This is a genomic window from Acetoanaerobium pronyense, from assembly GCF_017874355.1.
Taxonomy (GTDB): Bacteria; Bacillota; Clostridia; order Peptostreptococcales; family Filifactoraceae; genus Acetoanaerobium; species Acetoanaerobium pronyense.
In genome coordinates, this window is record NZ_JAGGLI010000024.1 from 1 (window position 1) to 46,362 (window position 46,362).

Sequence of the window (46,362 nt, forward strand, 5' to 3'; positions counted from 1 at the left end):
TACATTAGATTCTAATGAACCGCCGTATACCGAACGGTACGTACGGTGGTGTGAGAGGTCGGTAGATAAAATAATTATCTACCTCCTACTCGATTCAAAAATATATTTAAAATTTTCAAAAAGTTCTTGACTGAATCTGTACGTACAGGATATAATGATTTTAATATAGGTTGTACGTACAAGATGAATTTGAAAAGGTTTTCATAATGGTATAATATTTTATTTATTAAATGTTTTGATGTCAGGAGGGAATTGTTTTGGGAAAATATACAACTGAAGTTCAAGAATTGCTAGAGTATATTGGAGGAAAGGAAAACATTGCCACGGTATCTCACTGCGCTACTAGACTACGTTTTGTACTCAAGGACAATAAAAAAGCCGATATGGAAAAGGTTGAGGCTATCAAGATAGTAAAAGGAAGCTTTACACAAGCTGGACAGTTTCAAATCATAATAGGTAACGAGGTTTCGACTTTTTATAATGAACTTATTGCACAGGCAAATCTAGATAAAGCAAGCAAAGAAGAGGCAAAAGTTGCGGCTAGGCAAAACCTTACTCTTCTTCAAAGAGTAATATCACACCTTGGTGAAATATTTTCACCCCTTATACCTGCAATTGTTGTAGGGGGTCTTATTTTAGGTTTTAGAAACGTAATTGGTGACATAAATATGATGAATGGTGGAACTCAAACCCTTACACAGGTTTCACAGTTTTGGGCAGGAGTACATCATTTCCTATGGCTTATTGGAGAAGCTATATTCTTTTTCCTTCCTGTGGGAATCACATGGTCTATATCAAAAAAGATGGGAACTACTCAGATATTAGGTATAGTGCTAGGTATCACCTTGGTATCTCCTCAGCTTCTTAATGCATACGCAGTAGCCGGTGGAGAAATACCTCCTGTATGGGATTTTGGATTTGCTCAGGTCAATATGATAGGTTATCAGGCTCAAGTAATTCCAGCTATTTTGGCAGGATTTTTACTTGCAAATCTAGAGCTTAAAATTAGAGACTATGTTCCAAGTTATGTATCTATGATAGTTGTTCCATTTCTTTCCCTTGTACCTACAGTTATTGTAGCCCATGTTGTCTTAGGTCCTATTGGATGGGTGCTTGGTGCAGCTATTTCTAACTTTGTATACTCAGGACTTACCTCAGCATTTGGGTGGCTTTTTGCAGCAGTATTTGGATTCTTCTATGCACCACTTGTAATTACAGGACTGCATCATATGACAAATGCTATAGACCTGCAGCTTATGAGCGAATTTGGAGGAACTAACCTTTGGCCTATGATAGCACTTTCAAATATTGCTCAAGGTTCGGCAGTTCTTGCTATGATTTATTTAAATAAAGAAAACGAAGAAGAAAAACAGGTATCAATACCTGCAGCTATATCTTGTTTCCTTGGGGTTACTGAGCCAGCTATGTTTGGAATCAACTTGAAATATGTCTATCCGTTTTTAGCAGCAATGATAGGCTCTTCTCTTGCGGGAGTGTTTTCAGTTGCTACAGGAGTAATGGCAAACTCGATAGGAGTAGGAGGTCTGCCTGGAATACTTTCCATACAGCCAGCATATATGATTTCCTTTGCTATCTCAATGCTGATTGCCCTAGCTGTACCTTTCGCTGTAACAGTATTTTTCAATAAAAGAAATCTTACTTTTAGTAAGGACAAGAAAAAACAAGCGGCTTAAAGCTTAGTCAACTTACAATATAAAGTCTTCCTATGGAGGACTTTATTTTATATATTACGAAATAAAAAGGAGTTTTAAAAAATGAAGGATTTTAAAAAAAGCGTGGTTTATCAGATATATCCAAAGTCTTTTATGGATTCAAATGGAGATGGCTGGGGAGATTTGAAGGGAGTAACAAGCAGGCTTGATTACCTAAAGCTTCTTGGGGTTGATTTTATATGGCTCACTCCATTTTATATATCGCCACAAAGAGACAATGGATATGATGTGGCTGACTATCTCAGGATTGACCCTAGATTTGGAACTATGGAAGACTTTGAGGAGCTTGTAGAAAATGCAAAGCAAAGAGGTATAGAAATAATGTTGGATATGGTTTTCAACCATACCTCAACCGAGCATCCATGGTTCAAAAAAGCCTTAGACAAAGATGAAAAATACAAAAACTATTATATATTCAAATCCTCAAAAGAAAACAAACCTCCCACAAACTGGGAATCAAAATTTGGAGGCTCGAGCTGGGAGTATGTAGAAAAATATGATGAATATTATCTTCACCTGTTTGACAAGACTCAGGCGGATTTGAACTGGGGAAATGAAGAACTAAGGGAAGAAATCTATGAAGTAATAAATTTTTGGATATCAAAGGGTGTAAAAGGATTTAGGCTCGATGTAATCAACCTTATATCAAAGCCAGAACTATTTGAAGATGACGATAAGGGAGACGGCAGAAGGTTTTATACAGATGGACCCAAGATACACGATTATCTCAAAGAAATGAACAAAAAATCCTTTGGAAATCATGAGGGAATAGTTACAGTAGGGGAAATGTCCTCTACAAGTATAGAAAACTGTATTAGATATTCAAATCCAAATGAAGATGAGCTTAGCATGGTCTTTAATTTCCATCATCTAAAGGTAGACTACGAAAATGGAAACAAATGGTCTGTTATGGACTTTGATTTTATGAAACTAAAAGAGATTTTAAATACTTGGCAGATAGGCATGGAAAAAGGAAATGGATGGAATGCTGTTTTTTGGTGCAACCATGACCAGCCTAGAATAGTTTCACGTTTTGGAGATGACAAAAACTACCATAGTGAATCTGCAAAGATGCTTGCCACATCAATTCACTTCTTTAGAGGAACTCCTTATATATATCAGGGAGAAGAAATAGGAATGACTAACCCTTACTTTGATGACATAAGTCTCTACAAAGACGTAGAATCTATTAACTACTACAATATTTTGCTGAAACAAGGAGTAGAAAAAGAAGAGATACTAAATATATTAAAGGCAAAATCCCGTGACAACTCCCGTACTCCTATGCAATGGGAAAACAAGGAAAATGGAGGATTTACATCGGGTGAGCCATGGATTGACCTTTCAAGCAATTACGACACTATTAATGTAAAAGATGCTTTGGAAAATAAAGACTCTATTTTTTATCATTATCAAAAGCTAATAAAATTGAGAAAAGAGCTGGATATTATAGCCTATGGAAGCTATATTCCTATTTTAGAAGGACATGATAAGATATATGCCTATATCAGAGAATATAAAGAGGAGAAAATCTTAGTTATAAATAATTTTTTCCCAAAAGAAACTGTATTTGAGCTGCCTTCTGAGTTTGATTTAAACGGATATAAGATTAAGGTACTATTATCAAACTATGATAGCTCTGGTGAGGATATTAGAAGAATCACTTTAAGACCTTTTGAATCTGTTGCTTACCATCTTGAAAAGACCCACTGTTAATGCTAGAATTATTAAAAAAGCAGACAGGTGGTAAATGTGGACAGTAAGTATATAACTATATACAATGAAATAGTTTCAAATATCGAAAATAAATTGATTAATCCAAACGAAAAACTTCCCTCAGAAAATGATTTGATGCAGAAATATGAGGTTTCTAGGGATACTATCAGAAAGGCATTAAATCTTCTTGAACAAAATGGATATATTGTAAAGATAAAGGCAAGGGGATCTTTTGTCCTTGATATTAACAAATTTGATTTTCCTGTATCAGGACTCACGAGTTTTAAGGAGCTTTCAACAAAGTTTAACCTAAAGTCAAAGACTATAGTTCAGGAATTTGACCTCATAAACCCTGATGATTATTTAATGAAGCAGCTAAATATATCAAAAGAAAATCGAGTTTGGAAGGTCATCAGAATAAGAGAGATAGATGGACAAAAGATAATTTTGGACAAGGATTTTATAAACAAAGATTATGTCCAGTCATTAACTGAAGAAATATGTAAAAACTCTATTTATGAATATATTGAAAAAAAACTAGGCCTTAAAATAAGCTTTGCAAAAAAGGAAATCACGGTTCAAAAAGCCACAGATGAAGACAAGAAACTACTAGACTTTGAAAATTATGACATGATAGTTGTGGTAAAAAACTATATATACCTTGAAGACGCTACACTTTTTCAGTACACAGAATCAAGACATAGACCTGACAAATTTAGATTTGTGGATTTTGCAAGAAGACAGCAGTAGATAAGATGTGGATTAGGGGGAGATTACTTTGGACAGGTATCAAATAACTAAAATCCTTAGCAACAATGTCTTGCTTGTAAAAAATGATAAAAACAGGTATGTGCTTGTAGGAAAAGGTCTTGGATTTGGCAAAGCCAAGGGAGATATTTTGGAAAATACAGAAGCTATAGAGCAGAAGTTCATTTCCCTAGGTTCTTTGGTGGATTTTGAATATGAAAATTTTTTAGAGTCTGTAGACCCCAAAATTATAGAAATATGTAAAAAGATAAATGAAATGATAAAAAAGGAAATTGGAGAAGACTTTAGCGAAAAAATAAATGTGGGTCTTATCGATCATATAAACTTTGCAGTAAAAAGATTGAAGGAAGGGGTTGATATAGTAAATCCCTTTCTTTATGAAACTAGACTGCTTTATCCAGTAGAGTACGAGCTTGCAAAAAAAGCAGTAGTAATAATAGAAAATGACCTAAGTGTATCTATCCCAGACTCCGAGATAGGATTTCTAACCCTTCATTTTTTTGGAGGAAGGGGAAGTAATGATAAAAACAAGGCACTGGAGCACACGAAGCTAATAAATGTCATCATATCCTTTGTGGAAAAAAAGTTTGGAATAAAAATAAACAGGGATTCCTTTGATTTCAAAAGATTCCTGATGCATCTTAGCGGCCTTATAGATAGGCTGGAAAACAAAAGCATATCTAGGGATTCCCTTACACTGCAAATAAAAGAGCAGATACCTGTAGAGTATAAAGCTGCCTATGATATCTCAAAAATCATAGAAAAAAGCCTCAAGATCAAGATGGTAGAACCTGAAATCACCTACACTGCTATTCATCTTCATAAACTAAAAGAGAAAAAAGAAAATTAAGAAAATAATTGAATTATAAAAAGTTTTTTGATAAAATGATTATAAACCAAATAAATTTTACGTGTTACTAATACGATTAGGCATGAGTAAAAGGATTAACTGCAAAGCAATTTTTGTGGTTCCATTTCTCATGTTTTTTTATTGCTGTTTTTTAGAAAGGATGAAAATTATGTTTAAAAAGCTGTTTGGCCTTGGCAAAAAGGAAAACGAATTCACTTTAGAAGAAAAAGCAAATATAGTATTTGAAGCACTTGGAGGGGAAGAAAATATAACAAATGTAGAGTCATGTATTACAAGGCTCAGAATAACTCTAAATGATGAAAAAATAATCAATAAACAAAAGCTCCATGAAATAGGAATGGAAAATATAATAGAAAAGCAAAATGAAATTCAGCTGCCTTTTGGGACAGAGTCAAACGATATAAAAGCCTTACTCGATGGAAAAATAAAGACTCCTATAGAAAAAGGTGAAATACATGAAACCAAGCTTTTTATTCCATTAGAAGGAAAATTACTGAACTTGAGTGAAGTCCCAGATGAAGTCTTCGCTAGCAAAATGATGGGTGACGGATTTGCTATAAAGCCAAGTAATGGTGAAGTGGTATCTCCAGTAGATGGAAAAATACTGAGCGTATTTCCAACTAAACATGCCATTTCAATCCTTTCAAATGAAGGACTTGAAATACTCATTCATTTTGGTATTGATACTGTAAATCTAAAGGGAGAAGGCTTTGACCTTATTGCAAATGAAGGAGATATTATAAAGCCTGGGCAAACGTTATTAAAAGCAAACATTGATACTATAGAAAAGCTTGCAAAGTCAACAATTACTCCAGTGATTTTTACTAACCTTCCTGAAGATAAAACCATAAAGTTTGAAGCAGGGATAGATGTAAAGGCTGCTGAAGAAAATATAATAACTATAATGTAAAAGGAGAAATTAACCATGAAAAAAACATTGACTATTTTAAACGAAACAGGAATCCACGCTAGACCAGCATCTATCATTGCTAAAACTACTATGAAGTTTTCCTCTGATGTCTTTATTGAAGTAAGAGATAAGAGCATTAATGCAAAATCAATAATGAATATCTTGAGCTCAGGGATGCAAAAAGGAGACGAAATCACAATATCAGCTAGTGGATCAGACGAAGTAGAAGCAGTGGAAACTCTGGTAGATTTATTTAATTCAAATTTTGGAGAGTAATGGAGGAGTAAATATGCTAATTGGAACAGGAGCTTCCCCTGGAATAGCTATAGGAAAAGCTTTAATCATTGAAAATGAACCCCTAAAAATCGAAAAAAAGCATATTGATAACATAGAAAAAGAAAAAGAAACTCTAATAAATGCACTTAATGAATCAAAGACTGAGCTTGAAAAAATCAAGACGAAAGCATTTTCTGAACTTGGAGAAGAAAAAGCATCTATATTTGAAGCTCATATCATGATTTTGGAAGATCCTGAACTAATAGAAATGACAAACACTAAAATTGAGGGAAATGTAAACGCTGCCTATGCACTAAAGAAAACAGCCGATGAATTTATTGCAATATTTGAAGTAATGGAAAACGAATACATGAGAGAAAGGGCAGCAGATATAAAAGATGTTACAGATAGGGTTTTAAGAAAAATCACTGGACAAAAGATTACTGATTTGGCTGTATTAGATGAAGAAGTAATACTGGTAGCCCATGATTTGACCCCATCAGATACAGCTATTATGGACAAAAGCAAGGTGATGGGCTTCCTTACCAATATAGGGGGAAGGACATCCCATACTGCTATTATGGCAAGATCTCTTGAAATCCCTGCTGTTGTAGGTCTAAAAAACATAACTAAAGAAGTAAAAAACAATGACTTAGTTATATTAAATGGAGAAACAGGTATTATAGAAATCAATCCAGAAGAAGAAACTATATCCAAATACAAAGAATTGAAAGAAGCTTACGAAAGAGATATAAAAGCCCTTGAAGAAATGAAGGGTCAGGAAAGCATTACTTCGGATGGCAGAAAGGTAGAAATTGCTGGAAACATAGGAACACCAGATGATGTGCCAGGACTTTTACGAAATGATGCAGAGGGAGTAGGTCTTTATAGAACTGAATTCATATATATGAATAGAGAGACTATGCCTACTGAAGAAGAGCAGTATATCAGCTATAAAAAAGTCCTTGAGGCTATGGGTGAAAAGCCTATTGTCATAAGAACTCTAGATATAGGTGGAGACAAAAAACTTCCTTATCTTGAAATTGGAGAAGAGATGAATCCATTTTTGGGATATAGAGCTATCAGACTTTGCCTTCAGGAACAGGAAATATTTAAAATACAGCTAAGAGCCCTTTTAAGAGCAAGCGTACATGGAAATCTTAAAATAATGTTCCCTATGATTTCAAGTCTTGAAGAGCTTTTAGAAGCTAAATATATCTTAAATGAAGTAAAAGAAGACCTGAAAAATGAAAATATAGAGTTTTCTCAGGATATTGAAGTAGGGATTATGATAGAGATTCCATCTGCCGCTATTATTAGTGACATACTTGCAAAACATGTGGACTTCTTTAGTATAGGGACAAACGATTTGATTCAATATACCTGTGCAGTTGACAGAATGAATGAAAAAATCGAGCACCTATATCAGCCGTTCAACCCTGGAGTACTAAGGTTAATTAAAACAGTAATCGAAAATGGACACAAACAGGGCATATGGGTAGGAATGTGCGGAGAAGTTGCTGGAGACATGAGACTGATACCATTACTTATAGGGATGGGGCTAGACGAATTTAGTATGAGTCCTATATCTATACTTCATGCGAGAAGATTGATTAGAAGTCTGAGCTATGAAAAGTGTAAGGAGATTGCAAATGAGGCCCTAGAATTAGGGACTGCAAAAGAAATTGAAGACTTCATGGCAAAGATAAGTAAAACTTTATAATCCTATAAAAATAAGCTGAAATTCAGCTTATTTTTTTCCCACAAAATTTCCACAAATTCCACTAATTTAATCCATAATTTCCTTTTATTATATTAACTAAGGAACGAGATACATCCTTACCCACCCCTTTTAAATCCGGTGCAGAATCCTTCCAGCTGCACCGGAACATGAAAATCAGATTAGTTGACAATATTGAAAGGAGAACCAATATGCAAAGCATAATAATTGAGGAGTATCCTTTAGAGGACCTTACAGAGCTTGAAAAATTCTATCCACTTATAGAATTTCAAAGAGAAGAAAGGGTATATCTTATGAAGTTACTTCAAGAGACAATTGAAAAATTGGATTCTTCAAAATCAGTAAAAAAACTACCTCAATATATAAAATCACAGGAAAATGTTAGAGAATTAAACACCAAAAAATTAGAAATACATAACTCAATCAATGTAGCCCATGAACAAAGAGATATAGTGCTTATGGATGAACTTGTAGATAAGCTAGTATCACTTAATTATTATATAAATCAAGAAATTGAAAACAGAATAGAGCTTGTGCAGTCCCTTGGCAAAAGGCCAAGTTAACATAGATACACTCCTCCTTTTAATGCTGCCTACAGGCAGCATTTTTCATATTATAAATTTATGTAGGTGCATAAGCATATATAATAAATGATTAAATAAAAGATATTTTATTATAATTATTAATATGAGCTATAGAGGATGATATAATCTATATAGTTGAGTTAAATCATGTACATAACTGTGGCCTTCGTTAAAGAAGTCTACCTAAGGTTAACTCCAAATTTAAGGCGGGTGTAATTGTGAATCACATATTTGTAGTTGATGATGAAAAGAGAATAAGGGATCTAATAGACTTATACCTAAAAAAAGAAGGCTATAAGGTAACTACATTTCCTGATGCAGAAGAAGTCCTTGAATCCTTTGAAAAGCAAAAACCTGACTTGCTGGTGCTAGATATAATGATGCCCGGTATAGATGGGCTTGACCTTTGTAAAAAAATAAGGGAAATCAGTGATGTTCCCATAATATTCGTTTCTGCAAGAAGTGAAGAGCTTGATAGAATTCTTGGATTAGAGCTTGGCGGAGATGATTATCTAGGAAAGCCCTTTAGCCCTAGAGAGCTTGTCGTGCGAATAAAAACGATATTAAAAAGAGCATATAAAGAAAAAAAAGAGTCAGATACTGAAGATATAATTAAAATAAAAAATCTAGAGCTCTTTATAGATAGGAGAATCATAAAGATAAACAACGAAGATGTGCAGTTTACTATTAAAGAGTTTGAGGTGCTTGAGTATTTGATGAAAAACACCAATATGCCCCTATCCAGAGAGCAGATAATATCTACAGTATGGGGTTATGATTATGATGGATATGATAGAAATGTGGACGATACAGTAAAAAGATTGAGAAAAAAACTTAAGGAGCATGGGTCTCAGATGAAGATATCTACAGTATGGGGCTATGGATATAGGGTTGATAAAAATGAGTAAAATAGGAAAAAAAATCATAATAAGCTATCTTATAATCATACTTTCCACCTCTATGATTTTTATGGGGATATCCAAGGTTTCTTTCAACAATATACTAAATAGGCAAACCAAAGAAGACCTAAAAAGAGATGCGGATATGATTATCAATCAAATATCTATGGCTATTGATGGACAGGTAGGAGAGGCTTTAAAATCAAACAAAGAGCCTGTACAAGGACAGATAGTAATAAAGGAAGAGCAGGGGGGAATTACAGTAGAGATATCCGAAGTCGTCCTTCCAAGGGCTAGATGGTACTCTGCAAATAGACTTGCCACAACCCACCTTCTGATACTGGATCAAGAGCGAAATATAGTGTTTCAGTCCTATAGCTCTGATGACGAGCCTATAGACCCTCTAAACATAGACAGGACACGATATTTCTTAGAAGAAAGGGGTATCAAATCAAGCTTCACAGGAGATGAGAATCTAGGATATCTTGTGATGGTAGCAAAAAAAGAGGATTTGTCTATAATCAACTCTCTAATCAATAGGTCTGCGATGCTTGGATTCGTTGTAGCATCCTTTATGGCCCTTATATTAGCGTTTTTCTTTGAAAGAGGGATGATAAACCCTGTAAATATTCTTAGAAAAAATATATCATCTTTTTCCCTGGATAAGGATATTGCATGGAGTCCTATCAGAACCAAAGACGAAATATCTGATATAAACAATGATTTTCTAAAGATGGCATACAAATTGAAAGACTACTATAGCAAGCAAAGAGAGTTTTTCCAAAATACTTCCCATGAGCTAAAGACTCCCCTCATGTCTATTCAGGGATATGCAGAAGCAATAAGAGATGGAATCATAGAGCCTGAGGATGTAGGTGAAAGCCTTGATATCATAATAGATGAAAGTAAGAAGCTAAGAGACACAGTAAACTCCATAGTATATATAAGTAAGATAGACAAAAGGATTAATGATGAAGAAATAAAAAACATTAATCTGTGGGAACTATCAGAGGAGCAAAGGCTAAGGCTTGCAATGGTTGCCTCTGGAAAAAATATTGAAATAATAAACGAGGTAGACAAGGAACTTGTAATACCATATAGCGATGAAAAGTTGGATGTCATATTTTCCAATATCCTTTCAAATAGCATGAGGTATGCATCCGAAAAAATAATCATTAAAGGTTATGTAGATGTTTTGGAAAATATTGTGATTGTATTTGAAGATGATGGAAGAGGATTTTCATCTGGAGAAGAAAAGCTAGTATTTGATAGATTCTACAAGGGGAAAAATGGAGTAACAGGACTAGGACTTTCCATTGTAAAGACTATAATAGACTCAAGCGGATGGTTTGTTGAAGCTTACAACAATATATATGGAGGAGCATCAATAGAAATAACCATACCCTCATCTTACTTCAAAAAAATAAAAAATAGCTAAATCAATTCAAATAATAACTGAAGGGATATAAAAATTGCGAGGATTAATCAGTAGATTAGTCCTTTTTTTTTATTGAAAAATACAAACAAGTAGTAAAAAAGTCATGGAAAAATGCTAAAAATGCATGAAAAATAAAGGAAGTAGTAGTGATATGTAGAATATTTATCATAGGGATGCTGAGATTATGAGCAATATAATCTTTAAGAAAAACTAAAAATATATACTAGGGGGTAGGATATGGCAGAGCTAGATATAGGCTCAATCATGACCTTTGGGGGTTATGATTGGAGAGTCCTCGATATAAAAGAAGATAGAGCTTTGGTGATAGCTGAGTACATACTAGAGCAAAAGCCTTATAATGATTGCTCGGGTGATGTCACATGGGCTAAGTGCTCACTAAGGAAATATCTCAATGAAGATTTTTATAGCAAATTTACTGATGAAGAGAAGTCGAGAATAGTTCAGGTGCAAAATAAAAATCCAGAAAATCAATGGTATGGTTCAACAGGGGGAGAGGATACTATAGATTATATATTTCTTCTAAATATTGAAGAAGTAGTCTGCAAATACTTTGGTGATAGCAGTAAAAACCTTGAAAATAGAAGTCCAAAACAACGATACTGGTTTCAAAAAAAGAACGAAAATAATATAAATAGAAGGTCTACGCTCGATGGATACGTATGGTGGTGGTGGCTTCGCTCCCCAGGACGTGACAACAAAAGAGCCGTATATATCCACGGAGACGGAAATATAGGGATACAAGGAAACGGGACTTTCAAATATAGTAGCAACACGATTCACCCTTTGACTGGGGACAACAGCGGAGGAGTTCGTCCAGCTATGTGGGTGAGGGTAGGAATTGAATAATAAGATAATCAATGTTTTGATAATAACCAAATTTTAAATACGAAATTAAAACTTAGAGGTGGAGAGATGCAAGGAGAAGATATGAAAAAGAAACTTCATGAACTAATAAAAACTGATTTTGGTGAAAAGTTAACAATATCTGAGAGATATCAGTATATACCTAAGCTAAGAGATTATTTTATAGATTTTATATTAGAGAGAAAAAGCTACTGTAATAGTGTTGAGACACTTTTTAAAGATGAGTTTACTAGGAATGATTTAATTATGAGTGCAGTATACTACATAGTTAATAATCAAAATGTAGAAAGGAAGTCAGCGATTGATGATTTTTTAATTGCCTTAAATCGTTTTTTTGAGGAGACAGTTTTTGATATATATCCAAATACTACATTAGCTAGATTAAAGCCTTTTACAAGTCTTGCGCATGAAGTTGAACGAGAAATCACTAAAAAAGGTATTGATTTAAAAGGTAGAGAAAAATATCCTCCTATAAATGATTCTCAATTTGAATTCATAAACTGTTTTATTAAAAATTATGAACCAAAGACACTAACAGTTTATGAGGGAAAAGTCATAATAAAATTATTTTTACTCTACGGGTTGAGTTTTGATAGAATTTCAGATATGAAATTATCTGATTACAATAGTCTAAAGCGCACATTAAAAATTAATTATAAAAATACAATTGAGCGATATATTTATTTAGAATTACCCTATTCTTTAGTAACAGATTTTGATGATTATCTAAGTTTTAGAAATCGAGATGAAACGCTAAACTCAGAATTCCTGTTTATTACTAAGAATAACAAATCAATTACAAATTCAGTAATTAAAACCTTGATAGATGCAATTAAAGACAATTATGAAATTACTGACACTTCAGGAAGAAATTCCTTTACTCCAACTGGTCTTCAAAAGTATGCAATTATTAATATGATTCTTGAAGGTATGAATCAATCTGCGATAATTAATTTAACTGGACATTGCGAAGGAATATTTAATGATTGTCAAAATATAGTGGATGAGAGAAAAGAACTAGATAGAAATCGATATATAAATCATATGTTAAGAGGAATTAAAACGTTCGATCTTATATAAAGTCTTTAAAAAACTGGTTAATACTTTTTATATAATTTTAAGATTAAGTTATTAGGGATCAAACGAAAATATTTTAATAATTTAATTGAAATTATTGATAAAACAAGCTATGAGACTGGCTGTGATTCGGTAATCTTGAACAAGTCAGCGTTATCTGAGGAATTTTTTGATTTAAAGACAAGTCTTGCAGGAGATGTATTACAAAAATTCATTAATTATCGTATGAAAATAGCCATCATAGGGGATTTTTCTGTATATACAAGCAATAGTTTAAGGGACTTTATCTACGAGAGTAACAAAGGAAGAGATTTATTTTTTCTATCTGATGAAAATGAAGCTATGGAAAAGATTATGCTGGCTAATTCTATATAGATATTAACTGATATATTTTCTGGCTTTTGGGCAGGAGCTAAAAAAATCCCATGCATCTATTGATACATGGGATTTCTCTATGTGAAACACCAGCCCTGGTGTAGCTCACTTATTTATTAAACTTCAGCAGTTGTTTTATATTCATTTGAAGGTTTAGCAAATTGAACATTTTTTCCTGATTGGCTATAAGCAGCATCAAATGTAGTATCTACTGTAACCCAATTTCCGTTTATTAATACTTCGTTCCAAGCATGATATTCGTCTACGTATGAAGTGTAGCCTTTTACTACTTTTGTTGGTATTCCTTGGCTTCTAAGCATTGCTGCGAAAAGTGTGCTGTAATCGTAGCATATTCCTGTGTTTGAGTTATAAGTATCTATGATGTTAGGCACATATCCTGGCTTTACAGAAGCTGCTTTTTGGTAGTCATATTTGTAGTTGTTTATTACGTAGTTGTAGATTGCCATAACTTTTTCCTGATCTGTGTTAAGGTTTTTAGTAAGCTCAGCAGCTTTTTTGATAGGAGCCATTTCAGGAGTCCAGTTTATTGTTTGTGTAGATGCTAGAAATACGCTTTGTGAAGATGTCAAGCTCACATTAACGTCCTTAGAGTATAGAGCTTTGTAGCTATTTCCAGTAGTGTTTTCCATTATTCTAATCTTATAGTTTCCGCTATCAAATGTAAGTGGGAAAGATTCTAGTTTATTTGGAGATATATCATAAGATTTTCTTTCGCCGTCTTTTTCTATAAGAAGTTTTAGTCTTGAGTTTGTTGGAGCTGTATAATTTACTTTAACAAGTCCTGTTGATGCTTGAGATACGTCTATAAATTCGTTAGTGTTAGCGTATACAGGTAGGTATGAAGTTGTAAGTATTAGAGCAGCACCTAAAGATGCAGCAAGATTTTTAAATTTCAACATTAAAAACTCTCCTTTCGGTAGCTAGGCTGCCATACCATATGGTTTAGGCCCTTGGCTTTGCGTAGCTTGATTTCTCAAGCTTTGCCTTTATCGGGGTGAGAGTTTTTCACAGATTTTCATTCGGTAGCTAGGCTGCCATACCGTGTGGTTTAGGCCCTTGGCTTTGCGAGATTAAGTTTCCTTAATTTTGCCGTTTCGTGAAAAACTCATGTAAATACTATTTACTTATTTATAATTTTACCACAAATTTAACTAAATAAACAGTTTTATTTTGAAAATTATTCCATTTTTTATTAAATCTTTGTAAAAAAACAATTTTTTTTTACAAACTTCCAGTTATTTCAGCTCAAACATGGATATAATGGATATAATACTAATAAAATTTATAGACTTAAGGAGGGAATTAATTTGCCGCCCAAAAAATTTTTTATGAAACAAATAATGATGAGAAGAGTAATATATTCATTACTTCCTATCATACTGGCTTCAGTTTATTTCTTTGGTTTTAAAGCACTTACTCTTCAGATTGTGGTGCTTGGATTTGCGATACTTACGGAATATATGTTTGAAAAAAGGCTTAACAAGCCAGTGTCAGAAGCAGTCATAGTAACCTCTATTCTTTATACCTTAACTTTACCTGTAGCAACACCATACTGGGTTGCGGTACTTGGAATCATATTTGGGGTAGTATTTGGCAAGGAAGTATTTGGAGGGTTCGGAAAAAACGTTTTCAATCCTGCCCTTGTGGGAAGAGCATTTGTGTATATTTCATTTCCAATACCACTTACTGCAATGTGGAATGAAGTGTCTACATCTTTTCCAGGAGGGTTTGCTAGGTACATGACTCCTGTGATTGATACTGTAAGTATGGCTACTCCTATGACAATTTACAGAACTACAGGAGAACTTGCTTCAATTAACGACCTTTTATTTGGAGCTGTTTCAGGTTCCCTTGGAGAGACAAGCAAGATACTTATAATACTAGCTGGGGCTTATCTTATATATACTAAGACTGCTTCATGGCAGATTATGGTTTCTGTGGTCCTAGGATTTTTAGTAAGTAGTTATGCAATGATTGCTTTTGGATTTACTCAAGTACTTAATCCAATATATGGAATGTTAAGTGGAGGGTTTTTATTTGCTACAGTATTTATGGCAACGGATCCTATATCCTCTGCATCTACTAAAGAAGGTAAGTGGATTTATGGAGCACTTATAGGTTTTGTAAGCGTTGTTATAAGAAGTTTTGCTCTATTTGCCGGGGGAGTGATGTTTGCTATATTAATAGTAAATACCTTTACACCACTTATCGACGAACTAGTAAAAATGCATAAGAAAAGACTTAAAGAGAAGGAGGCGGCTTAGATGTCAAAGGGAAAGACAAAGAAAACTCTATTTTATCCAGTAGCGTTTATGGTAGCTATGTCTATGATAATGTCTTTAGCCTTAGCCACTCTCAATCAAGTGACATACGGAATTATAAAGGAGCAGGAAGAAAACCAAACAAGAAGAAGTATTTTGTCCGCATTAGGGCTTGAGTCTACTTCCGATGACGAAATAGAAAGAATTTTTAGAGAGAATATGTCAGAGCAAATGTGGAATGAAGAGATATATTATATATATTCAGAAGGAAATGAGGAAGTGGCCTATGTATTTCCTATCCTTGGGAGTGCAGTTTGGGGCTCTGTAGAAGCTTTTGGAGCTATGGACAAGGAAAGAACAACTCTTTTAGGAGTAGACTTTGTAAGGCATAGTGAAACCCCAGGACTAGGTGGAAGGATTGAAGACGACTGGTATAAAGAGCAGTTTAGAGGTATAGATATTACTGGCGATATGCCATATGTTGTATATAGACCAGCCCCAGAAGGAAATGTAGATACTATCTCTGGTGCTACTTCAACTTCTAACGCTGTTTTAGCTCTTATAAATGAAAATATACATGAGTTTAAAAACTTTAAGGAAGAGGGGGGAGCATAATGGCTAATTTAAAAGAAACTTTTGCCAAAGGTTTTTTTAAGGATAATCCAATATTTATACAGATACTTGGAATATGTTCGGCTCTAGCAGTAACAAACCTGATGCTCAACTCTCTTATAATGGGAATAGGGCTTATATTTGTAACTGCTTTTTCAGAGATGACAGTATCTCTAATTAGAAACAGGACTCCAAAGCATATAAGAATGATGATTCAGACATTTATTATATCTTTTTATGTAATTCTACTAGATATCTTCTTGAAGGCTTATATGCCTGCTATGAGTAGAGCTCTTGGACCTTATGTAGGTCTTATAATCACTAACTGTATTATAATGGGACGATGTGAGGCTTTTGCTCAAAATAATACTGCAAAGGATGCTTTTATTGACGGTATTGCCTATGGGGGAGGATATGCCTTTGTACTTCTTCTGATATCATTTGTAAGAGAATTATTAGGTTTTGGAACATTATTTGGATATACTGTAATGCCTGCTGGATTTGTGCCTTGGACTCTTATGGTTATGCCACCTGCAGCATTTTTCTTACTAGCAATAATAATATGGGTTGCTAAAAACATCTTGCCTAAAGAAGAAAATAGTGAGGGGGCGAAGACAGCATGATAGAAATAAATCCACTAGTTATATTCTTTGCAGCGATTTTTACAAATAATATGATACTTGCCAACTTCTTAGGAATGTGTTCATTTATAGCTGTTTCCAAAGAAATAAAAACGGCATTTGGGCTAGGGCAAGCAGTTACATTTGTTCTTACTTTTACGTCTATATTAAATTATTTTATTTATTATAAGATTCTAGTTCCATTCAATCTAGAATATCTAAGATTTATAGTTTTTATTATTTCGATTGCAGCCTTTGTTCAGCTTGTGGAGATGATTATAGATAGGTATTTCCCGGCTCTTTATTATGCACTTGGAATATTCCTTCCTCTAATTACTGTAAACTGTGCAGTGCTTGGGGTTTCATTATTCATGCTTATTAGAGAGTATTCATTTATTCAATCACTGGCTTTTGGAATAGGTTCAGGAATAGGATGGACTCTTGCTATAGTTGCTATGGCAGGGATTAGACAAAAAATAAAGAATAATAAGCTCCCAAATGGACTAGAGGGACCAGGTATTACACTTATTATTACAGGGATAATGGCTCTTGCATTTATAGGGTTCTCTGGAATCGTAAAAATACAATAAAGGAGGCCTTTTATATGGAGATTGTTTTGACTGTTGGTATAATATCAGGAATATCAGGAATACTTGCATTTCTTTTGACCATTGCAAATAATACTATAAATGATTATGGTGATGTAAAAATCACAATAAACGAAAGCAAAGAGTATGATGCAAGAGGTGGATCATCCCTTCTTGGCCTTCTTATAGAAAATGAAGTGTATATTCCTTCCGCATGTGGAGGAAAGGGAAGCTGCGGATTTTGCAAGGTAAAGGTTACAGAAGGTGGAGGCCCTTTGCTTCCTACTGAAACAGGGTATGTGACTGAAGAAGAGGCAAAAGACAATATAAGACTTTCCTGTCAGGTAAAGGTAAAAAACGATATAGACATAGAAATAGATGAAGCTATATTCAATGTAAAGCAGTATGAGTATAGCGTGGTTAAAAATGAATCTATAACGCCGAGCATCAAACATCTAATACTTAGACTGCCAGAAGGCAAAGAAATAGATTTTAAGGCAGGGCAGTATATACAGCTCCTTGCTCCAAAGTATAAAGGCAATAGAGAGGAAGTATATAGAGCATATTCCCTTGCATCTTCTCCAAATCAAAAAAATGAAATCGAGCTTCTTATAGGGTTTGTGCCAGAGGGTATATGTACTACCTATGTTCACTATCATCTGGATGAGAAGGACAAGGTTACGGTAGTTGGACCTTATGGAGATTTTTATTATCAGGATAATGATAAAGAGATGATAATGGTTGCTATTGGTACAGGGATGGCTCCGATACTATCAATACTCAGATATATGAGAGAAAATAGAATCACAGATAGAAAAGTCATATTTTTCTTTGGTGCAAAAGATGAGGAAGAACTATTTTTTGATGAAGAGTTCCAAGAACTGGAAAAGGAACTTCCAAAATTTAGATATATACCTTCTATATCAAGACCTAAGCCAGATGGTAAATGGAATGGTGAAGTGGGAAGGGTTACGGATACAATTACAAAATATATAGAAAACGGTGAAAACAAAGAAGCCTATCTTTGCGGTAGTCCAAGGATGATAGATTCAGTTGTGGATCTATTGAAAGAAAAGGGACTGGAGGAAGAATCCATACTTTATGATAAGTTCTCATAAAAAGTCATAGGCAAAACTAATCAAAACTATAAAGAATATCTATTGGATAAAATTATTTGATATGAGTTATCATTAAGCATAGGGACAATTTGATTTCTAGTTTGCTAGGAGGACTTTATGATAATTGATACTCATATCCATGAAAATAGATATTCTTCAGATAGTTTTATAGATTTTAAAGATGCGGTTGATACAGCAAAGCTAAGAGGCCTTAATGGCATTTGCATCACAAACCATGAAAATAATGATTTACGAAATGAAATAGGAGACTGGGCTCTAATTAATGGTGTTCTTGTAATAGTTGGAGCAGAAGTACTGACTCATGAAGGTGATATACTTGTATTTGGTCTAAGGGATATACCCAAAGAAAAAGTGAGTGCAGAGTATCTTCTGGAAAAGGTAAAAAAAGCCAATGGAGTTGCTATGGCTGCCCACCCCTTTAGAACCAACAATAGAGGACTAGGAAATAATATAAGAAAGCTAGCACCTCTTCTTTCTGCTGTAGAATCCTTTAATGGGAGCACTCTAGCTCATCATAATCTAATGACATATTCTTTGGCTGCTGAGTATAATCTTGCATCCATAGGGTCGAGCGATGCCCATGTTATAGAAAAAATAGGGACATACTCCACAAAGTTTTATGATGTGATTCGAGATGAAAAGGATTTTATAGAGGCCATCAAATCAGGAAACTTCCATCCAGTAATGAGAAAGGATGGGGAGTTTAAAAACCTAGATTACAACTATCACATGAATACAAGAGAAAAAACAGACTCTATTTCTTCAAAATATGGAGAATCTGAGGTAGTATATGAAAGAACTTTTGGAAGTATTTAAAAAAGATGAAAAAAATTACTATGAGAGACTAAAGAGTATATATGAAAAGGTAGAGTCTGGGGACTGCGCAGGATGTGGTCTTTGCTGCAGCGAGTCTGTGGGAGCTACCTATACAGAATCTCTTAATATAATTTCATTTATTAAAAAGAACAATATAATGACGAGAAAGCTGATGGATAGTATTGTAGATTATTATCTTGATGTATATATTAAAAGAAACAAATGTCCGTTTCTTGATGAGGACAAAAAGTGTCTGATATATGATGTAAGACCTTTAAACTGCAGATTATATGGGCACTGGGTGGAAAAAGAATATGAAGCCAACTATGAAAGGCTTTTAAAAGAAAATATTGAAATATCAAAGGAACTTGAAAAAAGCTATGATTTTAAAGTTCCAAATGATTATTTGACCTTTAAGATACCATATTGCAAAGATTTCAAAGGAAAAATAATGAAAAAACCTCAAAGGGATGCTCTATATGACCTTACTCTTAAGGAAGACAATACTCTTATATTGAAAAATGATATAAACATAGAGTATGAAGATATGGGTATTGTAGAGCATATCTTAGGCTACTTATTGAATAAGGATATTATTTTAAATCTCAAGTTAAAGGGTAAGCTTAATAAAAAAATGAGAAACAGAATTAAAAATATTGCTTGGCTAAGATGGAGTGCCCTTAGATTATAAAAATATCCAAAGATTATGATTAAAATCCTATAAATGTTTTCCGATATCTCACTTTAAAATTTTAAAGTGAGATATTTTTTTGGTCAATATTAAAATATTAGTTTCGAATGAAGGATATCAGTCTTATTTGTATTAATTTAATAAATTAATTTCAATATGACATACTATTAAATGAAAAACTTTCAAAAAAGTATAGCACTTTTTGAGGAAATGTATTACAATATCTTTGTTGGATATATAAATTAATTTTTAGGAGGCTATCATGTCAACGGTTTTCAAATTTAAAAGAGAAGATATAAATGCTAAAAACCCAATAATATCCCAAACAAGGACTACTATAGAAACTGCATTTTACGGAAATAACGTTACTGATGTAAAAAATCTTAAGGAGGCTTACGAGCTTGCTTTTAATGCACTTGGAACAGTAATTACAGATATGCCTGTATACAAACCAGAAGCTATCGGACTTGAGGAAGGCTCAAAGGTATTACTATTCAATGATGGAGATGTAAGTGCCAGATGTGCAGATGCAAGAAGGATATTAGGATGGCCAGGAGTATCTGAAGGAGATTATGCAGCAAAGGTTAGAGAAGCGGTTTATATGGCGAGATATAAAAAGCTATATCATCTTCAGGCTTATATAGGACTTGATAAGGATTTTATGGTCAAAGCACATCTTTTAATACCTCAGGGACATGAAAATATAGCATACAACTGGATGCTAAACTTCCAATATATAAATAGTGAATATATAGATATGTATGAAGCGTCAAAGCTTATGGAAAATGAAGGTGACATATTTGTGTTTTCTGATCCTGACTGGAAACATGAAGAACACCCAATGGGTCTTACTTTATTTGATCCAAACCACAACTGCGCTGCACTTCTTGGTATGAGATATTTTGGAGAGCATAAAAAAGGAACCCTAACTCTTGCTTGGGGATGTGCCAATAGAAATGGCTTTGCATCATGTCATGCAGGACAAAAAAGATACAATCTTAAAAACGGAAGAAAATTTGTTGCAGGAGTATTTGGACTTTCTGGTTCTGGGAAATCCACTATCACTCATGCGAAACATGACAATAAATATGATGTTACAGTGCTTCATGATGATGCTTTTGTAATATCAACAGAAAACGGCTCTTCAGTAGCTCTTGAGCCTTCGTATTTTGACAAGACTCAGGATTATCCTACTAGCTCTGAAGACAATAAATATCTTCTTACTGCTCAAAACTGTGGAGCTACAGTTGATGAAAATGGCGACGTAGTACTTGTTACAGAAGATATAAGAAATGGAAATGGTAGAGCAATAAAATCCAAATTATGGGCTCCAAATAGAGTAGACAAATTTGGAGAACCAGTAAATGCAATATTTTGGATTATGAAGGACCCTACTCTTCCTCCAATTTTAAAAATTGAAAGCTCTACTCTTGCTGCGTCAATGGGAGCTACCCTTGCAACTAAGAGAAGTACTGCTGAGAGATTAGCACCTGGTGTAGATCCAAATGCACTTGTAATAGAGCCTTATGCAAATCCATTTAGAACTTATCCTCTTGCTGATGATTTTGAAAAGTTCAAGAGCCTTTTTGAAAACAGAGGAGTTAGCTGCTATATATTAAACACAGGATTTTTTATGGACAAAAAAATACCTAAAGAGGTTACTTTAGATGCAATAGAAAAGGTTATAGAGGATAGTGCAGAATTTAAAAAATGGGGACCTTTCAAAAATATCTCTATAATGGATATAGAAGGATTTGTTCCTGATATGAACGACAAAGAATATCTTAATGAATTGTTTGATAGAATAAATGACAGAGTAAATTTCATATCAAAGAAATCCACTGAAAATCAAGGTTTTGATAAACTACCAAATGAAGCTCATGAATCAATGCTAGAGATTATGGGAGAAATTGCAAAGCTTAGTGGAAGAGATACTCTTGATATAAACGCTTAGGTTTTAGATTTCAAAAATTCACTTACATATGAACATATCTTAAATGTTAGACTTTTTACGTTTAGGGTAATTCATATTTAAGTGGATTTTTTTAATTTCAAAATATTAAAAAATCAATGGAAGATATAGGTCTTTAATAGTATAATATTTTGAGTACTTAAATCCAATGAAAGAAGTGGTTAGGTGATAGTTACAAAAATTACGGATATTGCTAAGCTATTTTGGAAAGAACACATAAATGATAGGGATATAGTCCTTGATGCTACGCTGGGCAATGGAAATGACAGTTTATTTCTAAGCAAACTTGTAGGCAGTAAAGGAAAGGTATATTCTATGGATATACAAAAGAAAGCTCTTGATATGACAAGGGAGAAAATGGATAGTAGTATGAGTAATATAAACCTTATACTAGATTCTCATGAGAATCTTGATAAATATATAAAAGAAAAGCTCTCTTTAGTTGTTTTTAATCTTGGATATCTTCCAGGAGAAAACAATGAAATTACAACTAAATCAAAATCCACCTTGATAGCTCTCGAAAAATCGATGATGCTATTAAAAAAAGGAGGGATTGTCTCTGTGGCAGCATATAGAGGGCATGACAATGGAGAAGAATATATAGAAGTGTTTAAGTTTTTAAGTACACTTGACCCTAAAAAATATAAGGTATCTTTGGTAAACCCAATAAATCAAAGTGAAAGAGCACCTAGGCTTTTTCTTTGCCAAAAGATGAAGGAGGATTAAAGTGCATAACATACTTATAGTAGATGACATGTTATTTAACAGAAAAATGATGATGGAAATCTTGGAAGACAAGACTGAAAATAATAGATTTTTTCAGGCTGAGGATGGTGTTGAAGCCCTTGAAAAAATAAGAGAAGAGGAAATAGATTTAGTAATACTGGATCTTATGATGCCAAACAAGGATGGATATGATGTCCTAAAAGAAATAAAGGAAGATGATGCACTAAAGGATATCCCAGTAATAGTGAATTCCTCTATAAAGGATATGGACAGCATCAAAACTACCCTTGAGATGGGTGCTATGGATTACTTTACAAAGCCCCTTTCTCCGGACCAGATGGAAGTAATCATACCACTAAAGGTAGAAAATGCTCTTAAATACTATACTCAAAATAAAAAACTAAAGCAGATGAATGCAACTATAGGAAAAGAAATGAAAATTGCAGGGATGCTTCAAAAATCAATAATGTCAAAGAGTATAGATGTTAAAGACTCAAGATTTGATATGCATCTTAAATATATTCCGTGTAAAGATTTGAGCGGAGATATATTCCAGCTTGCTAAGGTTCAAGATGAAGAATGGTTTATGATGGCAGATATGAAAGGTCATGGAGCAGCGGCAGCACTTTTATCTTTTAAAATAAAGGATATGTTCAATAGCACAATACTAAAGTATAGCGGGCCTGGAAAAGTCCTTGAAGAAATAAACAGACAGTTTAGTGATCTTATGAGTGAGGCTGAGATAGTTTTTTTCACAGCATTTGTAGGTGTAATCAAAGAAGACAAACTTATTTATTCAAGTGCAGGACACCCTTCACCAGTTTTAATATCCCATGACAATTCAAAGTCTACAATACTCGAAAAAAGTGGGCATTTTATTGGAATAATGGACGATGCGAAATATGAGGACAATGAAATCATTTTGAGTCAAGGTGACGTTTTAATTTTATATACTGATGGGCTTTTCAATGAAAATATAGAAGATATAAAACCTTCTAAGGTTTTGACAAAAGGTATAAAAGTATATTCGAGTGATATGTCATCAAAGGAGCTTACAGAGGAGATATATAAAGCCTTTGTAGTAAATGAAGAACTTATTGATGATGATTTATCTATAGCGGTTTTAAAGTTAAAGTAACAAAAATATAATTATTAAAAATTGGGGGCAGAGAAATCTGCCTTTTTTATTTTATCGTGGACAAAGTTCCAAATTATGGTTAAAATATAAGTTGGTATCTCGAAATAAACTTGAAATAGTTATCGCCTAGAAATCCAAGGAGGATAATGATGAAAAAAAAATATCGTCATGCATCAAAGGTTAGAAAGAAATTTACTTTTATGATAGTTCCAAATTCCACAGGAAAAATCAGACAGTTTACAATATCATATCGTACTCTAGCTAGTCTTTTATCTGGGAGTATAGCTACGGTTTTAGTGCTAGGGTTTTTTAGCAGCCAATTTTTCTATTCCAGTCAAAATCTTAATAGTGTAAGCAAAGAGCTTGCAGCACTAAAAGACGAAAACATATCCCAAAAAAATCAGATTACATATTTCTTATCCAAATCACAGGAAGTAGAAGATAGGATAGAGCGTCTATCAGAGCTTGAAAGAAAAGTTTTGGAAGTAGTCAATATTGGGGGAGGAAGTGAGGAAGAGGTTTCTTCTTTAGTTTCAAGATCTGATTATAGAGATTTTTCAATATGGGATATGGATCAAGTGGACATAGATTATATTGATAGCATAATCAGCGGACAAAGTGAGGATATAGAATCCTTAATAAGCGGAATAGAAAATCAGCTTGAAACCCTAGAGGCAATTCCAAACCTAAGACCTGCTAAAGGAAGGATATCTTCTCCATTTGGAGAGAGAATATCTCCAGTTACTAGAAGGACAGAGTTCCATAGAGGTATAGATATAGCAAACAGTACAAACACAGATATAATTGCATCTGCAGCTGGAGTAGTGACCTTTTCAGGATATAATGGAAGCTATGGAAATATGGTGCTGATATCCCATGGAAACGGATATAGCACTATCTATGCTCACAACCACGAAAATAAGGTGGAGGTGGGGGATAGAGTCCAAAAAGGTGAGCTTGTAGCGAAAATGGGTAGTACGGGAAGAAGTACAGGCCCTCATGTTCATTTTGAAATAAGAAAAGGCGGAGAACCTATAGACCCAAAAAGCATGTTGGAAAATTAATTACATAAAGGAGATAAGATCCTATGTTTAGTAAAAAAGAAAGCAAGGCGGAAATTCAGTTTGAAAACTTTGATACCCTTATAGGAAAAAATACATCTTTTGACGGAGTTTTAAAAGCAGAAGGTAAAATCAGGATAGATGGTGTATTTACTGGCCAAATAGAAATAAAGGGAGATTTGCTAATTGGAGAAAGTTCCAAAATATCAGGTGATATTTCTGTAACTAACTGCATCGTATCTGGAGAGGTAAAAGGGAATATAAATGCAGTGAACTTAGTGAGAATCACATCAGAAGGAAAGCTAGATGGAGACGTAACTGTAAAGTCCTTTATAATAGATGAAGATGCATTTTTTGAAGGTCAGTGCAAGATGACAAATAATGAAAAAAATTCTTCAACTAAAGAAATTTCTAACGTAAAATCAAATATAAAATCAAAACAAGAATAATATTTCAATACACCTTTCAAAAAAGGCTCTATACTAATATCTTAAAGGATATTAATATAGAGTTTTTTTGGTGAAAAAATAAAATTGAGTATAAAATAAACATGATTTTATAATGTCGCTATAGCAAATTACAGGAAATGGAAATTTAAAAGATAAATAATATTTAACTTTTAACTAAAAATATCTTTTTGTTCTGTTTTTAAAATGATATAATTGGTATCAGGTGATAATATAAAATTAAAGTTCGGGATGGTGTGAAGTATATGGATGAAAAAGAAAAGATAGTAAGTGTTGGCTTTAGGCTTATGGTGCCTGTGCTTTTAATACTTTCAATAAGTATCGGAGGGATATCTGTATATTCGTTTTTGCAGCAGAAAGATATTATAGAGGAGCAAATGGAAGTGGTATCCTCTAGTGAAGTCGAAGAAATAACTGCTAGTATAGAAAACAGTAAAGAGACAATAGATACCCTCACGGAGGCTCTAAATAAAAATTTTTTGATACAAGCAAAACTTATTGCAGAGGCAATCGCACTTAACCCATCTCTCCTTGAGACTCAATCTATGATAGAGCTTGCAAAGGGAGTTGGAGTGGAAGAGATACATGTGACAGATGAAAATGGAGTACTAAGATGGGGAAATGTCCCTGATTTTTTTGGCTTTGATTTTTCAACTACTGAGCAGACAATGCCTTTTTATGAAGGAGTAAACATGGCCAATTTTGAGTTGGCACAAGAGGCATCAGAACGAGGAACAGATGGAAGATATTTTCAATATATTGGAGTATCTAGAATAGATTCTCCAGGAGTAGTCCAGATTGGAGTCCTTCCAAGTGAACTTGAAGAAGTGATAAGAAGCAGTGATATTGACAACCTAGTTTCAAATGCCAACGTAGGATTTTCAGGAAATGCTTTTTTAGTTGGAGAAGATGGCATAATAAGAGCTCATACAGATTCAAGATTTATCGGCACAAATCTAAATGAAACCAGTTGGGGAGCAGATATAATTGCTCAAAAAAATGGAAACATAGATTATGAGCTAGAAAATGACAACAAATATTCTAGTTTTACTGAGATAGGGGATAATATAGTTGTTGTTGAGGTTTCAAGAGGAGAGTTTGAAGGACCACTTGATAGGCTAAAAGTAACTATAACACTGGCTTCTTTATTTGCAATAGCACTATCTGGAATTGTCATATATTTATTTTCAAGAAGATTAATAGTATTGCCTTTAACTAATATTATGAAACTAATGGAGAAAGCTGAAAAAGGAGACTTAAGGGTTAGGTCTTTAAGTATCCAAAGAGATGAACTAGGGAATCTTTCGAAAAGCTTTAATGAAATGATGGAAAAATTCGGTATATTAGTTGGGGAACTAAAAAATGTATCTGATGAAGTTTCAGAATCATCTTTAAAACTTATAAAATCTTCTGATGATTCAGCAGTAATTGGAGAGCAGCTTTCAGATGCAATCAATGAAGTGGCAAAAGGTGCAAACGATCAGGCGAAAGATGCAGAAAATGGACTTCAAAAAATAATTGACCTTTCAGGGCAGCTTGATTTAGTATCTGAAAAGGCTACAAATATGCAGATTAAATCCGATGAGGTAAGCATTCTTAATAAAGAAGGCATATTAGTAGTTGGTGAATTAAGCGATACAACGAGAGATAGTGAAGATTATACAAAAGAAATATATAATATAGTCTCTCAGCTTAGCCAAAAATCTCAAAGCATCAGAAATATAATACAAATTATCAGAGGAATTTCTGAGCAAACAAACCTACTTTCTCTAAATGCTGCAATAGAAGCAGCAAGAGCTGGTGAAGCGGGTAGAGGGTTTGCTGTAGTAGCTGGTGAAATAAGAAAGCTTGCAGATGAGTCCAGTAATTCGACTAAAAAAATAGAAGATATAATAAATGATATATCGAATGATGTTAGTAAAACTGTAGCAACAATGGAAAAAGTAAAAAATACAGTACAAAGCCAAAGTATAAGTACAGAAAAAACAAAAGAGACATTTGAAAAAATCACAGAAGCTATCAAAGAGATAGTTGAAAGTATAAATGATGTCAAAGAATCAATGGAAATTTCTATTGATAGCAAAAACTCCATAGTTTCGGTTATGGAAAATATATCTGCCATAACTGAAGAAACTGCAGCCTCAACAGAAGAAGTTCTTGCTTCTACAGAGCAACATAGTGCTACGAATCATGAACTTGCTGAACTTTCAATTGCTCTAAATGAAATTGTTAAGTCCATGAATCAAAAAATAAATCAATTCGAAATATAAAATAAAATCTTATTCACAAAATAAAGCGTATTTTATGATAAAACTCATAAAGTACGTTTTTTATTTGAAAAATATAGAATACAAATAATATTTTGGGTATGAATATTGAAGTAGAAATTAAAGAAAGGGGTGGTGAACATTACTTTTTTGAACAATGTAATAAAGCTTTTTATTGAAAGAAGGGACTTTTTCCTATCTCTTTTAATTCAGCATATTTATCTTACTTTTTTGGCTATATCCATAATCACTTTAGTAGGTATTGCTCTTGGAATATATATGACAAGAAACAAGGTAGTGGCCAGTTTTTTAATGGGCGTTGTAAATATAATATATACAATACCTTCAATAGCCCTGTTTGGATTTTTAGTTGCAGTCACAGGAATTGGAAATAAAACCGCCCTTATTGCTCTTTGTATATACGGCCTTCTTCCGATGATAAGGAATACCTTTGTAGGAATAAATGAAGTAGACCCTTTTTTGATACAATCAGCAATTGGAATGGGAAGCACAGATAGCCAGCTACTTTTTAAGGTTCAGATACCCCTTGCAATACCTGTAATATTTGCTGGGTTTAGGACTATGGTTGTAATGACTATAGCTTTAGGGGGGATAGCATCTTTTATAGGAGCAGGTGGACTTGGAGTAGCTATCTGGAGGGGAATCACTACTAATTTCCCTGTCATGACATTTGCAGGAAGTCTTCTTGTGGCTCTTCTTGCCTTTACTGTTGATTTTATCCTTGGAATATTTGAAAAAGTGATAAAAAGAAAATATTTGGGAACCTAAGGAGGATATTATGAAAAAGATTTTAGTTTCAGGTATGTTGATATTTATGCTTCTTTTTATATCTGGATGTCAAGCTGCTGCCTCAAAAACAGTTGTAGTGGCATCAAAACCTCATGCTGAGCAATATATACTAGCAGAAATGATTACTTTGCTCATAGAAAATCATACTGATATTTTGGTTGAGAAAAAGCTAGGAATAGGCGGAGGAACTTCCAATATCCATCCAGGGATGATTAATGGAGAAATAGATATATATCCAGAATATACTGGAACAGGACTTCTTTTTGTATTAAAAGAAGATTTAATCACTGATCCACAGGAGTTATATAGTCACGTAAAAGACAGATACGAAGAGGAATATGAAATCACATGGCTTGATATATATGGTTTTAATAACACCTATGCTTTAGCCATTAAGGAAGAAGTAGCAAACCAGTATAACCTTGAGACTTATGATGACCTTGCACAGATAAGTGATCAGCTGGTATTTGGGGCTGAGTACGACTTCTTTGAAAGAGAAGATGGCTACAATGGTTTAAATGAAATATATGGTTTTAATTTTAGAGATTTAAAAGAGATGGATATAGGTCTGAAATATGAGGCTATAGGTTCCGGTCAAGTAGATGTAATCAACGCATTTTCTACTGATGGACTACTTTTAGAATATGATCTTAAGGTACTTGAAGACAATAGAAATTTCTTCCCTTCTTATCAAGCGGCAACACTTATTAGAAAAGAAACACTGGAAAGATATCCAGAGCTTGAAGAAGTACTTCAAATGATGAGCGATCAGATTACTGATGAGGATATGATACAGATGAACTACTATGTAGAAAACGAAAATAGAGACCCAGAAGACGTAGCTGAAGAATTTTTAAGGGAGAAAGGATTGATTTAATGCCAGTAATAGAGTTTGAAGGTGTTAACAAATCTTATGGCGAAAATGAAGTATTGAAGGATTTTTCCATCAAGGTTGAAGAGGGTGAGTTTCTTGTACTTCTTGGACCATCTGGATGCGGAAAAACTACTATACTAAGGATGATAAACGGACTTCTTTCCCCTGATTCTGGAAATATTATAATAAAAGAAAAATCTATAAAGGATTGGAATCTTATAGAGCTTAGAAGGCAAATAGGGTATGTGATTCAGCAAATTGGTCTTTTGCCACATCTGAATATAGAAGACAATATAACCTATGTTCTTAATTTGATAAAGACTCCAAAAAATAGGCAAAAAGAGAGGGCAAGAGAGCTGATTGAGATTGTAGGTATGGACAAGTCATTTCTTCACAGATATCCTAAAGAGCTAAGTGGAGGTCAGCAACAAAGAGTAGGGGTAGCAAGAGCACTTGCAGCAGACCCTCAGATAATACTCATGGATGAACCATTTGGGGCTGTAGACGAGATTACTAGAAGAAATCTTCAAGAAGAGATAATCAGTATTCATAAGCTATTAAAAAAGACAATTATTTTTGTGACCCATGATATTGAAGAGGCAATAAAGCTAGGTAGTAGGATTGTACTTCTAAACGAAGGAAAAATAGAGAGAAATGAAAAAAAGAAAGATTTTGTTCTTTCTGAAGGAAGAAGCGAATATGCAAATCACTTTTTTCAGTCCAAGGATTTTATGGCTTATTTGAATATCCTAAAAATCAAAGATATAATTCCTAGGGAAGATGCTCCAAGGGATACTCTTCAAAACAAGTTAGCCTCAATTTATGATGATGCTTCGGTACTTGAGGGGATACAAAAATGTATTGAGCTGGGAGAGGAAAATATTCCAGTTATTGATAAAGGAGAAAATATAGTTGGAGTATTTTCTTTAAAAAAGCTTTATTCAAATATTGTTTGATAGTAACTAAAAAGCACTGTTTATAATAGAAATGGAAATGTACCGATACAATTTCTATTGAAAGCTCCCTTCTTTTTATATAAAATTAAAGTATAAGAAGGAGGGGGTTAATATGTCTAAAACCCAAAAAACAGTACTATATGGGATGTTAATTTCTCTTGTGTGTATCGGCACAATGGCTATAAAAATTCATATTCCAGTTACAAACGGATTCATAAACATCGGAGACTCTTTTATTATAGTTTCGTCATTATTATTTGGACCTGTTGCAGGGATGATAGCTGGAGGGATAGGTTCTGCTTTGGCTGATTTACTTTCTGGATATGCTCACTATGCATTATTTACTCTTATAGTGAAGGGTCTTGAGGGTTATATCATAGGATGGGTATTTCTAAAACTTGGAAAGACTAAACTAGCAGGAATATATGGTTCACTTCTAGGAGTGATTTTTATGGTGGGTGGATATTTTCTAGTAGCAAGCTTTATGTATTCCAGCTTTGCGGTAGCAGCTCAAGGGCTTATATTTGACGCTACTCAGGCACTTGCATCTTTTCTAATAGGATATCCTCTTTATGCATATCTTTCAAAGGGAGTAAAGTTTAGATTTAATGTTTAGTCCAATTATAAAATTAGCACTTTTATTTTAGAAAAATGAAATTTAAAATATGGGAATAAGATTATTATTAAATAAAAATCCTAAAGAAGCTTATTGGCTTTTTTAGGATTTTTTGTAGGGAAAATAAAGGATTTAATGATTTCTTTAAAGAATAAGATAGTTATGAAACGAAATTATATATAAAATAAAAAAGCATACGGAGGATAATATATGGAGAAGGTTAGAGCTTTAAATAGCAAACTCATGTTTTTTGTATTCATAGCTAGTTTATTATTTGTAGGATGTAGTAATCAAGAAATAGATTCTCTGGACAATCAAAATGAACAAGGTGCTACAAATTATCAGGTAGCAGAACCTTCAGAAGAAGTTTTTGTTGCATTTGAAGACGTAAATCTTATTACTATGACAGAGAATAGTGTGCTAGAAAATCAAACTGTAATCATAAAAGATGGTGTGATTTGTGAAATAGGAAAAGCAGAAGATGTTATTATTCCAGATGATGCACAACTTATTAATGGAAAAGGAAAATATTTAATGCCAGGTCTTATAGATATGCATGTACATATACACAACTATAAAGTTGACGAAGCTCTTTATTTATATAATGGAGTGACAGGAGTCCAAAATATGTGGGGAAGGCCTGAGGTTCTTAGAATAAAGAAATTTAATGACCAAAGAAAAGTAGGACTTAAAATATTTACAACAGGACCAATCATGGATGGTCTGGATCCGATATGGGAAGGAAGTCTAGTTGTAGATAGCAAAGAAAAGGCAAGAGAAGAAGTAATTAAGATAAAAGAAAATGGATATGAGTCTATCAAAATCTATGAACTTTTGGATATGGATGTTTATGAAGAGATTGTAAAAACTGCAGATGAAATCGGATTTAGGGTGGTAGGGCATGTTCCGAGGAATGTAGGTATTGAAAAGGTTCTTGAATTAGGGCAAGACTCTATAGAGCATCTAAGCGGCTACAGTAAATCTAATATAGAAAACGAAGCTAAAATGACCGCAGAAAAAAATGTATGGAACACTCCAACCTTATCTGTATCTCATATAGCTTCAATGGGAGAAGATATAGAAGGGCTTGAATACATAAATCCTGAAACTGTAGAGTTCTGGAAAGATATGACTAAGGATTTAAATAGGGATATGAATGTTAAAGTTTCTCAGGATATTTTAAGAGTCATACATGAGAAGGGGGGAAGAATTCTTGCAGGAACAGATGCTAACAATCCTTTTGTAGTGCCTGGGTTTTCCCTTCACAATGAACTATATTATCTTGTAGGAGCAGGTCTAACTCCATATGAAGCATTAAAAGCAGCTACATACAATCCAGCAGAATTTTTGGGAGAGATAGAAAGACTAGGTACAGTTGAAGTGGGAAAAGAGGCAGATTTAATATTATTATCAGCAAATCCATTAGAGGATATAAATAATACTAAAACCATAGAAGGAATTATGGTTTGGGGAAAATGGAATGAAAGGGAAAGTCTTTTAAGAAATATTGAAAGATAGGTTGACATTTTTCTTTTTAATAGCTAATATTTTTAATGGCTATTATATTATTCCCTGAAAAACTTATTGAATAATTTAAAAGGAGACTTTATATTGAATAATTTTCTATCCCCAAAAGAAATAGCATCATATACGGTAGATACTGGAATTAAAAAAGTTAAAAATTCTACAATGAACCTGCTTTTGCTGGGAATTTTGGCAGGAGCATTTATAGCTTTTGCATCTCAAGGTTCTAATATGGCATCTTATATACTTTTTTCCAAACCAGAGACTGTAGGTCTAGGAAAAGCCTTGGCAGGGGCTATATTTGGAACAGGGCTGATGCTTGTTATTATAGCAGGAGGAGAACTTTTTACAGGAAACACCCTTATTATTGCAGGAGTTCTTGACAAAAAAGTAAAATTATCTGAAATGTTGAGAAACTGGATTTTAGTATATATAGGCAATTTTATAGGGTCCTTGCTTATAGCATTTTTCATAGTAAAAAGCGGACAACTGCATACTGGAGCAAACCTTTTAGGAGGAGTAACTATAAAAATAGCATCATATAAGACATCCCTTGGTTTTATGCCTGCTGTATATCTTGGAATAATGTGCAACTGGCTAGTTTGCCTAGCTGTATGGATGTCATATGGAGCAAAGGATATAGCTGGAAAAATCCTTGCAATCTTTTTTCCAATTTGGCTTTTTATCACTTCAGGTTTCGAGCATAGCGTAGCAAACATGTATTATATACCGGCAGGGATATTAGCAAAATCAGATCCTGCACTGGCCTTGGCATCAGGGCTAGGGTTAGATGCTCTTTCAAAGCTGAGCTGGCTAAACTTTATAACTAAAAACTTAATTCCTGTAACTTTAGGAAATATTATTGGAGGCAGCCTTTTTGTAGGCGCAATATATTTCTATACCTATATAAAAACCTCTAAAGATGAAAACACTAAACAACCTTCAGTTAAAAAAATTCAATAAAAAGTACATTAAAAAACTCTAAGAGATTTTCTCTTGGAGTTTTTTTGATATAATTTATTTTAGTGGGAAGGAATGATGAATTTGAGTTATAGGAATTTTTCTGTATTAAAAAATATAGGAATAGCACTTTCAATTGGAATAACTACAAGTTTTATTTCGGTTCTTTTTAACATAATAATAGATACTGGAGTAGAAGGTGTAAGTTTGCTCCTTCGTCAGTTACCATATATGTACATTTTTTTTCCGGTATTAGCTGGAATCATTACTTTTTATCTTTATAAGACTTTTTTGAAGACAGATTCAACAGGGATTGGAATAGTTCAAGTTTTAGTAGAACTTAGTATTATAAATACTTTTTTAATGAAACCTTTAAATGTTATCATAAAAGTTATTCTGTCTATCGTTACTCTAGTTTTTGGGCTATCGGCTGGAAGATTTGGTCCTATAGTACATCTTGGTTCGTCAATAGGATCTAATATAGGATATAAACTCAAAATGGATAGTGAAACAATAAGATTAATGATAGGTTGTGGAGCAGCTTCGGCTATTGCTGCTGTATTTGGTATGCCGTTGTTTGCCTCAGTATTTGTTCTTGAAGTCTTATTTAAAAAGCAGTATATGAACTTTTTTGCACCTGTTGTATTGGGGAGTACTACTTCGTTTATTATTTCTAAAATTTTTTATGAAGGTGTAGATTACAATATAAATATAATAAATTTCAATTATATAGATATAAAAGTGTTACTATTATTTGTATTCTTTGGATTTATTATAGGACTTATATCAATCATATATATAAAATCAATAAAAATTTTTACGATTTTTTTTAGCAAATCAAAAAGTTTATTTAGGAGATTAGTTATTGCAGGAGCAATAGTAGGAATTATCGGATTTATATTTCCATTAAATTTTGAAATCCATTCTTATACTACTATTAATATATTAAAAGGAGAGTTTGGAGTATATATTCTTTTAAGTATTATTGCTTTAAAAATTCTAACAACAGGAATAACTTTAGGTTCTGGATTTGTAGGTGGGAATTTTTATCCTGGTTTAACAATAGGAGCGGCTACAGGTATTCTTTTTCAGAGTTTGTATAGTAAAACTATGATTAATGAATATGGACCTTTATTTGGAGTACTGGGAATAGGGGGAATGATTGCGGGATATTTTAATGCTCCACTTTCGGGAATTATTCTAGCAATTGAGATTTCAAAAAACTTCAATCTTATGTTTCCAGCCCTTATAGTATGTTCTATTTCGGTAAGTACTACTTTTTATCTTTATGGTAAGGATATATTTTCTGATTCATTTTTAAAAATAATTAAAGATTTGGATAAAGAGGAAATAGATATAGAAAAAATAAAAGCTTAATATAAAGGAATATTAGTTTGAGTTTGAAAATAATATCAATAAATATTTATAATAGAGATTATTTTCTTTCCAAAAGCAATGAAATGAGATATAATTTCATTAAATATATCTATATATATAAATATATGGATTATTAAAAATGATTACCAATTATATTATATGGGAGGAAAATTATGTTTTTATTTGGACCTAAAGTAGACACTATTTCGCCTGAAGAGGCGAAGCAAGAAATAAAAAAAGGAGCAGTAATGATAGATATAAGGAATGAAGATGCTTTTAAATTAGGGCATATAAATAAAGCAATCAATATACCCATTAAAAATCTTCCTTTAAAAATAGGTACTTTAGATAAGAAAAAAGAGTATTTGGTTATATGCTATGTTGGAGGAAGTAGCAAAATGGCAGCAAGTATGCTCAAAAAGGCTGGATTCAATGTAAAAAACGTTTCAGGAGGCATGCAAGGATGGGGGAGCATTTAAAGCAAAATGTGAAAAATCACACTTGCTTGAAACTTTAAACTTTGATATAATTTCGTTATTGGCAGGAAATACTTCCTGCGTACATATTTAAAAACACCATGGTTGATGTTCACTCACAATCGTGGTGTTTTTTTAGAACCAATAGTAAACGGAGGTTTATTTATGCAATTTTTAAAGGACAAAATAAGGAATCAAATATTAAAATCTGCATTAGAAGAGTTTAGCACCTTTGGTTTTGAAAAAGGTTCAATAAGGAGAATAGCTCAAAATAGTAATATATCACCGGGAAATATTTATAGATATTTTGAAAATAAAGAAGATATATTCTATCACGTGGTTCGCCCAGCTTTAGATAGGATTTTATATATAATAAAATACGAAGAAGACAAGGATGAGGATGTGGTCCTAGATGAAGCTCTTTCAATGTTTGGGGATTTATGTAAATCCCATAGAAAAGAGCTACTTGTACTTATAGAAGGAAGCGATGGAACCGAATACGATAGCTATAAAGATATGGTTGTAGATATGGTAAATGAAAGAATGAAATCAAGTTTTTTGGGAACTATGCCATATGATGAACACAAGGAATTTATCTTAAAGGTACAAGTGGAAGCTATGATAACAGGTGTTATATATATATTGAAATCAAGTATAGAAAATCAAATTTTAGGTGATTTTATAAGAAAATTTATGAAGATTCAGCTGGAAAATCTTAAGGAAAGGATGGATGAAATCCTATGAAAAAAATAATCTTTATTTTAGCCTTGATTATATCTATGATTTTTACAGCATGCACTCAGGCTCCAGAAGATTCTCTAGAAGAATCCATAAAACCAGTGATTACAAAGGAAATAGAAATCCAAACTATTGAAAATACAATAAAATACTCTGGAATCGTGACTGTAAGTGATACAAAGAATTTTGCCTTCAAGACAGGAGGGAAAATAAACTCTATTTCGGTGGAAAAAGGAGATAGAGTAAGTCCTGGAAAGGTTTTAGCAACTTTAGACACCACGGATTTGAATTTTGCTCTTCAGGCAGCAAGTGCTCAGCTTGAAGGTGCTAGAGCTCAGTATGATAAGGCTGTAAATGGAGCTACCAGAGAAGAGTTAGAACAACTTGAAATAAATCTAAAAAAAGCTCAAGATGCATATGAGTATACAGAGGATTTGTATCAAAGAATGGAAAAGCTTTATGAAGCAGGTGCTACAGCGGAAAATGACTTAAACAAGTTAAGGCTTGAAAAAGATATTAGAGAAAATGAAATGAGACAGTCAGAGATTGCATTAAGACAGGCTCAAACAGGAACAAGATCTGAAGATATAAGAGCGGCACAGTCCAATGTGAGTTTGGCTCAAAGTGATTATAATTTCAGACAAAACCAGATAAATAGCTCATCAATAGTATCGGATATGAATGGTTATGTTGTTGAGGTCTTAAACAAATCAGGAGATTTTGTATCCGAGGGGTATCCAGTTGTGGTTATAAGAGGGGAATCTCAAATAATTACTACAGGAATATCAAGGCAAGATATGGACAAGGTAAGCTTAGGCACAAGTCTATATGTTTTAGATGGAGAAGATAAATACAGAGGAAGAATAACCTATATTTCAGATATTCCAGATTCTTATACAAGAACCTATGAGGCTGAAATAGCTTTAGATGAAGGGGCTCTTCCATTAGGAAGCATAGTTGATATAAGGATAATAACTGGTCAGGACACAGGGATATGGATACCTATATCTGCTATGATGTCTGATGGAGAAGATTATGTATATATAAATCAAGATGATATAGCTCTAAGAAAAGAGATAGAGATATTGTCTACAAATGGCTCCAATGTAAAGATACTTGGTATTAATGAAGGGGAAAAACTTATAATAGAAGGGATGCGCAATATAAACCCTGGCGACAAAATTACAGAAAGGTAGATTATTATGATAATAAGTATGGTCAAGGCCTCTATCAGAAACAGAAGAATAACTATCTTTCTCCTTGTACTTGCAGCAATATTTGGGAGCTATAGCTATATTAAGGCACCGAAGCAACAGGCTCCAGACCTTAGTGCCCCAAATGTCCTCATTACATGTATATATCCTGGAGCTTCGCCAATTGATGTGGAGAGACTTGTAACTAGAAAGATAGAAGATGAAGTAACCTCTGTTACTGGGTTTGAGTATTCGGAGTCTATATCAAGAGATGATGTATCGGTTGTAGTTATCACCCTGAGCCAAACAGCTGATACCGAAAAGGCATATTCTGAAGTAAGACAAAAAATGCAATCTATTCAAAATGAGCTTCCAGATGGAGTACTTCCAATAGATGTAAATACTGATCTTACAGAAACTGCTGGGATAATAATAAGTCTTAGCGGAGCAGGATATACATATGATGAGCTTGGAAGCTATGCAGAACAGGTAAAAACAGATTTATCGAAAATAAAGGGTATTTCCAGATTTGATATTTCAGGAGAGCAAAATCAGGAAGTTGTTGTGGAAATAGACTTAAATCTTTTGAGATACTACAATCTTTCAATAGAAGATATATCAAATATAATAATGGCACAAAACATAGAAATGCCAACGGGAAGTATTGAGGGCGAAGACTCAAAGATAAACATAAAAGTAAGGGGATTATTTGAGTCCCTAGAAGAAATAGAAAATACAGTTATAGCAGTATCTCCAGAAAATGGAAGTGTGGCGAGGCTCAAAGATATAGCGGATATTAGACTCGAAACATCGGAAAACACATATAAAGTAAAAAAAGATGGACTGGAAAGTGTGATTTTAGCAGGATATTTTAAAGATGATGAAAATGTAGTTTCTGTTGGAAGAGAAGTGGAAGAGGAAATTAATAGGATTAAAAGTGAACTTCCTACAGATTTGGTTTTTTCAGAGGTAAGCTTTCAACCTAGAGATGTAGATAACCTTGTAAGACAGTTTACCTTTAATCTAATCCAAGGGGTAGTACTTGTTATATTTGTTGTTTTTATTGGAATGGGAATAAGCAATGCCCTTGTAGTATCTACAGCAATCCCTCTATCCATATTTATAAGCTTCGCTGTAATAGAGCTTATTGGAATTAAAATACATCAAATTTCTATAACAGCACTCATTATTTCACTTGGAATGCTTGTAGATAATGCAATTGTTGTCAGCGATTCAATACAGTCAAAAATAGATGAAGGGGAGGATAGATTAGTTGCCTGCACAGAGGGAACAAAAGAGGTGGCTTATCCTGTGCTTACATCAACTCTTACTACAATTGGTGCTTTTCTTCCTCTTTTAGTTTTACCATCAACGGCAGGACAGTATATCAGAAGTATTCCTCAAATTATAATAATAACCCTTACGGCATCTTATTTGACTGCAATATTTGTAACTCCTACACTGGGATATATGCTTTTCAAAAAAACAAATCATACAAACAAGCAATACAAAATAAGAAAAAAAGTGGAAAGTGTTTTGGAATCTGCACTTCAAAAGAGAAAGTTAGTTGGAGTATTAGTTCTCATAACGATTGGACTTACAGGATTTGTTGCCACAAGACTAGATTTGCAGTTTTTTCCAAAGGATGATGGAAATATACTATATATAGATATAAAATCTGAAATAGCAGCAGATATGGATAAGACAGAAATGCTTGTTGATGAGATATCAGAATTTCTGGAAAACGAAAATGAAGTCATAGAATATACTGCAGCTATAGGCGGTGGCCTGCCAAAATTTTATATTGCATTAGCTCCATATAATCCATCGCCTGATTTTGGACAAATAATGATGAGGTTAGATTTGAAAAACTCTCCAAATTTTAGAGGAAATAGAGAGTATGCAGATTATCTGCAAAAAAATATAAATCAAATAATATCTGGAGGAACCGCAGTTGTAAAGGAGCTTGAGCAGGGCTATCCTATGGGAGCACCGATTGTGATAAGACTTTCTGGAAATGATATTGAAGAAATACAGTATGAGGAAAAGAAAATCAAGGATATCATAGCATCTACCCCTGGAACCACAAATATAGAAGACAATCTTAGCCCTCAAAGCTATGAGTTTGAAGTTAGAATAAACTCAGACAAAGCTAGCATTTTAGGTATTACAAATTATGATGTCCAAAGAGAAATAAGGGATGCATTAAGAGGAAGAACTGTATCCACATTTAGAAAAGAAGCAAAGGAGCATGATATAGTCCTTAAAAGCAAAGGAAATTCTAAAGAGGATATAGAAAATATTTTTATCAAGTCTTCATATACAGGAGAGCTTGTCCCACTTAGGGAGATTGCTGAAATCGAGCTTACAAGAAGATGGACTGAGATTCGAAAATATGACAGGGAAATAAATATATCTCTTTTTTCAGATGTTACTAAAGGCTATAATGCCGTTGAGGTACAAAATCAAATAGAAGAAAAAATGAAAGGTGAAGATTTTGGAAACGTAAGAATTACATTTGATGGAGAAAGGGAAAGGATAAATGAAAACTTTGGAGATATAGGGATTTCTGCAGTAATAGCAGTCCTTCTTATATATGGAGTGCTTCTGTTTCAGTTTGGATCTTTCTCTTTACCGTTTGTGATTTTAGTTACTATACCACTTTCGGCTATAGGGTCTATCATTGGTTTATTTGTACTCAATCAACCTCTTTCATTTATGGCGCTTTTAGGGATAGTAAGTCTTTTTGGAATAGTTGTAAACAATGCTATTGTCCTTATGGACTATATAAGCACATATGTAAATATGGGAAATCCACTTAGGGAATCCTGTATTGGTGCTGTAGGAAAGAGATTTAGACCAATAGTTTTAAGTACTGTAACCACAGTCATTGGACTTACGCCTCTACTTTTTTCAAAAAGTGAGCTTTTTAGGCCAATGGCAGTCACACTTATGAGTGGACTTTTAGTATCTACAGTCCTCACTCTTATAATAATACCTACTGCCTACTATTCATTTAGAATATTTATGAAAAAAATAAAAAAAATCTAATATAAAGTAGAGAAGTCTTTAAAGACTGTAATACTGGGAAAACGATATATTTAGCTATTAAAAGACATAAAAGTGCATTTGTTATATTCTTAACACCATGTTATAATAAGACGAATGCATAAAAATTCATCATCAGGAGGAGATTTTAAATGTTTGTCAATGGACTTTTTAAGTTATCACCCGTGTTTTTACTTGCAGGAATGATGTTTGTGGGAACTGATGCACTAGTGGCCGCCCCTGTAGCCACGGTTTATGCAGCTATTGTGGCTATGATATCTGAAAAGATGAAATTTCAGGAAATAGTTGACTCTGCTGTGGAAAATGTAAAAGAGATGCAGCTTGTATTTTTTATTCTTATGGCTGCTTATGCAATGGCGGAATCATTTATGGCTACAGGAGTAGGAGCTTCTATCATAAATGTTGCCCTAAGTCTTGGACTTACAGCAAAAACTATTGCTGTTACAGGATTTTTAGTTACATCTATACTTTCAATAGCTACAGGAACTTCATGGGGAACCTTTGCAGCCTGTGCTCCGATTTTTTTATGGCTAAATCATATTGTAGGCGGAAATATAATGCTTACAGTTGGTGCTATAGCAGGTGGAGCTTGCTTTGGAGATAATATAGGATTAATCTCGGATACTACTGTTGTAAGCTCAGGGATTCAAAGAGTTGAGGTAGTACATAGAATAAAACATCAGGGCATATGGTCAATATCCTGCCTTATTGTAAGTGCTATTTTAATATTTGCAACTAGTATATTTATGGGTCTTCCGAGCTTTATGGGAAATGCAGGAGATGCAATCAATCAAATACCAGCAGAGGTTTGGGCTAATCTTGAAGAAGCAAGGCCAGCAGCTGTGTCTCTTCTTAATCAAGTTCAAGAAGGGGTTCCAGTTTATATGATGATTCCCCTTGTTATAGTTCTTATAGCTGCAATCAAGGGTCTGCCTACACTTGCATGTCTTGGACTTGGAATTGTATCATCTTTTGTATTTGGAATGTTTGCAGGAACTATCTCTAGTGCTGGAGAATTTTTAGGTCTTATGGAGACAGGTTTTTCAGATGCAGGAAGCTGGGTTATTGTAATGATGATGTGGGTTGGAGCTTTTGGAGGTATTATGGGAAGAATCAAAGCCTTTGCTCCTATATCAAAGTTTATCTCATCTACTGTAAAAAACGTAAGACAGCTTATGTTTTCAAATGGTATTCTTGCAATACTTGGAAATATGGCGCTAGCTGATGAAATGGCTCAGATTGTAACTATAGGACCTATAATGAAAGAGCTTACAGATGATAACGTTGAGGCTACAGAGGAGCAGATGTACAAGCTTAGACTTAGAAATGCAACCTTTGGAGATGCTCTTGGAGTATTTGGATCACAGCTCATTCCTTGGCATGTATATATAGGTTTTTATGTGGGTATAGCTTCGGCTGTTTATCCACTCCAAGAGTTTGGCGCTATGGATATAATAAGATACAACTTTATGGCGATGGTGGCAGTTTCTTCACTTCTTATCCTTACACTGACTGGGTGGGATAGATTTATTCCAAACTTTGCTATACCTTCTGAACCAGATGTAAAGCTAAAGAAAAATATAAATGTTAAAGAAACTGTGAAAAAAACAAGCTAAATTTATTTTAAAGTAAAATAAAAAGGAATGATTATATTGCGCAGATAGATGCAATATAATCATTCCTTTAGCTTTAACTAAAATAAAATCTATAGAAATGTAAAAAAGATTTGTTTTAATAGATTTACTATTTAATATTTTAATATTTACTCTATGTAAATAATTTGTAAGTTATTTGTATTAGTTTAGACACCAATTTTTAATATATATTTGATAAACTTTAACTATAGATTATTTTTAAATGGCTATTAGTTTAGCTAGATGAAAGGAGAAAAAACAATGAATAAAACAATGAGAAGGTTAGCAGCGGTTACCCTTGTAGGTTCATTAGCTGCTTATCCTGTTATGGGATTTGCAAATCAAGAGACGTTACCATTAAATATAGAGGATGAGGTAGTACCGATAAGACTAGAAAACAAAGAAGTAAAAAAATCTCTTTATGGGAAATTAGAAGGAGAGGTGTTCAAAGTTGAAAACCTTGAGCACTTTGACAGAATATTTCTAAATACAAAAGATGGCTCAGAGATTCATCTGAATGTTGACAAGACCCCTATCTATAGTCTTGAAAGCATGTCAAAGGTGGAAAAATCATCTATAGAAGTAGGAGATACTCTTCAGGCTTTTTATGATGTTACTATGCCTATGATATTGATATATCCACCACAATATTCTCCAAAAGTAATAGTTGTGATGGATTCTGATAGTAGATCTCTTAAAGTAAGCAAATTTGATGAAGATTTTCTATCCACAGAAAAGGATATGATAAATAATCTAAAATTAAATATTGGAGAAAATACTATTATTGAGGATTTAGAAGGAAACACTGATTTTTCAGCAGAGGATGTAAAAAATAATGAACTTATGGTTTTTTATACAGCTACAACAAGAAGCATACCTCCTCAAACATCTCCTCAAAAGATAATAGTCTTACCTGAGATAAAAGATGAAGGTCATGTAATAGTTGAAGAGCCTGTGGAAACAGAAATACCTCAAGCTGTGAAAGAGATAATTGAAAGCCAAAGTTACTATTCAAACAATAGTAGGATGGTTCCTGTAGCAAGCATAGGAAACGCTCTAGGGTATAACGTAGTATGGAATGCACAGGAAAGAAAAGTTTCCCTTACAAAATATGAAAATACTATCGAAGTACTTGTAGATACTAACCAGTATATTGTTAATGGAAGATGGATAAAAATGCCAGTAAACACAGAAATAAGAGATTCTAGAACCTATTCCGAAGAAAATTTTATAGAGTTTCTTTTAGGAAACTAATATACCTATAGAATCAGTTTGATTTTAGCTCTGAAGATAAGGACAAAAGGGAGGCGTATTTTGCTTCCCTTTTAATATATAAAAAATTATACTAAGACTTAGATTATTTTAAAGTAAAGGGGGCGCGGTATGAAAAATAAATTATTTTTAATAGGATTTATATTACTATTTGTATTTACAGGATGTTCCTCACCTGCTGAAGAAACTTCATCTAGTATGCCAATGGATACTGGCTCATATCCAAATGAAGATATAGCTAGCCAAGATAGAGCAATGGGTGAAGGTGGAGATAGTTCTTTGCTAGAAGATCAGAAGCTTATAAAGCAGGGAGATATAAGTCTAGAGGTTCAAGACGTAAAAGACTCATATATCGAAATATCAGAATTAGTAAAAGCATATAATGGATATGTATTTAGTATGAGTGAAACAAATTATGAAAACCAAAGTTATATGAATATTACTATAAAGGTTGAAAGCGAAGAATTTGAAAATCTCTTTGAACAACTAAAGACTATGGGAGAGCTTAACTCCTCAAATATATATACTCAAGATGTTACAAGGGAGTATATTGACACAAAGGCAAGACTAGATACACTCAAGATTCAGGAGGAAACTCTTCAAAATCTTTTGACTAGGGCAGAAACAGTAGAAGATTTACTAAAAATAGAAACTGAGCTACAAAGAGTAAGGCAAGATATAGAAGCAAGTCAAGGTCAGCTCAACTATCTTGAAAATGCAATCGATTATTCAGTAATAAATCTAAACCTTAGAAGTAGAAGAGGACCAAGTAATCTAGACGAAAGAGACAATATTTTAGAGAGATTGATTTTTAGTCTTAGGGATGGAATGGGTTTTTGGGCAAACTTTATAGTATCTGCAGCTGCCTTTGTACTTTGGCTTTTACCAGTTCTTATAGTAGCGGTATTTTTAATTAAGCCTTTAAAGAAATTATTGTCAAAACTATTTAGAAAAAGAGGAGATAGGGAGCATTAGAGATTAGCAGAAAAATTTAAATTCTAAAAAAGCAGGCTCTTTTATGATATATATCATAAAAGAGCCTGCTTTTATTGTAAATAAAACATTTAAGATTAGATTAGCAATTTTTTATTCTTCTGAGTCAGAGCTGTTATTGATATCTTCCTTAGGTGTATTTTCTTTTTCGTATTTATTTTCCTGTACGAAAAACTCATTTATCTTATTTTTATCAACTTTTTTTAGAGCATCCATTAGGTTATATCCAGTTAGAGCCTCTACTGTTTCAGGGAGAGTAGACATTATATCAGTCACATATCCTGTAACCTTTGAAGCACCACCACCTTTTGAATCTCCTTTTGAGCCGCTGTCTACAATGACGATTTTTTCTGTTTTTGAAAGAGGCTCTGAAATTGATTTTGCAATTTCTGGTAGCTTTTCTATAATCATTTGAGTGATAGCCGCTTCATTATAAAGCTTGAAGGCTTCCGCTTTCTTTTCCATAGTCTTAGCTTCCGCTTCCCCTTTTGCCATTATAGCCTCTGCCTCAGCGGAACCTTTTATTTTTATGGATTCAGCCTCAGCCTGTGCTCTTAGCCTAATTGCATTAGCTTGAGCTTCGGCTTCTTGGATTTCGGAATATTTTTTACCTTCAGCATCTTTTTCCTGACTATACTTTCTAGCATCTGCCTGCTTTTTAATAGTTGCATCAAGCTCTTTCTCTTTTCTTGATGCTTCTTTTTCCTGAAGCTCTATTTCACGTTCCTTTTTTATGATTTCAACCTGCATTGCAGATTCAGTAACTTCTTTCTTTACCTTATTTGCCTCGATTTCATAGGCTAAATCGGCTATTGCTTTTGAAGTTTCCTGTTCTTTTCTGTAGGATTCTATTTTCAGGTTTTTTACTTTATTTGCTTCTGCAATTTGAGTATCGGCTATAAGGCTAGCCTCTTCTCCAAGTCTGTTGTCTTCTGCCACCTTGATTTTAGTTTCTTTTCTTGCCTGTGATTCTGCAATATCAGCATCTCTTTTTACTGCGGCTATTCTTGGCTTACCAAGGGCCTCAAGATATCCATTTTTATCTCCAATATCTCTTATAGTAAAGGCTTTGATTTCAAGTCCCATAGTTGAAAGGTCAAGGGCTGCAACTTCTTGCACCTGAGATGCAAACTTTTCCCTGTCTTTATATATCTCTTCAACTGACATCTTGGAAATAATTTCTCTAAGCTTACCCTCAAGTACATCTTTTGCAGTATCTTTTATAACTTCGATAGTCTTTTGTTCATTCCCTGTATTGAACTGCTCAACTGCACAAAGAATACTTTCTTTGTCGCTTCTTACCTTAAGTACAGCTACTCCATCGGCTCTTATGTCTACCCCTTGTTCCGTAAGAGCCCCTTCTGTCCTTACTTCTATCTTCATGTTTTCAAGGGAGATCTTATCAGATCTTTCTAGCAGTGGAACAACGAAGCCCCCGCCTCCGGATATTACTCTCTTTTTAAGTCCTGTTACTACCATAGCTTTGTCTTGAGGAACCTTCTTCCACATGAGAAGAATGCTTAAAACTAAGAGTATCAAGACAACAGCTATTATTGCTGCGATTACAACACTATTCACCAAATTACCTCCTTTAAATTTTTTCTACATAAAAAAGGTTATCACGAAATCCCATAATAAGGACATAATCACCTTTTTTGATGACTGAGTTTTCAAAAGCCTTTGCCGGAGATTGATAGGTATTGTCGTTTATTTGATATATTATATAACCTACCTTGTCACCCTCCATATCAAGAGCAGCTCTTGCCTTTAATCCCACAAAATCACTCTTTGAAGCGCTTGTGGTTTCATATTTTTTTAGTTTGCTTATTACAAACCTATCTAATAAAAATCCCCCTAATAGGCCAGATAATGCTGCTAAAATAATAGTAACTATCTCAGGATAGCCTCTTTGACTTAAGATTAAACCGCTTCCTCCAAATATTGTAAAAAAAAGAACTATAATACTTGGTTTTAAAAAGCTCATAAAATTAAATCCATCAGTATCAAAGTCAATATCAGGTCCGTTAAAGTCCATAAAATCAAAAAACTGACCGAGCACAAAGGTTATTAACGTCAAAATGACTCCAAGATAAAAAGATATTTCAAACAACTTAATCATAAGGTATTCTCCTCGTATAATATGTTTAGACCCAGTTTTTATGGTCTAAGCATATTTATTTTTTTCTTTAACTTACCAATTTTTAATTGAGATATCCTAA

The 46,362-nt window shown here is 33.5% G+C and carries 43 protein-coding genes and 2 riboswitches; of the genes, 40 read left to right on the top strand and 3 right to left on the bottom strand.

Annotated features, from left to right (window positions below):
• Positions 1-257: 257 nt before the first annotated feature.
• The 13 genes from treP to J2Z35_RS10165 all read left to right on the top strand — a co-directional run bounded on the left by treP (position 258) and on the right by J2Z35_RS10165 (position 13,273).
• Entirely contained in the window at positions 258-1,694 is a 1,437-nt protein-coding gene (treP, locus tag J2Z35_RS10105; RefSeq protein WP_209661286.1) for a PTS system trehalose-specific EIIBC component, read from the top strand.
• Positions 1,695-1,775: 81 nt separating this feature from the next.
• Positions 1,776-3,449 (top strand): alpha,alpha-phosphotrehalase, encoded by a 1,674-nt coding sequence (gene treC, locus J2Z35_RS10110; protein ID WP_209661287.1) that lies wholly within the window; start codon positions 1,776-1,778, stop codon positions 3,447-3,449.
• Positions 3,450-3,485: 36 nt separating this feature from the next.
• A complete protein-coding gene (treR, locus tag J2Z35_RS10115; RefSeq protein WP_209661288.1) occupies positions 3,486-4,199 on the top strand; it encodes a trehalose operon repressor in 714 nt (237 codons plus the stop codon).
• A gap of 28 nt (positions 4,200-4,227) precedes the next feature.
• Positions 4,228-5,067, top strand: coding sequence for a PRD domain-containing protein (locus tag J2Z35_RS10120; RefSeq protein WP_209661289.1), 840 nt, complete (start codon positions 4,228-4,230; stop codon positions 5,065-5,067).
• A 169-nt stretch (positions 5,068-5,236) separates the two neighbouring features.
• Positions 5,237-5,998, top strand: a complete 762-nt coding sequence (locus tag J2Z35_RS10125; protein ID WP_209661290.1) for a glucose PTS transporter subunit IIA — start codon at positions 5,237-5,239, stop codon at positions 5,996-5,998.
• A 15-nt stretch (positions 5,999-6,013) separates the two neighbouring features.
• Entirely contained in the window at positions 6,014-6,274 is a 261-nt protein-coding gene (locus J2Z35_RS10130) for an HPr family phosphocarrier protein (RefSeq protein ID WP_209661291.1), read from the top strand.
• A gap of 13 nt (positions 6,275-6,287) precedes the next feature.
• Positions 6,288-7,997, top strand: a complete 1,710-nt coding sequence (gene ptsP / locus J2Z35_RS10135; RefSeq protein ID WP_209661292.1) for a phosphoenolpyruvate--protein phosphotransferase — start codon at positions 6,288-6,290, stop codon at positions 7,995-7,997.
• A gap of 209 nt (positions 7,998-8,206) precedes the next feature.
• Positions 8,207-8,578, top strand: coding sequence for a hypothetical protein (locus J2Z35_RS10140; protein WP_209661293.1), 372 nt, complete (start codon positions 8,207-8,209; stop codon positions 8,576-8,578).
• Between the two features lie 239 nt (positions 8,579-8,817).
• On the top strand, positions 8,818-9,507 hold the full coding sequence (locus tag J2Z35_RS10145; protein WP_209661294.1) for a response regulator transcription factor: 690 nt from the start codon (positions 8,818-8,820) through the stop codon (positions 9,505-9,507).
• Positions 9,500-10,936 carry a HAMP domain-containing sensor histidine kinase gene (locus tag J2Z35_RS10150; protein ID WP_209661295.1) on the top strand — a complete coding sequence of 479 codons (1,437 nt, stop codon included), beginning with the start codon at positions 9,500-9,502 and terminating at the stop codon, positions 10,934-10,936. The genes J2Z35_RS10145 and J2Z35_RS10150 overlap by 8 nt, the downstream gene beginning before the upstream one ends.
• A 237-nt stretch (positions 10,937-11,173) precedes the next feature.
• Positions 11,174-11,803 (top strand): DUF6273 domain-containing protein, encoded by a 630-nt coding sequence (locus tag J2Z35_RS10155; RefSeq protein WP_209661296.1) that lies wholly within the window; start codon positions 11,174-11,176, stop codon positions 11,801-11,803.
• A gap of 81 nt (positions 11,804-11,884) precedes the next feature.
• Positions 11,885-12,901 carry a tyrosine-type recombinase/integrase gene (locus J2Z35_RS10160; protein WP_209661297.1) on the top strand — a complete coding sequence of 339 codons (1,017 nt, stop codon included), beginning with the start codon at positions 11,885-11,887 and terminating at the stop codon, positions 12,899-12,901.
• Positions 12,902-12,994: 93 nt separating this feature from the next.
• Positions 12,995-13,273, top strand: a complete 279-nt coding sequence (locus tag J2Z35_RS10165; protein ID WP_330623432.1) for a DUF4180 domain-containing protein — start codon at positions 12,995-12,997, stop codon at positions 13,271-13,273.
• A 116-nt stretch (positions 13,274-13,389) separates the two neighbouring features.
• On the opposite strand, the gene J2Z35_RS10170 is transcribed toward J2Z35_RS10165, so the two are convergent.
• Positions 13,390-14,193: a transglutaminase-like domain-containing protein gene (locus J2Z35_RS10170; RefSeq protein WP_209661298.1), complete on the bottom strand. Its 804-nt coding sequence runs from the start codon at positions 14,191-14,193 to the stop codon at positions 13,390-13,392.
• A gap of 13 nt (positions 14,194-14,206) precedes the next feature.
• Positions 14,207-14,289, bottom strand: a riboswitch (cyclic di-GMP riboswitch).
• Between the two features lie 23 nt (positions 14,290-14,312).
• A riboswitch (cyclic di-GMP riboswitch) is annotated at positions 14,313-14,395 on the bottom strand.
• Between the two features lie 227 nt (positions 14,396-14,622).
• Between J2Z35_RS10170 and J2Z35_RS10175 the strand changes: the two genes are divergently transcribed.
• The 27 genes from J2Z35_RS10175 (at position 14,623) to J2Z35_RS10300 (ending at position 44,125) form a co-directional block, all read left to right on the top strand.
• Positions 14,623-15,558 (top strand): RnfABCDGE type electron transport complex subunit D, encoded by a 936-nt coding sequence (locus tag J2Z35_RS10175; RefSeq protein WP_209661299.1) that lies wholly within the window; start codon positions 14,623-14,625, stop codon positions 15,556-15,558.
• Positions 15,559-16,170, top strand: a complete 612-nt coding sequence (locus tag J2Z35_RS10180) for an FMN-binding protein (RefSeq protein ID WP_209661300.1) — start codon at positions 15,559-15,561, stop codon at positions 16,168-16,170.
• Complete coding sequence (locus tag J2Z35_RS10185) at positions 16,170-16,790, top strand: NADH:ubiquinone reductase (Na(+)-transporting) subunit D (RefSeq protein WP_209661301.1); 621 nt, start codon at positions 16,170-16,172, stop codon at positions 16,788-16,790. The genes J2Z35_RS10180 and J2Z35_RS10185 overlap by 1 nt, the downstream gene beginning before the upstream one ends.
• The gene (locus J2Z35_RS10190) at positions 16,787-17,377 is read left to right on the top strand and encodes an NADH:ubiquinone reductase (Na(+)-transporting) subunit E (RefSeq protein ID WP_209661302.1); all 591 of its coding nucleotides are present in this window, start codon (positions 16,787-16,789) and stop codon (positions 17,375-17,377) included. Before J2Z35_RS10185 ends, J2Z35_RS10190 begins: the two co-directional genes overlap by 4 nt.
• Before the next feature lie 14 nt (positions 17,378-17,391).
• Complete coding sequence (locus J2Z35_RS10195) at positions 17,392-18,492, top strand: NADH:ubiquinone reductase (Na(+)-transporting) subunit F (protein WP_209661303.1); 1,101 nt, start codon at positions 17,392-17,394, stop codon at positions 18,490-18,492.
• A gap of 117 nt (positions 18,493-18,609) precedes the next feature.
• Entirely contained in the window at positions 18,610-19,329 is a 720-nt protein-coding gene (locus J2Z35_RS10200) for a PHP domain-containing protein (protein ID WP_209661304.1), read from the top strand.
• Positions 19,304-20,020: a YkgJ family cysteine cluster protein gene (locus tag J2Z35_RS10205; RefSeq protein ID WP_209661305.1), complete on the top strand. Its 717-nt coding sequence runs from the start codon at positions 19,304-19,306 to the stop codon at positions 20,018-20,020. The genes J2Z35_RS10200 and J2Z35_RS10205 overlap by 26 nt, the downstream gene beginning before the upstream one ends.
• 262 nt (positions 20,021-20,282) lie before the next feature.
• Positions 20,283-21,974, top strand: coding sequence for a phosphoenolpyruvate carboxykinase (ATP) (locus tag J2Z35_RS10210; protein WP_209661306.1), 1,692 nt, complete (start codon positions 20,283-20,285; stop codon positions 21,972-21,974).
• A gap of 183 nt (positions 21,975-22,157) precedes the next feature.
• Positions 22,158-22,718, top strand: a complete 561-nt coding sequence (locus J2Z35_RS10215; protein ID WP_209661307.1) for a tRNA (mnm(5)s(2)U34)-methyltransferase — start codon at positions 22,158-22,160, stop codon at positions 22,716-22,718.
• 1 nt (position 22,719) lies between these two features.
• Positions 22,720-23,856 (top strand): SpoIIE family protein phosphatase, encoded by a 1,137-nt coding sequence (locus tag J2Z35_RS14900; protein ID WP_209661308.1) that lies wholly within the window; start codon positions 22,720-22,722, stop codon positions 23,854-23,856.
• 149 nt (positions 23,857-24,005) lie between these two features.
• Complete coding sequence (locus tag J2Z35_RS10225; RefSeq protein ID WP_245330848.1) at positions 24,006-24,920, top strand: M23 family metallopeptidase; 915 nt, start codon at positions 24,006-24,008, stop codon at positions 24,918-24,920.
• Positions 24,921-24,943: 23 nt separating this feature from the next.
• Complete coding sequence (locus J2Z35_RS10230) at positions 24,944-25,366, top strand: bactofilin family protein (protein WP_209661310.1); 423 nt, start codon at positions 24,944-24,946, stop codon at positions 25,364-25,366.
• Positions 25,367-25,629: 263 nt separating this feature from the next.
• Positions 25,630-27,654: a methyl-accepting chemotaxis protein gene (locus J2Z35_RS10235; protein WP_209661311.1), complete on the top strand. Its 2,025-nt coding sequence runs from the start codon at positions 25,630-25,632 to the stop codon at positions 27,652-27,654.
• 147 nt (positions 27,655-27,801) lie between these two features.
• The gene (locus J2Z35_RS14690) at positions 27,802-28,440 is read left to right on the top strand and encodes an ABC transporter permease (RefSeq protein ID WP_245330849.1); all 639 of its coding nucleotides are present in this window, start codon (positions 27,802-27,804) and stop codon (positions 28,438-28,440) included.
• Positions 28,441-28,450: 10 nt separating this feature from the next.
• Complete coding sequence (locus J2Z35_RS14695) at positions 28,451-29,338, top strand: glycine betaine ABC transporter substrate-binding protein (RefSeq protein ID WP_245330850.1); 888 nt, start codon at positions 28,451-28,453, stop codon at positions 29,336-29,338.
• On the top strand, positions 29,338-30,291 hold the full coding sequence (locus J2Z35_RS10245) for an ABC transporter ATP-binding protein (RefSeq protein WP_209661312.1): 954 nt from the start codon (positions 29,338-29,340) through the stop codon (positions 30,289-30,291). Before J2Z35_RS14695 ends, J2Z35_RS10245 begins: the two co-directional genes overlap by 1 nt.
• A gap of 112 nt (positions 30,292-30,403) precedes the next feature.
• On the top strand, positions 30,404-30,907 hold the full coding sequence (locus J2Z35_RS10250) for an ECF transporter S component (protein ID WP_209661313.1): 504 nt from the start codon (positions 30,404-30,406) through the stop codon (positions 30,905-30,907).
• Positions 30,908-31,117: 210 nt separating this feature from the next.
• On the top strand, positions 31,118-32,425 hold the full coding sequence (locus J2Z35_RS10255; RefSeq protein ID WP_209661314.1) for an amidohydrolase family protein: 1,308 nt from the start codon (positions 31,118-31,120) through the stop codon (positions 32,423-32,425).
• 93 nt (positions 32,426-32,518) lie between these two features.
• Complete coding sequence (locus J2Z35_RS10260; protein ID WP_209661315.1) at positions 32,519-33,394, top strand: formate/nitrite transporter family protein; 876 nt, start codon at positions 32,519-32,521, stop codon at positions 33,392-33,394.
• Between the two features lie 72 nt (positions 33,395-33,466).
• Positions 33,467-34,768, top strand: coding sequence for a chloride channel protein (locus J2Z35_RS10265; RefSeq protein WP_209661316.1), 1,302 nt, complete (start codon positions 33,467-33,469; stop codon positions 34,766-34,768).
• 173 nt (positions 34,769-34,941) lie between these two features.
• Entirely contained in the window at positions 34,942-35,247 is a 306-nt protein-coding gene (locus tag J2Z35_RS10270) for a rhodanese-like domain-containing protein (protein WP_209661317.1), read from the top strand.
• 162 nt (positions 35,248-35,409) lie between these two features.
• Complete coding sequence (locus J2Z35_RS10275; RefSeq protein WP_209661318.1) at positions 35,410-35,988, top strand: TetR/AcrR family transcriptional regulator; 579 nt, start codon at positions 35,410-35,412, stop codon at positions 35,986-35,988.
• The gene (locus J2Z35_RS10280) at positions 35,985-37,178 is read left to right on the top strand and encodes an efflux RND transporter periplasmic adaptor subunit (protein ID WP_209661319.1); all 1,194 of its coding nucleotides are present in this window, start codon (positions 35,985-35,987) and stop codon (positions 37,176-37,178) included. Before J2Z35_RS10275 ends, J2Z35_RS10280 begins: the two co-directional genes overlap by 4 nt.
• Positions 37,179-37,184: 6 nt before the next feature.
• Positions 37,185-40,226, top strand: coding sequence for an efflux RND transporter permease subunit (locus J2Z35_RS10285; protein ID WP_209661320.1), 3,042 nt, complete (start codon positions 37,185-37,187; stop codon positions 40,224-40,226).
• Between the two features lie 149 nt (positions 40,227-40,375).
• Entirely contained in the window at positions 40,376-41,860 is a 1,485-nt protein-coding gene (locus J2Z35_RS10290; protein ID WP_209661321.1) for a Na+/H+ antiporter NhaC family protein, read from the top strand.
• Between the two features lie 279 nt (positions 41,861-42,139).
• The gene (locus J2Z35_RS10295) at positions 42,140-43,132 is read left to right on the top strand and encodes a copper amine oxidase N-terminal domain-containing protein (protein WP_209661322.1); all 993 of its coding nucleotides are present in this window, start codon (positions 42,140-42,142) and stop codon (positions 43,130-43,132) included.
• A 129-nt stretch (positions 43,133-43,261) separates the two neighbouring features.
• Positions 43,262-44,125, top strand: coding sequence for a DUF4349 domain-containing protein (locus J2Z35_RS10300; protein ID WP_209661323.1), 864 nt, complete (start codon positions 43,262-43,264; stop codon positions 44,123-44,125).
• Positions 44,126-44,236: 111 nt separating this feature from the next.
• Here the strand turns inward: J2Z35_RS10300 and J2Z35_RS10305 are convergent, their stop codons facing one another.
• Together J2Z35_RS10305 and J2Z35_RS10310 are read right to left on the bottom strand one after the other, a co-directional pair.
• Positions 44,237-45,721: a flotillin family protein gene (locus tag J2Z35_RS10305; protein ID WP_330623431.1), complete on the bottom strand. Its 1,485-nt coding sequence runs from the start codon at positions 45,719-45,721 to the stop codon at positions 44,237-44,239.
• A 13-nt stretch (positions 45,722-45,734) separates the two neighbouring features.
• On the bottom strand, positions 45,735-46,262 hold the full coding sequence (locus tag J2Z35_RS10310; RefSeq protein ID WP_209661324.1) for a hypothetical protein: 528 nt from the start codon (positions 46,260-46,262) through the stop codon (positions 45,735-45,737).
• Positions 46,263-46,362 lie beyond the last annotated feature (100 nt).

Bases quoted from the DNA above. Each gene is read 5' to 3' on its own strand.
- treC (WP_209661287.1), top strand. From the start codon at position 1,776: ATGAAGGATTTTAAAAAAAGCGTGGTTTATCAGATATATCCAAAGTCT.
- J2Z35_RS10125 (WP_209661290.1), top strand. From the start codon at position 5,237: ATGTTTAAAAAGCTGTTTGGCCTTGGCAAAAAGGAAAACGAATTCACT.
- J2Z35_RS10130 (WP_209661291.1), top strand. From the start codon at position 6,014: ATGAAAAAAACATTGACTATTTTAAACGAAACAGGAATCCACGCTAGA.
- ptsP (WP_209661292.1), top strand. From the start codon at position 6,288: ATGCTAATTGGAACAGGAGCTTCCCCTGGAATAGCTATAGGAAAAGCT.
- J2Z35_RS10140 (WP_209661293.1), top strand. From the start codon at position 8,207: ATGCAAAGCATAATAATTGAGGAGTATCCTTTAGAGGACCTTACAGAG.
- J2Z35_RS10150 (WP_209661295.1), top strand. From the start codon at position 9,500: ATGAGTAAAATAGGAAAAAAAATCATAATAAGCTATCTTATAATCATA.
- J2Z35_RS10155 (WP_209661296.1), top strand. From the start codon at position 11,174: ATGGCAGAGCTAGATATAGGCTCAATCATGACCTTTGGGGGTTATGAT.
- J2Z35_RS10160 (WP_209661297.1), top strand. From the start codon at position 11,885: ATGAAAAAGAAACTTCATGAACTAATAAAAACTGATTTTGGTGAAAAG.
- J2Z35_RS10170 (WP_209661298.1), bottom strand. From the start codon at position 14,193: ATGTTGAAATTTAAAAATCTTGCTGCATCTTTAGGTGCTGCTCTAATA.
- J2Z35_RS10175 (WP_209661299.1), top strand. From the start codon at position 14,623: ATGAAACAAATAATGATGAGAAGAGTAATATATTCATTACTTCCTATC.
- J2Z35_RS10180 (WP_209661300.1), top strand. From the start codon at position 15,559: ATGTCAAAGGGAAAGACAAAGAAAACTCTATTTTATCCAGTAGCGTTT.
- J2Z35_RS10185 (WP_209661301.1), top strand. From the start codon at position 16,170: ATGGCTAATTTAAAAGAAACTTTTGCCAAAGGTTTTTTTAAGGATAAT.
- J2Z35_RS10190 (WP_209661302.1), top strand. From the start codon at position 16,787: ATGATAGAAATAAATCCACTAGTTATATTCTTTGCAGCGATTTTTACA.
- J2Z35_RS10195 (WP_209661303.1), top strand. From the start codon at position 17,392: ATGGAGATTGTTTTGACTGTTGGTATAATATCAGGAATATCAGGAATA.
- J2Z35_RS10200 (WP_209661304.1), top strand. From the start codon at position 18,610: ATGATAATTGATACTCATATCCATGAAAATAGATATTCTTCAGATAGT.
- J2Z35_RS10205 (WP_209661305.1), top strand. From the start codon at position 19,304: ATGAAAGAACTTTTGGAAGTATTTAAAAAAGATGAAAAAAATTACTAT.
- J2Z35_RS10210 (WP_209661306.1), top strand. From the start codon at position 20,283: ATGTCAACGGTTTTCAAATTTAAAAGAGAAGATATAAATGCTAAAAAC.
- J2Z35_RS10225 (WP_245330848.1), top strand. From the start codon at position 24,006: ATGAAAAAAAAATATCGTCATGCATCAAAGGTTAGAAAGAAATTTACT.
- J2Z35_RS10230 (WP_209661310.1), top strand. From the start codon at position 24,944: ATGTTTAGTAAAAAAGAAAGCAAGGCGGAAATTCAGTTTGAAAACTTT.
- J2Z35_RS10235 (WP_209661311.1), top strand. From the start codon at position 25,630: ATGGATGAAAAAGAAAAGATAGTAAGTGTTGGCTTTAGGCTTATGGTG.
- J2Z35_RS14695 (WP_245330850.1), top strand. From the start codon at position 28,451: ATGAAAAAGATTTTAGTTTCAGGTATGTTGATATTTATGCTTCTTTTT.
- J2Z35_RS10245 (WP_209661312.1), top strand. From the start codon at position 29,338: ATGCCAGTAATAGAGTTTGAAGGTGTTAACAAATCTTATGGCGAAAAT.
- J2Z35_RS10250 (WP_209661313.1), top strand. From the start codon at position 30,404: ATGTCTAAAACCCAAAAAACAGTACTATATGGGATGTTAATTTCTCTT.
- J2Z35_RS10255 (WP_209661314.1), top strand. From the start codon at position 31,118: ATGGAGAAGGTTAGAGCTTTAAATAGCAAACTCATGTTTTTTGTATTC.
- J2Z35_RS10265 (WP_209661316.1), top strand. From the start codon at position 33,467: ATGATGAATTTGAGTTATAGGAATTTTTCTGTATTAAAAAATATAGGA.
- J2Z35_RS10270 (WP_209661317.1), top strand. From the start codon at position 34,942: ATGTTTTTATTTGGACCTAAAGTAGACACTATTTCGCCTGAAGAGGCG.
- J2Z35_RS10275 (WP_209661318.1), top strand. From the start codon at position 35,410: ATGCAATTTTTAAAGGACAAAATAAGGAATCAAATATTAAAATCTGCA.
- J2Z35_RS10280 (WP_209661319.1), top strand. From the start codon at position 35,985: ATGAAAAAAATAATCTTTATTTTAGCCTTGATTATATCTATGATTTTT.
- J2Z35_RS10285 (WP_209661320.1), top strand. From the start codon at position 37,185: ATGATAATAAGTATGGTCAAGGCCTCTATCAGAAACAGAAGAATAACT.
- J2Z35_RS10290 (WP_209661321.1), top strand. From the start codon at position 40,376: ATGTTTGTCAATGGACTTTTTAAGTTATCACCCGTGTTTTTACTTGCA.
- J2Z35_RS10295 (WP_209661322.1), top strand. From the start codon at position 42,140: ATGAATAAAACAATGAGAAGGTTAGCAGCGGTTACCCTTGTAGGTTCA.
- J2Z35_RS10300 (WP_209661323.1), top strand. From the start codon at position 43,262: ATGAAAAATAAATTATTTTTAATAGGATTTATATTACTATTTGTATTT.
- J2Z35_RS10310 (WP_209661324.1), bottom strand. From the start codon at position 46,262: ATGATTAAGTTGTTTGAAATATCTTTTTATCTTGGAGTCATTTTGACG.